48 protein-coding genes, 2 tRNA genes and 2 pseudogenes are annotated in these 57,070 nt (G+C 67.6%); 25 read left to right on the top strand and 27 right to left on the bottom strand.

What is annotated here, in order from left to right; translation table 11 throughout:
• Positions 1-55: 55 nt before the first annotated feature.
• The 4 genes from ABZ789_RS21335 to ABZ789_RS21320 form a co-directional block, all read right to left on the bottom strand.
• A complete protein-coding gene (locus tag ABZ789_RS21335; protein ID WP_358428210.1) occupies positions 56-673 on the bottom strand; it encodes an RES family NAD+ phosphorylase in 618 nt (205 codons plus the stop codon).
• 21 nt (positions 674-694) lie between these two features.
• Positions 695-1,204, bottom strand: a complete 510-nt coding sequence (locus tag ABZ789_RS21330) for a hypothetical protein (protein ID WP_358428183.1) — start codon at positions 1,202-1,204, stop codon at positions 695-697.
• Between the two features lie 335 nt (positions 1,205-1,539).
• Positions 1,540-3,057, bottom strand: coding sequence for a DHA2 family efflux MFS transporter permease subunit (locus ABZ789_RS21325; RefSeq protein ID WP_358428180.1), 1,518 nt, complete (start codon positions 3,055-3,057; stop codon positions 1,540-1,542).
• 235 nt (positions 3,058-3,292) lie between these two features.
• On the bottom strand, positions 3,293-3,742 hold the full coding sequence (locus tag ABZ789_RS21320) for a hypothetical protein (protein ID WP_358428177.1): 450 nt from the start codon (positions 3,740-3,742) through the stop codon (positions 3,293-3,295).
• 167 nt (positions 3,743-3,909) lie between these two features.
• Between ABZ789_RS21320 and ABZ789_RS21315 the strand changes: the two genes are divergently transcribed.
• Positions 3,910-6,570, top strand: coding sequence for a LuxR C-terminal-related transcriptional regulator (locus ABZ789_RS21315; protein ID WP_358428174.1), 2,661 nt, complete (start codon positions 3,910-3,912; stop codon positions 6,568-6,570).
• 13 nt (positions 6,571-6,583) lie between these two features.
• Here the strand turns inward: ABZ789_RS21315 and ABZ789_RS21310 are convergent, their stop codons facing one another.
• Positions 6,584-7,132 carry a DinB family protein gene (locus tag ABZ789_RS21310; protein WP_358428171.1) on the bottom strand — a complete coding sequence of 183 codons (549 nt, stop codon included), beginning with the start codon at positions 7,130-7,132 and terminating at the stop codon, positions 6,584-6,586.
• Positions 7,133-7,227: 95 nt separating this feature from the next.
• On the opposite strand from ABZ789_RS21310, the gene ABZ789_RS21305 reads away from it, so the two are divergent.
• Together ABZ789_RS21305 and ABZ789_RS21300 are read left to right on the top strand one after the other, a co-directional pair.
• Complete coding sequence (locus ABZ789_RS21305; protein ID WP_358428207.1) at positions 7,228-8,193, top strand: YafY family protein; 966 nt, start codon at positions 7,228-7,230, stop codon at positions 8,191-8,193.
• Positions 8,194-8,255: 62 nt separating this feature from the next.
• Complete coding sequence (locus ABZ789_RS21300) at positions 8,256-9,332, top strand: alkene reductase (RefSeq protein WP_358428204.1); 1,077 nt, start codon at positions 8,256-8,258, stop codon at positions 9,330-9,332.
• Positions 9,333-9,437: 105 nt separating this feature from the next.
• Here ABZ789_RS21300 and ABZ789_RS21295 read toward each other — a convergent pair whose 3' ends face one another.
• The 6 genes from ABZ789_RS21295 to ABZ789_RS21270 all read right to left on the bottom strand — a co-directional run bounded on the left by ABZ789_RS21295 (position 9,438) and on the right by ABZ789_RS21270 (position 15,587).
• Positions 9,438-10,910, bottom strand: coding sequence for an FAD-dependent monooxygenase (locus tag ABZ789_RS21295; protein ID WP_358428168.1), 1,473 nt, complete (start codon positions 10,908-10,910; stop codon positions 9,438-9,440).
• A 114-nt stretch (positions 10,911-11,024) separates the two neighbouring features.
• Positions 11,025-11,501 (bottom strand): SRPBCC family protein, encoded by a 477-nt coding sequence (locus tag ABZ789_RS21290; protein ID WP_358428165.1) that lies wholly within the window; start codon positions 11,499-11,501, stop codon positions 11,025-11,027.
• 52 nt (positions 11,502-11,553) lie between these two features.
• On the bottom strand, positions 11,554-12,210 hold the full coding sequence (locus ABZ789_RS21285) for a GntR family transcriptional regulator (protein WP_358428162.1): 657 nt from the start codon (positions 12,208-12,210) through the stop codon (positions 11,554-11,556).
• Between the two features lie 100 nt (positions 12,211-12,310).
• Entirely contained in the window at positions 12,311-13,300 is a 990-nt protein-coding gene (locus tag ABZ789_RS21280; protein WP_358428159.1) for a transketolase C-terminal domain-containing protein, read from the bottom strand.
• Entirely contained in the window at positions 13,297-14,190 is an 894-nt protein-coding gene (locus ABZ789_RS21275) for a transketolase (protein ID WP_358428156.1), read from the bottom strand. The genes ABZ789_RS21280 and ABZ789_RS21275 overlap by 4 nt, the downstream gene beginning before the upstream one ends.
• Positions 14,187-15,587 (bottom strand): MFS transporter, encoded by a 1,401-nt coding sequence (locus tag ABZ789_RS21270; protein ID WP_358428153.1) that lies wholly within the window; start codon positions 15,585-15,587, stop codon positions 14,187-14,189. The genes ABZ789_RS21275 and ABZ789_RS21270 overlap by 4 nt, the downstream gene beginning before the upstream one ends.
• A 388-nt stretch (positions 15,588-15,975) precedes the next feature.
• Here ABZ789_RS21270 and ABZ789_RS21265 point away from each other — a divergent pair, with 388 nt between their 5' ends.
• The 3 genes and pseudogenes from ABZ789_RS21265 to ABZ789_RS21255 all read left to right on the top strand — a co-directional run.
• Positions 15,976-16,749 carry an SDR family NAD(P)-dependent oxidoreductase gene (locus ABZ789_RS21265; protein WP_358428150.1) on the top strand — a complete coding sequence of 258 codons (774 nt, stop codon included), beginning with the start codon at positions 15,976-15,978 and terminating at the stop codon, positions 16,747-16,749.
• 83 nt (positions 16,750-16,832) lie between these two features.
• Entirely contained in the window at positions 16,833-17,150 is a 318-nt protein-coding gene (locus ABZ789_RS21260; protein WP_358428147.1) for a WhiB family transcriptional regulator, read from the top strand.
• Between the two features lie 122 nt (positions 17,151-17,272).
• A pseudogene (locus tag ABZ789_RS21255) lies at positions 17,273-17,395 on the top strand (GlsB/YeaQ/YmgE family stress response membrane protein); the annotation flags it as partial.
• 108 nt (positions 17,396-17,503) lie between these two features.
• On the opposite strand, the gene ABZ789_RS21250 reads toward ABZ789_RS21255, so the two are convergent.
• Positions 17,504-17,875 (bottom strand): helix-turn-helix domain-containing protein, encoded by a 372-nt coding sequence (locus ABZ789_RS21250; protein WP_358428144.1) that lies wholly within the window; start codon positions 17,873-17,875, stop codon positions 17,504-17,506.
• 96 nt (positions 17,876-17,971) lie between these two features.
• On the opposite strand from ABZ789_RS21250, the gene ABZ789_RS21245 reads away from it, so the two are divergent.
• The gene (locus tag ABZ789_RS21245) at positions 17,972-18,385 is read left to right on the top strand and encodes a RidA family protein (RefSeq protein WP_358428141.1); all 414 of its coding nucleotides are present in this window, start codon (positions 17,972-17,974) and stop codon (positions 18,383-18,385) included.
• Between the two features lie 10 nt (positions 18,386-18,395).
• Here the strand turns inward: ABZ789_RS21245 and ABZ789_RS21240 are convergent, their stop codons facing one another.
• Together ABZ789_RS21240 and ABZ789_RS21235 are read right to left on the bottom strand one after the other, a co-directional pair.
• Entirely contained in the window at positions 18,396-18,749 is a 354-nt protein-coding gene (locus ABZ789_RS21240) for an OB-fold domain-containing protein (protein ID WP_358428138.1), read from the bottom strand.
• Positions 18,750-19,147: 398 nt separating this feature from the next.
• Positions 19,148-20,476, bottom strand: coding sequence for a helix-turn-helix domain-containing protein (locus ABZ789_RS21235; RefSeq protein ID WP_358428135.1), 1,329 nt, complete (start codon positions 20,474-20,476; stop codon positions 19,148-19,150).
• A 238-nt stretch (positions 20,477-20,714) separates the two neighbouring features.
• On the opposite strand from ABZ789_RS21235, the gene ABZ789_RS21230 reads away from it, so the two are divergent.
• Genes ABZ789_RS21230 through ABZ789_RS21220 form a run of 3 tightly spaced genes read left to right on the top strand, consistent with a single transcriptional unit; the run spans position 20,715 to position 27,729 of the window.
• Complete coding sequence (locus tag ABZ789_RS21230; RefSeq protein ID WP_358428201.1) at positions 20,715-22,175, top strand: TIGR02677 family protein; 1,461 nt, start codon at positions 20,715-20,717, stop codon at positions 22,173-22,175.
• Entirely contained in the window at positions 22,172-23,569 is a 1,398-nt protein-coding gene (locus ABZ789_RS21225) for a TIGR02678 family protein (RefSeq protein ID WP_358428132.1), read from the top strand. Before ABZ789_RS21230 ends, ABZ789_RS21225 begins: the two co-directional genes overlap by 4 nt.
• Positions 23,566-27,729 carry a TIGR02680 family protein gene (locus tag ABZ789_RS21220; protein WP_358428129.1) on the top strand — a complete coding sequence of 1,388 codons (4,164 nt, stop codon included), beginning with the start codon at positions 23,566-23,568 and terminating at the stop codon, positions 27,727-27,729. The genes ABZ789_RS21225 and ABZ789_RS21220 overlap by 4 nt, the downstream gene beginning before the upstream one ends.
• A 100-nt stretch (positions 27,730-27,829) precedes the next feature.
• Here the strand turns inward: ABZ789_RS21220 and ABZ789_RS21215 are convergent, their stop codons facing one another.
• On the bottom strand, positions 27,830-29,242 hold the full coding sequence (locus tag ABZ789_RS21215) for a 2-polyprenyl-6-methoxyphenol hydroxylase-like oxidoreductase (RefSeq protein ID WP_358428126.1): 1,413 nt from the start codon (positions 29,240-29,242) through the stop codon (positions 27,830-27,832).
• A 320-nt stretch (positions 29,243-29,562) separates the two neighbouring features.
• Between ABZ789_RS21215 and ABZ789_RS21210 the strand changes: the two genes are divergently transcribed.
• Together ABZ789_RS21210 and ABZ789_RS21205 are read left to right on the top strand one after the other, a co-directional pair.
• Positions 29,563-29,739, top strand: coding sequence for a zinc-binding dehydrogenase (locus ABZ789_RS21210; protein ID WP_358428123.1), 177 nt, complete (start codon positions 29,563-29,565; stop codon positions 29,737-29,739).
• A 170-nt stretch (positions 29,740-29,909) separates the two neighbouring features.
• Entirely contained in the window at positions 29,910-30,212 is a 303-nt protein-coding gene (locus tag ABZ789_RS21205; protein WP_358428120.1) for a type II toxin-antitoxin system prevent-host-death family antitoxin, read from the top strand.
• Positions 30,213-30,234: 22 nt separating this feature from the next.
• On the opposite strand, the gene ABZ789_RS21200 is transcribed toward ABZ789_RS21205, so the two are convergent.
• On the bottom strand, positions 30,235-31,812 hold the full coding sequence (locus ABZ789_RS21200) for an ABC transporter substrate-binding protein (RefSeq protein ID WP_358428117.1): 1,578 nt from the start codon (positions 31,810-31,812) through the stop codon (positions 30,235-30,237).
• A gap of 148 nt (positions 31,813-31,960) precedes the next feature.
• Between ABZ789_RS21200 and ABZ789_RS21195 the strand changes: the two genes are divergently transcribed.
• Entirely contained in the window at positions 31,961-33,550 is a 1,590-nt protein-coding gene (locus ABZ789_RS21195; RefSeq protein WP_358428114.1) for an acyl-CoA synthetase, read from the top strand.
• 12 nt (positions 33,551-33,562) lie between these two features.
• On the opposite strand, the gene ABZ789_RS21190 is transcribed toward ABZ789_RS21195, so the two are convergent.
• From ABZ789_RS21190 to ABZ789_RS21175, 4 genes are all read right to left on the bottom strand, one after another.
• A complete protein-coding gene (locus ABZ789_RS21190; protein ID WP_358428111.1) occupies positions 33,563-34,294 on the bottom strand; it encodes an ATP-binding cassette domain-containing protein in 732 nt (243 codons plus the stop codon).
• The gene (locus ABZ789_RS21185; protein WP_358428108.1) at positions 34,291-37,071 is read right to left on the bottom strand and encodes a branched-chain amino acid ABC transporter permease/ATP-binding protein; all 2,781 of its coding nucleotides are present in this window, start codon (positions 37,069-37,071) and stop codon (positions 34,291-34,293) included. The genes ABZ789_RS21190 and ABZ789_RS21185 overlap by 4 nt, the downstream gene beginning before the upstream one ends.
• 34 nt (positions 37,072-37,105) lie before the next feature.
• Positions 37,106-38,347, bottom strand: coding sequence for an ABC transporter substrate-binding protein (locus ABZ789_RS21180; protein WP_358428198.1), 1,242 nt, complete (start codon positions 38,345-38,347; stop codon positions 37,106-37,108).
• Positions 38,348-38,599: 252 nt separating this feature from the next.
• Positions 38,600-40,108, bottom strand: a complete 1,509-nt coding sequence (locus ABZ789_RS21175; protein ID WP_358428105.1) for a protein adenylyltransferase SelO — start codon at positions 40,106-40,108, stop codon at positions 38,600-38,602.
• A gap of 117 nt (positions 40,109-40,225) precedes the next feature.
• Here ABZ789_RS21175 and ABZ789_RS21170 point away from each other — a divergent pair, with 117 nt between their 5' ends.
• Positions 40,226-41,752 carry a UDP-N-acetylmuramoyl-L-alanyl-D-glutamate--2,6-diaminopimelate ligase gene (locus ABZ789_RS21170; protein ID WP_358428102.1) on the top strand — a complete coding sequence of 509 codons (1,527 nt, stop codon included), beginning with the start codon at positions 40,226-40,228 and terminating at the stop codon, positions 41,750-41,752.
• 410 nt (positions 41,753-42,162) lie between these two features.
• Positions 42,163-42,588 (top strand): annotated as a pseudogene (locus ABZ789_RS21165) (C-terminal helicase domain-containing protein); the annotation flags it as partial.
• A 55-nt stretch (positions 42,589-42,643) separates the two neighbouring features.
• Here the strand turns inward: ABZ789_RS21165 and mshC are convergent.
• The 5 genes from mshC to ABZ789_RS21140 all read right to left on the bottom strand — a co-directional run bounded on the left by mshC (position 42,644) and on the right by ABZ789_RS21140 (position 47,015).
• A complete protein-coding gene (mshC, locus tag ABZ789_RS21160; RefSeq protein WP_358428099.1) occupies positions 42,644-43,885 on the bottom strand; it encodes a cysteine--1-D-myo-inosityl 2-amino-2-deoxy-alpha-D-glucopyranoside ligase in 1,242 nt (413 codons plus the stop codon).
• 74 nt (positions 43,886-43,959) lie between these two features.
• Positions 43,960-44,766: an SCO1664 family protein gene (locus ABZ789_RS21155; RefSeq protein ID WP_358428096.1), complete on the bottom strand. Its 807-nt coding sequence runs from the start codon at positions 44,764-44,766 to the stop codon at positions 43,960-43,962.
• A gap of 5 nt (positions 44,767-44,771) precedes the next feature.
• Positions 44,772-45,359: a DUF3090 domain-containing protein gene (locus ABZ789_RS21150; RefSeq protein WP_358428093.1), complete on the bottom strand. Its 588-nt coding sequence runs from the start codon at positions 45,357-45,359 to the stop codon at positions 44,772-44,774.
• Between the two features lie 45 nt (positions 45,360-45,404).
• Positions 45,405-46,133: a histidine phosphatase family protein gene (locus ABZ789_RS21145; protein ID WP_358428090.1), complete on the bottom strand. Its 729-nt coding sequence runs from the start codon at positions 46,131-46,133 to the stop codon at positions 45,405-45,407.
• A 36-nt stretch (positions 46,134-46,169) separates the two neighbouring features.
• Positions 46,170-47,015: an undecaprenyl-diphosphate phosphatase gene (locus ABZ789_RS21140; RefSeq protein WP_358428195.1), complete on the bottom strand. Its 846-nt coding sequence runs from the start codon at positions 47,013-47,015 to the stop codon at positions 46,170-46,172.
• A gap of 210 nt (positions 47,016-47,225) precedes the next feature.
• On the opposite strand from ABZ789_RS21140, the gene ABZ789_RS21135 reads away from it, so the two are divergent.
• The 8 genes from ABZ789_RS21135 to ABZ789_RS21100 all read left to right on the top strand — a co-directional run bounded on the left by ABZ789_RS21135 (position 47,226) and on the right by ABZ789_RS21100 (position 54,434).
• Positions 47,226-48,164: an aldo/keto reductase gene (locus tag ABZ789_RS21135; RefSeq protein ID WP_358428087.1), complete on the top strand. Its 939-nt coding sequence runs from the start codon at positions 47,226-47,228 to the stop codon at positions 48,162-48,164.
• Positions 48,165-48,257: 93 nt separating this feature from the next.
• Entirely contained in the window at positions 48,258-48,923 is a 666-nt protein-coding gene (locus tag ABZ789_RS21130) for a biliverdin-producing heme oxygenase (RefSeq protein WP_358428084.1), read from the top strand.
• Between the two features lie 3 nt (positions 48,924-48,926).
• Positions 48,927-49,946 carry an ABC transporter substrate-binding protein gene (locus tag ABZ789_RS21125; RefSeq protein WP_358428081.1) on the top strand — a complete coding sequence of 340 codons (1,020 nt, stop codon included), beginning with the start codon at positions 48,927-48,929 and terminating at the stop codon, positions 49,944-49,946.
• A 7-nt stretch (positions 49,947-49,953) separates the two neighbouring features.
• Positions 49,954-51,051: an iron ABC transporter permease gene (locus tag ABZ789_RS21120; RefSeq protein WP_358428078.1), complete on the top strand. Its 1,098-nt coding sequence runs from the start codon at positions 49,954-49,956 to the stop codon at positions 51,049-51,051.
• Positions 51,052-51,122: 71 nt separating this feature from the next.
• The gene (locus ABZ789_RS21115; protein WP_358428192.1) at positions 51,123-51,914 is read left to right on the top strand and encodes a heme ABC transporter ATP-binding protein; all 792 of its coding nucleotides are present in this window, start codon (positions 51,123-51,125) and stop codon (positions 51,912-51,914) included.
• Between the two features lie 142 nt (positions 51,915-52,056).
• Positions 52,057-53,064, top strand: coding sequence for a hypothetical protein (locus ABZ789_RS21110; RefSeq protein WP_358428075.1), 1,008 nt, complete (start codon positions 52,057-52,059; stop codon positions 53,062-53,064).
• The gene (locus ABZ789_RS21105; protein ID WP_358428072.1) at positions 53,064-53,321 is read left to right on the top strand and encodes a DUF5703 family protein; all 258 of its coding nucleotides are present in this window, start codon (positions 53,064-53,066) and stop codon (positions 53,319-53,321) included. The genes ABZ789_RS21110 and ABZ789_RS21105 overlap by 1 nt, the downstream gene beginning before the upstream one ends.
• 42 nt (positions 53,322-53,363) lie before the next feature.
• Complete coding sequence (locus ABZ789_RS21100) at positions 53,364-54,434, top strand: quinone-dependent dihydroorotate dehydrogenase (protein WP_358428069.1); 1,071 nt, start codon at positions 53,364-53,366, stop codon at positions 54,432-54,434.
• Between the two features lie 89 nt (positions 54,435-54,523).
• Here the strand turns inward: ABZ789_RS21100 and ABZ789_RS21095 are convergent, their stop codons facing one another.
• Positions 54,524-55,066 carry a YbhB/YbcL family Raf kinase inhibitor-like protein gene (locus tag ABZ789_RS21095; protein WP_358428066.1) on the bottom strand — a complete coding sequence of 181 codons (543 nt, stop codon included), beginning with the start codon at positions 55,064-55,066 and terminating at the stop codon, positions 54,524-54,526.
• A 31-nt stretch (positions 55,067-55,097) separates the two neighbouring features.
• On the bottom strand, positions 55,098-56,450 hold the full coding sequence (locus ABZ789_RS21090) for a M20/M25/M40 family metallo-hydrolase (protein WP_358428063.1): 1,353 nt from the start codon (positions 56,448-56,450) through the stop codon (positions 55,098-55,100).
• Between the two features lie 119 nt (positions 56,451-56,569).
• On the opposite strand from ABZ789_RS21090, the gene ABZ789_RS21085 reads away from it, so the two are divergent.
• Positions 56,570-56,655, top strand: a tRNA-Leu gene (locus ABZ789_RS21085).
• 205 nt (positions 56,656-56,860) lie between these two features.
• A tRNA-Leu gene (locus ABZ789_RS21080) sits at positions 56,861-56,946 on the top strand.
• The last annotated feature ends 124 nt before the right edge of the window (positions 56,947-57,070 follow it).

Here is a 57,070-nt window from a genome sequence, read left to right as displayed (position 1 = left end):
GCCCTGACGACTTCGCTGCCGAGGCGCCTGCACCACTTCCGAGAAGCAAAAAGGATCAGAGGCTGCCGGGGATATCGAGGACCACGATCCCCGTCTCGTCTTCCAGTGCGTCCCACAGATCCGGGCGATCGAGCAGGTTCTCCGTGCCGAGCACCGTGAAATCTGTTGGCTCGAGCACGGTGCCGGTCCGATCACCGCTGGCCGCGAACACCGCGAGGCACGCGTGGACGTGACGCAGGTCGTGCCGCGCCCAGTACCGGATACCGTCGAATCCGGCATCGCGTAGTGCCTGCGCCCATTGCTGGGTCAGCGCATAGTCGGTGGTGGTGAACAGCTCGGAGGTCACTCCGAACTGGATCGCCCGGTTCGAGGTCGCGTCGGCGAGGCGCAGATCCCTCCGGACGCTCACCTCCGAGATGTCCCGGCCGGCAAGCTCCGGCCGGGGAATGACGCCGATGCCACTCCACGCTTCCAGCAGCGTGATGAGCGCTGCTTCGGCGGTATAGCAGGTTCCCTCGGGTCCGGAGAGGTCGAAACGGCCCCCGCCGTTGTTGCTGAACCACCATGGCCCCCGCTGTGCGGCGTGGCTGCGGTAGGCCGTCGCGCCGGCGAGGAAGACGGTTTCAGGGAACCGTCCCCGGAGTTGCTCCGGGGACGGGGGGCGCCTCGAGATGTTGTTGTGCGCGGGGAGCGTTCACGAAGCAAGCCGCTCCGATGCTTGGCGGGCGAGGTTCTCGACGTCGGTGATGTCGCCGTCGAGCAGGGCCTGTCGAGGGGCACGGCCACCGAGTTCGGGCTGTGTGCTCGACATCCACGATGCGATCGTCCACGGGTTGACGTCAGAGGCCGCCCAGACAGCGAGGACATCTTTGATCCCGGTGATCGGCCGGTAGCCGCGATCTGTCTCGGTGAATCCATCCGACCAGTAGCCGGCGCTGCCGTCTTCTGCACTCAGACGCAGCACGCGCTTGTCCTTGACCGCTTGGCTGAGGGCCTGCTTCGACCAGCCGGTCACTTCGAGAGTCTGACGATGGGTCAGGATCGGGCCGATGTGCTTTTCCCAGGCTCGGCGCGCTTTGAGGCTGGACAGCACGCTCCGTACCCGATCGGCCACATACCGCGCGTCGTCGTCGTTGAGCTGCTCCGCCGCCATGCCACTGGCGTCCAGCTGGTCATCGACGACCTTCTTCAATGGAGTGCTCATACTTCGATGATTCCGAGTCAAGTAGGTCAAGTCAAGGTGGTCAACCAAAACTACGGCCTGCGCATTCCTGTGATGTCGGACCCCTCGACCACCCGCACGCCCCCAGCACCAGCACCGATAGCGGCACCGGTGGCTTGATCGTCCACCCCAGGCTGCCACCTCCGAACGCGTGACCACGCTCGAGCGGGCACGGAACCGACTCACGCGCCTGGCGACGAACCGGCCATCACGCGCAGCAGCAACCTGACGCGAACGATCACCACACGAACCGACCGTCAACCGGAGACAGCACCACTCGAACCGATACTTCTCATGTCGATGCCTGCCACCGGATCTCAGATGCCGGCAACGGTCGGCTCGGCGTCACGGTCCCGGCTGCGGTGCCGGGGCAGGAACAAGGCCGGAATCATGATCAGTGCGGTCAGCGCGAAGGTGACCCAGAACGCGTAGCCGAACGAGTCGGTCAGCAACGGACCCACGACGGACATGGCCTCCGGCGAAATGGAGTTGATCCGGTCGGTGCCGCTGCCCCCTGCGGCAATTCCCTGGCCGGTGAGTTCGTGTGCGAAGTGCTGAGTCAACGCCGTCACCACAACCGCGCTGCCGAGCGACGCCCCGATCTGCTGGATCGCCGACAATGTCGGCGCGGCACGCGTCACGGCTTCCTTCGGGAGGTTCGTGTATGCGGCGGCCATCGTCGGCATCATCACCGAACCCAGGCCCATACCCCGCACGAACAGCGCCACGGTCAGCCAGAGATACGAGGTGTCGACGTCCAAGCGGGTGAACGGCAGAGTCCCGATCAGGGCCAGCACGACACCGACCGGCACGACGTAGCCGGCTCCGATGCGGTCGGTGAGTCTTCCCCCGATCACCATCGCGGTGATCGCGCCCAGCCCCTGCGGAGCAAGCAGCAGACCTGCCGCCAACGCTCCCTCACCCCGGGCTGTCTGGTAGTACAGCGGCAGCAGGAGCATGCCACCGAACAGGCCGATGCCGACGAGGAACACCGCGATCGACCCGCTGCCGAAAAGCCTGTCGGTGAGCAGTCGGACGTCGATGATCGACTCCGATCCCCAACGAAGACTGTGCCACGTATAGAAGGCCAGGCCGGCAACACCGGCCAAGAGCCATCCGAACACGCTCCAGCCCGTGAACCCGCCCTGGGAGCCGACACGGGAGAGGCCGTAGAGCAGGCAGACGAGACTTCCCGAAAGCAGGATCAGGCCACGCACGTCGAGCCGACGGCGTTCGGGCAGACCGTCACCGTGCGGCAATTTCCACACCGCCAGCGACACGGCGACGATGCCGACGGGCACGTTGACGAGGAAGATCCAGTGCCAACTGGTGTACTCGACCAGCAGCCCGCCGATCACCGGACCGAACACCGGTCCCAGCAGCATCGGAACTCCGAGGATCGCCATCGCACGGCCGAGACGCTGCGGACCGGCGGTTCTGGTGATGATCGCTTGACCACCGGGAATCAGCATTCCCCCGCCGAGGCCTTGGACGATGCGGAAGACGATCAGGCTTTCGATGGACCAGGAGGCGGCGCAGAGGGCAGACCCGACAACGAACAGGCTCACTGCGGTGATCCAGACCGGCTTCTGTCCGAAGCGGTCCATCGCCCAGCCGGTGATGGGGATGACGATCGCCACCGACAGCAGATAACCGGTGACAACCCACTGCGTGGTGGACAGGGCCGAGTCGAGTTCGGTGCTCAGCGATTCCAGGGCAACGTTGACGATGGTGGTGTCGAGAACGACCATGACCATGCCGGCCACGATCACCAGCCCGGTGACGATGACGCTGCGGTCGAGCTTGCCCGAGGCTTGGTCGGTCGAAGGTCCCATTGTCTCGGTCCAGTCGTTCGGAATCGGGGGCGCCGCGGTTTCGGAATTCGTCGCAAACCGTCGTGACGAGTCGCGGTTGGATCGGAGGGCATCGAAAAGTCGGCCTCACCGTTTCTCCATGATACGTAGCTGCAGCTGCTACGTAGTTGCGGCCGCCGGCGACCCGAGGACTTCACCCGGAAGTACACGCGAGCCGATTCCGGGAAGAACAGGTACGTACCGGACAATTCTTCGTTCACGAAATTCGATGCACGCGCGGACGGTCCTCGTGATACCAATCGACCACGATCGACCGCGCCCCGCTGCGGATGATCAGTGATCGAATCGGGCCGTCCACGAACACTTCGCGCTCGATATCTCCTTCGACGGCCGATCCGCTAGCCGGGCCGGGCGCAACTGCCAACAAGATCTCGGGCTCGTCCGACGCCCGGCCCGCTTCGACCAGCAGTCGCTCCTCGTCGACCTCGCGGACGGTGACATCGTCGCTTCCGGAGACCTCCCCCACCAGCAATGCCACGTACTGCGTCTCGCTCTCCGGATCCCTCACGGCCAGCAGACGGGCCTTTCGAGGGCCGCATCGGAGCGATTCGTCGAGTTCCGTGGTCACTGCGGACGAATCCCCGGCAGCGGTGAGGTCGATGCGCCGTGACGTCCAGCTGAAGAACGGTTCCGACAAGGTGGTCATCACGTGCTCCTTCCGTTGCGTCGGGGTCCGGGATTTCTCGACGAATCAATCGTCGCGAAGAACTTCACGGCAGTCGCGCGTAGTCGATTACTCGATCCGCGACTGCAGTGAGCCGGCATATTTCCAACCCGGAGATATCCGCACCGTGCAGTTATACGATCGAATTCATGGATCAGCGCTGGCCACTGATTCAGCGACGGGGGGAACTCGAAATCATCGTCGCGGCTCTCGCCGATCCCGACGGAGGCGGTGTCGTCCTCACCGGCGATCCCGGAGTCGGAAAGACCACCCTGGCCCGCATGGCAACCGATTCGCTGTCCGCCCCGGTGCGCTGGATCGCAGGAACCGAATCCGCTCGCAGCATCCCTCTCGGGGCGTTCGCACACCTCATCGAGACTCCCTCGGCACGCGACCCCGTAGCCTTCCTCGCCGCCGCACGGCAAGCGCTTCTGCACGAGCACGCTCCCGATCGCGCGCGCCTCGTCCTCGGTGTCGACGACGCGCACCTGCTCGATCCGCTGTCGGCTACTTTCCTTCACCAGCTCGCGCTCGACCGCGCTGTTCACATCGTCGCCACAGTGCGGAACGGCGAGGTCGTCCCGGACGCCATCACCTCCCTGTGGAAGGACAGGCATCTCGTCCGGCTGGAACTGACGCCGTTCACCCGGCAGCAATGCATCGAACTCGTCGAGAACGTGCTCGGCGGCCCTCTGGAAGAGTTGAGTGCCGACCTGATCTGGAGTGCCTCGGGTGGAAATGCCCTGTTCGTGCACCATCTCGTAGTCGGCACCCGTGAAGCGGGTGCACTTCGCCGTTCCGGCAACGTGTGGCAGCTTCGCGGCAGCACCGCTGTCACCTCCGAACTCGCTTCCCTCCTCGAACACCGCATCGATCACCTCGCGCCCGAGGTGCTGCAGGCGCTGCAGCTTCTGGCGTTCTGCGAACCGCTCGACCTGGAGATCCTCTGTGGTCTCGCCGGCGACGAGGCGGTCGAGGAGGCCGAACGACGTGGATTGATCGACGTCGTCGACGACGACCGCGGTTTCCGTGTGCGCTATACCCATCCGTTGTTCGGCGAAGTGGTGCGCCGACGCGTCGGCCGTGTCGCGGGTCGCAGGATCCGCGGTCAACTCGTGGAAGCGCTCGGTTCGCGCGTGCAACGGAGTCCCGCCGAGCGGATCCGACTGGCCGAACTCTCCCTCGACAGCAACCACCCTGTGGAGCCCGAACTACTCGGGAAAGCCGCACACGACGCGATAGCGCTGGGCGACGCACCTCTGGCCGCGCGACTCGCACGCGCGGCGTTCGACGCCACGGGCGAATTCTCGGCAGCCGACCTTCTGGCGAGGGCGTTGGTGTGGCTCGGCGCGATCAGCGAGGTCGAATCCGTTCTCGCATCCTTCGACCCCCACGACCTCGACGAGAGCGAACTCGTGCGGTGGGGGACGACGCGTGTGTCGAATCTGTTCTGGGCCATGGGCGACGCAGCGGAAGCGCAGCAAGTGCTCGGCACCCTGCGCGAACTGGTCACCCGCCCGCATCTTCGCCTCGTGATCGATGCGATCGACTGTGGCTGCGCGGTCTACGAGGGCCGTCCCCACGACGCCGTGGCCACGGCACACCGCATCCTGGCCACCGAGCCGGCGCTACCGTGGGCCGTCGAGTGGGCGTGCTTCGGCGGTGGACTCGCGCTGGCGGTCCTGGGACGCGGCAACGAGGTTCCGGCGATGGCTGCGCGCAGCGCCGCCATCGCCGACCAGGTCGACAGATTGCTCCGTTATCCGGCCGGGTTGGGAGAAGTTCTTGCGCTGATCCTGACAGGAAATCTCGACGAAGCCGGGCGGCGGGCCGAGTCCTACCGGGAAGACGCGGCTCGGGCGCCCGCCGACACGCACGCAAGTCTCACCTCCACGGGGAAGTATCTGCCCTGGGGTCTGGCGAACATCCTTCTCGGCATCGTCGACACCGCTCGGGGCCGATTCGTCCACGCGGTGCACCGCCTCGAGCAGGCCGTCGCAGCGTTGCATGTGGACGACCGCGCGGCGGCCGTCTCCTGGAATGTGCCCGCCTACATCGCCCTCACTCAGGGATACGCCGTCCTCGGTCGTGTCAACGAGGCCGGTGAGGCACTGGAACAGGCGAAATCACGTAGTGGTCGCCATGCGGCGGTCTTCGGGCCACAGTTGCAGATCTCGGAGGCGTGGCTCGCCGCAGCCCGCGGTGAAACCACGAACGCGATCACCCTTGCCCGCGCGGCAGCGGAGACTGCGAGCCGATGCGGTCAGCTCGGTATAGAAGCGATCGCTCTGCACGCGGCGACCCGATTCGGCGATCGCACGACCACGGCACGACTGGCCGCTCTCGCCGAGCAGTGCGACGGCCGCTTCGTACCGATCGCCGCCGCGCATGCGGCTGCCTGCGCCGACACGGACGGTCCGGGCCTGTCCGCCGCCGCGGCGAACTTCGAAGCGCTCGGAGTTCTCGCCGACGCCGCCGATGCCCACGCCCGAGCCGCGCTCGCGTACCGCACCCACGGAGACACCCGGCGTTCGGTCGAGGCCGCAGCGGCTGCGGAGGCCCTGGCCGTCCGCTGCGACCATGCATCGTCCCCGGCACTGGACGAAGCTGCCCGACCGCTGCCCCTGACCAGCCGGGAGCGCGAGATCGCCGCCATGGTCACCGCCGGACTGTCCAATCGGCAGATCGCCGACCGCCTCGTGGTGTCCGTTCGGACCGTCGAAGGCCACATCTATCGGGCGTGCACCAAACTCGACGTGTCCGACCGCACCGAGCTCGCCGAGTTGATGAAGGACACCGGCCGGCGATAGGGGACGTCCTCTCTCATCCCATGGACTTCGACCCGTCGAGGCTTTCGCGGATGATGTCGGCGTGACCGGCGTGCTGTGCCGTCTCCGCGACGATGTGGAGCAGGGCCCGCCGGACCGACCATGCCTCGTCGATGTTCCACGGAGCCTTCGGAAGTTCGTGGACGGCGTCCAGCGACGGCAGCGTGCGGACCAACTCGTCGGTCCGCGCCGCGACCTCCTCGTAGGCGCGCAGGGCTCCGTCCAGGGATTCGCCGGGTTGCAGTTGGAAGTCCTTGTCCCGCTCGGCGAAATCCTCCTCGGTCCACTCGGTGAAGTCCTTCTCCATGTAGGCGGCGCCGACCACGAGGAATTCCGCCCATCCCTTTTCGACCTCGGTGACGTGCTTGATGAGACCTCCGATGGTCAGGAGGCTCGCGGTGGTTCGTTCCGATGCCTGCTCGGTCGTGAGATCGCGGGCGGTGAAACGCAGGAAGTGCCGCGCATGAGCCAAGCTCGACAGCAGGTCGAGTCGTTCCTGGGTGAGGGTCGCCTCGGCATTCTCGGTTGCGGTGGAGTCGGACATCGGATGCTCCTTCGTCGTCGTGATCCGGTCAGAACCACGCTACGAACCATTGGTGCCAGTTTCTGTCACTTATCGATCGGATCGTGCGCGAGAATATGTTCGTGTCCGGAACGAGTTCGCGAACCTTGCGACTGCTGTCACTGCTGCAGACCCATCGCTACTGGCTCGGCGCGGAACTCGCCGAACGGATGGGTGTCTCGCTGCGCACGTTACGTCGCGACGTCGAGCGTCTGCGCGACCTCGGCTATCCCGTGCGCTCGGATCGCGGGGTCGGCGGGGGCTATCAGCTCGCGCCCGGAGCGTCGCTGCCGCCACTCGCCCTCGACGACGACGAAGCCGTCGCCCTCGCCGTAGGGCTTCTCACCGCGGCTCAGACCTCCATTGCGGGGATTGCCGAGATCTCGGTGCGGGCATTGGCCAAGGTCATCCAGGTGATGCCTCCACGGCTCCGTCGACAGGTCGAGGCACTGGACGCAGCCACCGTCTCCGCCGATATCCCTTGGGCGAGCCGCGCCACCGATTCGAGGCAACTGGTGACGGTCGCACGGGCATGCCGGGACGACGAGCGGATCGTGTTCGAATACACCGCGGCCGACGGGACGGGGTCCAGGCGGCGAGTGGAACCGCGACAGCTCGTGTCCCTGGGTCGACGCTGGTATCTGGTGGGATACGACCTCGACCGCGGTAATTGGCGCAGCTTCCGGTTGGATCGGATGAACGAGACCGCGGCTACGGGCGTCCGGTTCCGGCCACGGGAGCTGCCCGGTGACGACGCCGCAGCCTTCGTCGAAGGTGGAATCCGCAGCCGTTCCACTGTGAAGGTCAGTGCCGAGCTCGCGGCGTCGGATCACGAGGTACGCAGAAAGATCGGACAGTGGGCGGAAGTGGTCGCTCTCGATGCCGATCGGTGCCGGGTCGAGATCGATGCCGACAGCATGGACTGGGCAGTGATCGCCGTGGGCATGTCGGGTGGACGAGTGATCCGAGCGTCGCCGCAGGAGTTCGTCGACCGGCTCGAGGATTGGTCGGACCGGTTGGCGTCCTCCGACGACCGCTGGTGACCCATCCCACAATCCTGGCGCCGCAAGGAATTCCGTCGGGACCGGATGTCGTTGCGCACCCTATGGACTTGTTCACGCCTGTCGCCCTCGGCGACCTCGAGCTCACGAACCGCATCGTCATGGCCCCGCTGACCCGCCTGCGTGGTGGTTCGGCCGGTATACCAGGAGATCTCATCGTCGAGCACTATCGTCAGCGGGCGAGTGTCGGCCTGATCATCGCCGAGGGCACCTACGTGAACTTCGAATCGCAGGCTTTCGTCGGACAGCCCGGGATCGTCACCGACGAGCAGGTCGCCGGCTGGCGGCGTGTGGCCGACGCCGTGCACGAGCGCGGCGGTCGCATCGTCGTGCAGCTGATGCACGGCGGCCGGGTCACGCATCCGGACGTGAACGGGGGCCGGCGCGTCGTCGGGCCGAGCGCCGTCGCGATCGACGGCGATGTGCACACGACGGACGGCAAGCAGCCCTATCCGGTGCCCCACGCGCTGTCCACCGATGAAATCGCATCCGTAGTGGACGACTTCGTCGCCTCGGCGCGCCGCGCGGTCGAAGCCGGACTGGACGGGGTCGAGGTCCACAGCGCCAACGGCTATCTGCTGCACGAATTCCTCTGCCCTACGTCGAACAGGCGGGACGACGAATACGGCGGTTCGGTGGAGAACCGGATCCGGCTGGTGGTCGAGGTCGTGAAGGCAGTGGCCGACGCCGTCGGCGCCGGACGCGTCGGGTTGCGCATCTCTCCCGAGCACAACATCCAGGACGCGCTCGAGACAGATCGCGAGGACGTCCGAGCCGTCTACGGTGCACTCGTCGACGCCCTGCGCCCCTCCGGATTGGCGTATCTGTCCGTCCTGCACAAGGAGCCCACCGGTGATCTCGTGCAGGAACTGCGGAACCGGTTCGGCGGCAAGATGATCGCCAACAGCGGCTTCGGTACTCCGACCACTCGCGAGGAGGCCGTGCAACTGATCGAGGAGTCACACGCGGACGCCGTAGCGGTGGGTCGCGCAGTGCTGGCCAATCCCGATCTCGCCGAGCGGTGGCGGAACGGACAGCCGGAGAATGCTCCGCGCCCGGAACTGTTCTACGCCTCCGGCGCCGAGGGATACACCGACTATCCGTTCTTGCAGACAGTCTGAGCGTCGGGCTCACCCCTCTTCTGATCCTTGCGCGCCGAACCGTTCTTCGCCGTAGCTACAGGGAGCGCGAAGGACGGTTCGGCGCGCGAGAATTCGCCGCCCGAGCTAAAGGGAACCCTTCCGGCGCGTTCCACCCACGACGCCGCACCACCTCGACAGCGCGTCGCTGAGCCCGTCCGCCGACCCCTCTCCCACCCACGCCACGTGCCCGTCGGGCCGCACGAGGACGGCGGCCGGAGCGTCCACCGCGCCGAGTACGGGCAGCTCCCAGGGCCCGTCATATCTCGCCGGGACGCGATCGACGGCCTCGGACCAGGCGCCGAGGCTCAACGGCTGCCCGCCGAACTGCAGCACCGCCGGTCGGGCTCGGTGCATCAGTTCGAACACGCGCGTCGGCCCATCGGGGACGACAATGTCGAGGTCCGGCATCCGCCGCCCCAGCAGCGGAGGTCCCGCGCCGAGGTCGTAGGCCACGTCCAGACCGGAGATCAACGCGGCGACCGGCGTGCCCGCGTCGTCCACGCGAAGAACCTCGTCGAGCAGGTCTCGGAGGGCTTCCTGTCTCGGATCCGCCTTCTGGAACAGGGATTGGGCCATCGTGAATTTCAGTGCTCGCGCTCCGGCCGGATGCCGCTCGGCGTGGTAGGTGTCGAGCAGTTCGTCCCCGGACACGCCGCGTACCACCTGGCCGAGCTTCCAGCCCAGGTTGACGGCGTCCTGGATACCCAAGCCGATCCCCAGTCCCCCGGTCGGTGAATGCACGTGCGCCGAGTCGCCCGCGAGCAGCACCCGACCCACGCGATATGCCGTCGCCTGCCTCGTCGCGTCGGTGAACCGTGACAACCAGGTGGGGTCGTGCACGCCGAAGTCCGTGCCGAACACGTGGACCAGCTCTCGCCGTAGATCCTGCAGAGTGGGCGCATTGGCGGGACCCAGCTCCGCTTCGGTCACCACGACCCGCGCCCGGCCCTCCCCCATCGGATACAGCCCGTGAACGCCGCGCTCGTCGATCTTCGCGTCCGTCGGCAATTCCTCGGTCACCTGCACCTCGGCAATCAGACTGCTGCGCGTTGCATCCGGGCCCACGAATCCGATTCCGGCTTCGCGGCGCACGACGCTGCGACCACCGTCCGCACCCACCACGTACCGGGCCCGCAGCGAGTCCCCGGAGGCGAGAAGAACTTCCACCGCGTCGGCGTCGGCCGCGATGCCTACGACCTCCTCACCCCGCCGGATCGGGCCTCCTAGTTCCTCGACCCAGCCCGTGAGCAGCCGTTCGATGTGGTTCTGGAACAGCGCCAAGGTGTAGGGGTGGCGTGTCGGCAGGCGACTCGAGTCCAGCCCGGTGCCACCGAATGTGGCCGTGTGCACCGGCCTTCCTTCGGCGAGGAAGCGGTCGACGATCCCCCGCTGATCGAGTAATTCGATCGTGCGGGCATGGATCCCGCCCCCACGCGAACCAGTCAGTTCTCGGGATCGGCGCCGTTCGAGAACGACGACGTCCGCCCCGGCCAGGCGCAACTCCCCCGCCAGCATCAGTCCGGTCGGCCCACAGCCGACGATTATCACCTCGTGCACGCCCCGCCCCTCTCGTCGGCACCGAACGGGCAGTATGAGCCCGTGTGTGGGCCTTGCGGCAAGCCCCCACCTGCGCGATACCGTGGAAAGGGGAGGCGGACGGGGTGCCCGGCGTCAGGCCTCGAGGATGTGCTTGATCGCGTCGAGTGTCGCGGGAATGCCAATGCGGGCTGCCCGTTCCCTCGCGTCGATCTCGCGGGGTGCGTCGGCGCCGAACCGCTCGTGGAAGAACTTCAGTCCCGCCTCGGTGAACTCCCAGGTCTCCGTCAGCTCCGTCCCGGCGTCTGCGGGCTTGATGACGTAGCTCCAGCGCACCAGGCCGGGACCGACCGACCACGCGAACTCGCGGCCCGGAGACGCGACGACGACCTCCGACCGTGTCTCCCAGGTGCGCTCGGGAGTGACGTTCCGCCCGGTGAAGTAGGAACCGACCTCGGGACCCTGCCCTTCGTCCCACCAGCATTCCGCGCAGACGGGCGACCATTCACCGGTGCGGGTGACATCGGAGACGAGGGCGTACACCTCGTCCGGGGTGGCGGCGACGACGACGGAGAGCTCGAAGGTCAGGGGTGTGGTCTGCATGGCCACCATCCTGCCCTATTCGACGTTCGCAGGCAGGAGTCGTCACCCTATGACAACCACGTCACGACACGAGATTACTTGCAGCCCAGGACATATGAGAACGCACCGCCGATGCCGCTTCGTCGGAGTCGCCGGTTTCGATGGCGTCGACGATGGCACTGTGACGCCCGACGTCCATGTTTCCGACGGCTTTCTCCAGACCGGCGAACATGATGGACATGCGGATCGATCCCTCGAGCGACTGCCACGAGTGCATCAGCGTTTCGTTGCCGGTGAGACGGCAGAGCAGTCGATGGAAGTTCAGGTCGGACTCGATGCGCGCTTCGAGATCGTTCTCGGCGTGCGCCATGACTTCGAGGGATTCGCGCAGGGCCGGGATCACCGAAGCCCGGTCGGCCCGTTCGGCGAGGTCGCGGACGGCGAGCGCCTCCAGCGCCGCACGCACGGCGAAGATGTCGCGGATCTCCTTGGCGTCGAGGTGCCGAACGTAGAGGCGACCACGGGCGCCGGCAGAGATCAGGCCTTCCTGCTGCAGTTGGCGCATCGCCTCGCGCAGGGTTCCCCGGCTGATCTGGAGCATCTCGGACAGCTCGGTTTCGACGAGGGGACTGCTCGGGGCGAGAGCGCCGCTCGTGATCGCGGTGCGCAGGGCGGTGACGGCCTGCTCACGCAGGCTGGTCCTCTCGAGCCCCAGCAGCGCAGCGGGTTGAGCAGCCATGAGTTGCCTCCAGGTGTTAGCGGCCGACTGTCGACAACAGTCTGTCGACAATGATACGGGCCCGCACCGGCTCCGGTGCAGGACCCGTACAGCGTGTCGCTCAGCCGAGTTCGTCGAGCACCCGCGCGACCACCCGGTCCGTGCTCAATCCGTAGCGATCGTGCAGGGTCGGCAGCGCGCCGGCATCGAGGAACCGGTCGGGCAGACCGATGGGAACGACCCTCTTCCCCAGTCCCGCCCCGACAACCGCGGCAGCGACGGTCTCGAAGAGCCCACCCACCACGGTGTGGTTCTCGAGGGTGACTGCCAGTCGGTCGGTGTCGATCTCCGCCAGGACAGTGGCCGCGTCGAACGGTTTGATCGTGGGCGTGTGGACCACCCCGACTTCTACGTGGTGGGTCGCCAGCACGTCCGCCGCCTGCAACGCCCGCATCGTCATCAGGCCGCTGGTGACGAACACGACGTCCTTTCCGCCTCGCAGCACCTTCGCCTTTCCGAGTTCGAAGCGGTAGTCGTACTCATCGAGGACGGTAGCGACCTTGCCCCGGAGCAGACGGAGATAGGTGGGTCCATCACTCGCGGCGAGCTGCGGCACGGCCTGTTCGATGTCGATCGAGTCGCACGGGTCGACGATCGTCAGATTGGGCATGCCGCGGAAGATGGCGATGTCCTCGGTGGCCTGGTGGCTGGGACCGTAACCGGTGGTCAGGCCGGGCAGCCCACCGACGATGTTGACGTTGAGGTTCGGTTCGGCGATGTCCAGGCACAGGAAGTCGTACGCCCGTCGCGCGGCGAACACCGAATACGTCGACGCGAACGGGATCAGGCCGGTCTCGGCCATGCCGGCCGCAGCGCCGAGGAGCAGCTGCTCGGCCATGCCGATCTGGAAGAACCGGTCCGGGAAGGCGTCGGCGAAGATGTGCATGTCGGTGTACTTGGCGAGATCTGCGGACAGGCCGACGATCCGATCGTCCTCCTGGGCCGCCGCGACCAGCGCGTGGCCGAACGGCGCGGCGGTTGTCCGCTGGCCCGGGTCGACGAACGAGGCGATCATCGCCGAGGTCTTGAGCTTGGGAGCGGTAGTGGTCATCGGACGTCCTCGCGGTTGTGGCCGGCGGTCAGCTGGTCGCGGCAGATCTGCCATTCGTCTTCGTCGATGCGCATGAAGTGCGCCTTCTCCCGCGTCTCGAGCAGCGGAACGCCCTTGCCGACGCGGGTGTCGCATAGGACGATCGCCGGGGATCCGGCCGGAGCTGCACCGGCGACCGCCGTATCGAAGGCGTCGAGTAGAGCACCGGTGTCGTTGCCGTCGACCCGGTAGGTGCGCCACCCGCAGGCCGTCCACTTGGCGTGGACCGGTTCGGTGCTCAGCACCCCGCTGGTGGCACCGTCCGCCTGCAGTGCGTTGATGTCGACCATCGCGATGAGGTTGCCGAGCCGGTGGTGGTGCGCGCTCATGGCCGCTTCCCAGGTCGACCCTTCGTCGAGTTCGCCGTCGGACAGGAAATTGAAGATTCGTGCCGGCGAATTCTGGTGACGCAGGCCCAGTGCCATGCCGACGGCGATCGGAAGGCCGTGGCCGAGCGAACCGCCCGAGATCTCCATGCCGGGGGTATAGGTCGACATACCCGACATCGGCAGGCGCGAGTCGTCCGCGCCGTAGGTGAGCAACTCGTCGCGGGAGATGATCCCGGCCTCCGCGAGCGCCGCGTACAGGCCGATGGCGTAGTGGCCGGTCGACAGGAGGAATCGGTCGCGGCCGTCCCAGTGCGGATCGTCGGCGCGGAAGCGCAGATGGTCTCCGTAGACGGTGGCGAGGATGTCGGCGGCACCGAGCGCCTGACCGACGTAGCCTTGCCCCTGTTCCTGGCCCATGTCGATGACGTCGTGTCGGAGTCGGTAAGCGAATTCGTCGATGGCGGCGAGTCGCTCGTTCCGAGGCAGCGTGATGTCGGGACGGGGATGCGCTGTGGTGGTCACAGAAGTTCCTTTTCCTTGGTGCTCGATGCCGCGGCGGTCCCACCAGCCAGGGGGCCGTCGGAGCTATCGGAAGGGTGTGAGTTCGACCGGGTGGCCTGATCGGCGAGGCGGCGCTCGGTCGGCCCCCAGGTCTCACGGGTGACGAGGGCGCAGACGAGACCGACGAGGCCGAAGAAGCTGAACAACAGAGCCGGGCCGAGCCAGCCGATGGCGAAGTAGAGCAGCGCGGTGATGAACGGGGTGAACCCGGAGACCATCGCCGAGATCTGGTAGGCCAGCGACGCTCCCGAGGCGCGGCGCGCCGCTCGGAACAGTTCGGGGAACCAGGCACCTTGCGCTCCGGCGAGGGCGTTCTGGCAGACGGCGTACGCGATCACCACGGTGGCGAGGATCAGCACGAACATGCCGGTGTTGACCAGGAGGAACATCGGCACGCCGAAGAGAGCGGCGAACGCGCAGACCCCGAGATACACGGTCCGGCGGCCGATCCGGTCGGTCAGCGTGGCCCAGCCGACCGTGGAGAAGATGCCGATCGCCGAGGCCACGCACAGCCCCAGCAGGGTTTCCGACTTCCCGGCGAGGTCGTTCTCGTGCAGGTAGGAGATCATGTAGGTGATCGACACGGCGTAGCCGGCGGTTTCGGCCACACGCAGACCGATGCCACGGAGGATGTCGCGCCAGTCCTTCTTGATGGAATCGAGGACCGGGGAAGCAGCGATCTCACCGCTGTCCTTGACATCCTCGAAGACCGGGGACTCGGGCACCTTGGACCGGATGATCAGCCCCACCGCGACGAGGACGATGCTCGCGAGGAACGGCACCCGCCACGCCCAGTCGCCTCCGAGGTGGACGCTGAACAGGAACACGAGGTTCGCCAACAGCAGGCCGACGGGGAATCCCGCCTGGACGATGCCGGTGTAGCGGCCCTTCGATTTCCACGGCGCATGTTCGTAACTCATCAGGATGGCCCCGCCCCATTCGGCGCCGAAGGCAAGTCCTTGGATGATGCGGACGGTCACCAGCAGCGCCGGTGCGATGAGACCGACCTGGCCGTAGGTCGGGAGGAGGCCGATGACGAAGGTCGCCAGGCCCATGACGATCAGGGAGGCGACGAGTACCGGCTTGCGCCCCACCTTGTCGCCGAGGTGGCCACCGAGGATCCCGCCGAGAGGTCGTGCGGCGAATCCGACACCGAGGGTGGCGAAGGCGGCGAGAGTACCGATGACGGGATCGCCGCTGGGGAAGAAGGCCGTCCCGAAGTACAGCGCTGCGGCGGTGCCGAAGCCGATGAAGTCGTAGGTCTCGATGACGGCGCCGACAGAGGAACCGACCGCGACGCGTTTGGCGTCCTTGGTGCCCTCGACGGGACCTCGCATCTCGAGCGCTTCTGTGCTCATGAATTTCTCCTTGCGGACCGAGGATACGGCCGCTGGTGCGACGAGGAAAGAAGATGTCGACTGTCAACAGTGAACCCAGTGTGAGCGCCGCCACCCCATCCTGTCAACTGTCAGTCGATAACGGTTGACTGTTAACAGTAAACGCGGCTAGCGTGGTCGGCATCACCTTCCAGGAGGTTGCCGTGTTCCACGATCGGCTCGGCTGCTCGACGATCAGCTTCCGCCACCTATGGTCCGAATCCGCCCTCGACGCCCGCGGTACACCGGGCACTTCGCCCTCGAACTCGAGACCCGCGACATCACCGACCCCGAGCGACCCCAAAGCACCTCTCGGGCAGCTCGATCCGTCACGCGTGCTCCCCTGACCCGATCTTCCAAGGAGAAACTCATGTCCTCGATCCAACGCACCGCAGTCGTCACCGGAGCCACCTCCGAGCGCGGCATCGGCCTCGCCACCGCTCGCCGCTACGCCGAGGACGGATGGGCCGTCGTCGTCCTCGATCTCGACGGCGAGAAATCCGCCAAGGTCGCTGCCGAGATCGGCAGCAAGTACTCCGTCCCGTCCTTCGGACACGAGATCGATGTGGCCGACGAGGGATCGGTGCAGTTCGCGCGCGACGCCGTCGCCGCAGAGGTCTCCGCGGGCAACCTCCCGGCCGTGGGAGCGGTCGCGAACATCGCCGGCATCACCTCGCCGGTGCCGTTCCTCGAGACGAGTCTGGAACTGTGGAACAAGGTGATTGCCGTCAACGCCACCGGCACCTATCTCGTGACCCGAGCATTTCTGCCGGGCATGATCGAGAACGGCTGGGGGCGCATCGTGAACATGTCGTCCGTCTCCGCCCAGCGTGGTGGCGGGGTCTTCGGAAAGGTTCCCTACTCGTCCGCGAAGGCCGCCGTACTCGGCTTCACCAAGTCGCTCGCCCGCGAGCTCGGCGACTGTGGCGTCACCGTCAACGCCGTCACTCCCGGCGCGGTCGACACCAGTATCCGCGTCGGCAGCACCCCGGAGCAGGAAGCTGCCATCTGCCGCGACGTTCCGCTCGGACGCACCGCCACCACCCGTGAGGTGGCCTCGGTCATCACGTTCCTGTCCTCGGAGGACGCCGCGTACCTGACCGGCACGACCGTCGACGTCAACGGCGGCAGCCACATGCACTGACCATCCCGTCCGGTGTCCGCTCGCGCACCGACGCGGGCTGACACCGGACGACACCCCTTCACTTCGGCCACCGGACGAGACCCATGAGAACAACCCCCTTTTTCTCCCCATTCGGCAACAGCCCGGACGCGGAACTGCAACAGTGGCAGTCGCGCGCCGACTGTCGTCTCATCGATCCCTCGATCTTCTTCCCCTCGGACGACGAATCCCGCGGGACGCGGCAGCGTCGCGAATGGATGGCGAAACAGATCTGCACATCGTGTCCCGTCCGGATTCCGTGCCGGGACTACGCATTGGAAGCCCGCGAACGTCACGGGATCTGGGGCGGAACCTCCGAATCCGACCGTCGCCGGGAACGCCCTTCGCGGGCACGGAACGAACGACTGGTGTCGTCGGGATGAAGTCGGAGGGCGGACTTCGGAGGACAGGCGCTGTTCACCCCCACACGGCGGCGGCTCACACAGCCGTGATCGGTTCACTGAAGGCCTGTGGCTGTGACTATCGCGGCCTGAACACGCGCAATGTTGATCTTCTCGCAGGTGACGGACTCGAACTACGTCCTAGCGGGATCATCGGCTCCCTCGCCGGCGCGATCCTCGTGACAGCAGCCTGGTCGGCATGGAAGGTGCGGTCGCGTCGGGCGTAGATGTCCGAGTGACCATCTGCCCCGCGGACGAGTAGCGACTGCTCGACATTGCGCCCGGAAACCCCGTGCGCCGCCGACCGTCGTCCCGTGGCCGAGGACTGATCGCGATCATTCATCGGAAGCCTCGTCGAATCTGCGCCGAGCCTCCTCGATACGGGGGAGATTCGTCGACGCCCACAGCAGCAGGGCGTCCATCGGTTCGCGCACCGTCTTTCCGAGTGGAGTGATGCGGTACTCGACTGCGATCGGTCGGGTGCTCACCACTCGGCGTTCGATGATCCCGTTGCGTTCGAGTCTTCGCAGCGTGTTGGTCAGGGACTTCTGCGTGACGTCAGGAATGGCGCGGCGCAATTCGTTGAAGCGACGCGGGGCCTCGCACAGTTCGGTGAGCACGCTCGCGGACCACTTGTCGAGCACCTGCCCCAAGAGCTCTCGATGGGCAGCGACGGCGAGCAGATCGTGATCGGCGGTATCCGACATGAAACCTGGTTTCCTTGAAGTGACTTTCCGATACCAAGTATAAATCGGATACCAATCCGGCAAGAGCCGTCCGATTCGAGAGCCGAGGAGCAATCCGTGCCCGTCACCTTGTCCAGTCCCGAAGGCATGCTGCCGAATGCCCCCTATCATCACGTCGCGGTCGCGACCGGCACCCGGCAGGTCCACGTCGCCGGCCAGGTCGCGCATATGCCCGACGGCTCACCCGTTCCGACGGATCTGGCCGGTCAGGTGTCCCAGGCCCTGCGCAATGCCGCCCGAGGGCTGGACGGAGCCGGGACGAGCTTTCGTGACGTCGTGCGCATGACGTTCTACGTCACCGATTGGCGTCCGGAGAAGATCGAAGCGCTCATGGCCGGTGTGCAGGCAGTGGCCGCCGAGATCGACCTGCCCGACCCGATGCCCCCGGCGTCGCTGATCGGGGTCGAGATGCTCTACGAGCCCGGGGTGCTCGTAGAGATCGAGGTCACGGCGATCGACGATCGAGAGTGAGACGGCGCCTTCAGGCGGCGCAGACTCCGAACACCGGGAAGCCGTCCCCACCGGCCGTCGACTGGAACTCGACCCGCACCGGCTCGTCGGCACGCTCGGGGAACTCACCTTCGATCTTCGAATAGACCCACGGCCCGTCGTCGAGTTCGACAATTGCGAGGGTGACCGGGGGTTCCTCCTCCGGGCCGCCTTCGATCGGCTCCACGACCTTCGAGGACACGATGGAGCCGGTACCGGAGCAGTGCGCAGGTTCGAGGTTTGCGCAGCGGCACGACGGGCAGCGCACGGCGTCGGGCGAGAGCAAGGTCTTGCAGTTGCCGCAGCGGCGGATCGCCATACATTTCTGCGTCGCGTGGGGTGCCATGATGGTCCTTCCGTCAACGAAGAATGTCCGAGCCACAAGGACTGTCCACCACGGACAGGGGGCGAGATTTCTCTGGGCCGATGACGTGGCTCCGATCATCAAGCCCCACTTGAAGGGTAGGTCGCCGCAGGTGCTCCGGCATCGGTACGCGCGCACACAGATAACCCGACGAGCTGGTCGCAGCGCACAATCCCAGCCCGCTCGGTCTGCCCGCTCGAATCCCCGGCATTCGCATGAACAAGCGTCCGAATAACAGCCTGACCTGCTGCTTCACCCATCGGCGAAGTGATCTGTCTCTCTCTGGCACCCGGTGCCGCGTGTCCGCACTGTGCGGACAGACCGAACTGCTCCGCAAGGGGCGGTGGGACTCTCCGGAACACGACGACAGAAGCGTTGCCTCACTCGGGCGACGCGGAGGCCTCGGGCTCGGGGGCGAGCACCGCGGGCCCGAGCCAGTGACACAGGGCCAACGCATTCTCGAGATCCAGTCGGTGTTCGCGCACACTGCGCCCGAGCTGCTCCTCCGCCTTGTTGATCCGATATGCGACCGAGTTCCGGTGCAGATGCAGCCTGTCGGCGGTCGATACGAAACTTCCCCCGCTGGCCAGGAACTCACGCACGGTGTGGCGCAGTTGCGCGGCGGCGGGTTCGTCGACCGCCAGCCGGCCGAGGACATCCCCCACCCAAGCACGTGCCCAGTCGAGATTCGTGCACATCAGCGCCACCGCGCCGACCTCGTCGATCGAGACGAGCCGCGGCCCCGGCAGATCGGATGTCAGCGCGACCTCCCGGGCCTGCGCCGCTTGGCGGTGCGTCCGCACGAATCCATCGATTCCCTCGTGGGGTGCACCGATCGCGACACCGACCGGCCGCTGCCACGCCGCGACTATCTCGGACAATCCGCTGGTGTCTATCCGCCCGGCCGTGCCGAGTGGTATCCACGCCCGGGCGGTGTACTCGTCGAACTGATCGAACAACACCCGCCCGCGGGCGCCGAGGCGCTCGGCGAGTGCCGTCACCGCCTGTTCGAGTCCGTTCCATCCGGTACCGGAGCGATCGCCGCCCGCCACCTCGACATCGTCGCTCCAGACGATGACACCGAGATGGTTCTGGCCGAGCCGGTACCCGAGGGTGCGCTCGGCGTCGCCCACCTCGATGGGGCGACCGGCCAGAATGTCCTGGATCCGGGCCGTGCGGGAGGCGTTGCGGTTGAGCAGCCACGTGTCGCGCTCGGCCTCGTACACCTCCAGCAACGTCTGGGACACGCCGTCGATCCCGGCCGAAAGCCTCATCAGGATCGCGACGCCGGCTTGCATCGCGACTCCGGAATCCTCACTCAGTCCCGCCAACGTCTCGAGACACCAGCGCATGATGCTGTCCTGTGCGAGCCGATTGCTCCGATCCACCACCGAGACGGGGAATCCCTGCCGAGCCAGCATCCGCACCAGCGCATAGGACGCCGCCGGTATCTCGATCTCCTCGAGGCCCTCCCGAAGGAAATGCGTGATGGCCACGACGCCGTCCTCGGCTGCTTTTTCGAGGGCACGACGTGTCGGCCGGTCCTGGGCCATCACCTCGATCTCGGTCGAAATCCGCTCGTACATGTACCGCGTGATCTCGGAGTGCCTCGTGATCGACAGGTCCGCGACCGACGCGATCAATGCGCGCGTGGCAAGTTCCGAATCGCCCACCTTGCGGGCGCCTTGTCCGATCTCGTCAGCATTCATCGGTTCCGGTTCCGGCGAGAGAAAAGTGCCTCATCCATGGAGGTGCGCTGCCTCGACGGTAACGGCTCAGTGGGGCCGGCCACCGCAGATCCGCGCGTCCATCCGGAAACGATCGTGCCGACACTCACCCCGGGGGTTGTCCGAACCGGTCGGGCGCTCCGCCTAACCTGTCACGGTGAGTGAATCAGGTCGAGCGCGGTTCGAGGCGGTCGAGGACCCGAGGCTGCGGGACGACCGCCTGCGACTGTTCTCGTTCGCCACAGCCGAGAAGCGAGTGCACTACCTGTGGGTGCTGCGCGCTTTCGATCACGCGCGCGGCAACTATTCGGTGCTCTTGCACGCCGGGGACGTCGAGAACGTCCTCTCCCGGCTGCCGGGCGCGACCGGTGACCACGTCCCCGATTCCTCCGAGATCCCTGCTCTGCTCGAGCAGTTGCACAGCTGGGGTGTACTCGAGCGCAGCTACGACGGGACCCGCGCGGCAACCCTCGCCGAGTACCGCAACCGGCACTACGTGTACCAGTTCGGCCAGGCCGGATACCGGGTCTTCCGCGCCGTCGAGGACGTCCTGTCCTCCCGGGGCGAAGATGTGTCGCTCTCGCGCCTGGCGCTGCCCGACCTGCTCGCCGACCTGGACGATCTCGCCGATGCGAACACCGCCGGCGACGGTGAACTCGTCTACCGGAAACTGAGCCGGCTCGACGCGACGTTGTCGGACATGGCCGAGCGCGCAGCCCGCTTCTATCTCGTGCTCGGTGACCTGATGCGCACGACCGAGGTCACCCCGGAAACGTTCATCGCGCACAAGGACGCTCTGCTCACTCACATGCGAGAGTTCAGTACCGACCTCGCCCGCTACGCCCCGAAGCTGTCCGTCGCCCTGGATCGGGTGCGGTCATCGGGTGTGGACAGACTGACTGCGGCAGCAGCCCGGCACGACGAGCGGGTGTTGCTGTCGTTCGAGGAGCGCGAGGCGGACTGGGTGCAGCGATGGTGGGGCATCGAGCACTGGTTCGTCGGTGTCGGGTCGGAGCCGAGCGAATCCGAACGCCTGCGGGGTGCGACGACCAACGCGATCTCGGCGGTGCTGGCATTGTTGCGTCGGCTCACCGAGCAGCGTCGCGGCGGTGTCAGCCGCGAGTCGCAGCTTCGGCATCTGGCCGGCTGGTTCGCTGCGGCGCCGTCGGAGGACGCAGCGCACGCACTGTTCGGGGCGGTGTTCGACCTGGGGCGGCCACGGCACTTTTCCGTCGCACACCCCGACGCCGACGTCATCCCGGTCACCCGCTCGTGGTGGGACGCACCGCCGGTGGAGATTTCGCGCACCCTGGCCGAAACCGGCCGCCGGCCCGCCGCCGGTGCGCCGGGCCGGATTCAGCGCAACGACGCCGGGGTGCGCCGCCTGCGGGAACTGCAACTCGATAAGCAACGCAGACGATCCGAGGCCGCACGATCTCTCGCCGCCGGGGGCGTGCGCGAGCGGGAGTTGACCGAACCGGAAGCGGAGGTGCTGTTGAGCCTGCTCGATGCGGCCCTGTCGGCACGAGTGCCGGTCAGCGGGCGGGTGCGCGCCGACGACACCGCCTCCGGTACCCAGAACGGGGTGAAGCTCACGCTGCGCCCGAGCAGCGAATCCACGGTCGTGCACACTGCGCGGGGCCGTCTGTATCTGGACGGACTGTCGGTGGAGGTGCGATGAGAGCCCGATCTATCCCGTCGGTGGAACTGGATTCCTACCAACGCGCGGCACGTCTGGTCCTCACCCACCATCTGGTCACCGCCACCTTTCCCGACCGCTCGTCGCTGGCGGCGGTGCGCCGCTGGGCCACCGAACTGCGGGAGGACCTGCTCGCTACCTTCGGTTATCGACTGGAGGTCACCGAAACCACCGCCCGGCTGTTCACCGTCGCCGATCGTCTCGACCCCGGTGCGGGTACGACGACGACCACCGGCCGGCCGTTCGACAGGCGCCGATATGCCTACCTCGCACTGGCGATAGCCGCGCTCGGTCGCGGGGCCGGGCAGATCACTTTGTCCGAACTCGCCGAGCACGTGGCCGCCGAGGCGGGCCGGGTCGACGGTGTCGAACTCGACACCGAACGCGCCGCCGACCGTGACGCCTTCGTCGACGCCGTGACCTGGCTCGGCGTGCGCGGCGCGATCACCCTCGCCGACGGCGACGCCGGCGGGTGGGCGAGCGATCCCGACCGCGGTGAAGCGCTCTACGACGTCGACCGCGCTGTCGTCCACGCCCTGTTCCGTCCCCCGCGAGCGTTGCAGCACCTCGAATCGGTGCGCGGATTGCTCGGCAATTCCGGTGCACCACAATCCGATACAGCAGAGGTGCGACGCCGTGTGCGGCGCGCATTGCTGCAGCGTCCGGTGGTCTACGCCGACGATCTCGACGAGGACGAGGCGTTGCAACTCGCATTGCGGCGCACCACCGACGAGGTGGAATTGCTGACCGGCCTGACGTGTGAACGTCGCGCGGAAGGCGTTGCGCTGGTGGATACCTCGGGACGTGTGTCGGATATTCGCTTCCCGAACACGGGGACCGTGGCGCAGGTCGCGTTGTTGCTCGCCGGGGAGATGTGCGACCGCATTCTCGATCCCGATGCCCCGGCCCCTCCCCGGTTGCCGGTGCCCACGCAGGCGCACGGCACGCTCGTCGCGGCCGTCGATGCGGCGATCCCGAAGTCGACGGTCTTCACCCCTCTCGCGATCTCGGAGGTGTCCGTCCACCCGGACGAGCAGGATGGCACCGGCGCCGATCGAGTTCCGATCGAACATCCCCTGCTCGAGGATTCGTGGCTGGCGAGCACCGTCGGCCGGCTCGTCGACATCTACGGCCGCACCTTCGCCGCCCAGTGGCAGGCCGACCCCGCCGGGTTGACCGAGGCAGCGGTGGAGATGCTCGACAAGCTCCGATTGGTGGCCCGGGTGCCGGGCGGAGTGCTCGCGCTACCGGCCCTGGCTCGTTTCCGCGGGGTGACGGTCAGTGTGCGCAAACGGGATCCGGAGATCGACCTGTTTCCAGGCACCACCCCGCCACCGACCCCCGACACCCACACAAAACCGACGGAGATCTCATGAGCAGCGCCCGATTCCGACCCACGCGTGCCGGGATCATCAATCTGTGGGACTACCGCGACCAGGAGTTCTCGTTCGCCGACGGACGCCTGGTACTGCGTGGGCCGAACGGCTCGGGCAAGACGAAGGCCCTCGAAGTGCTGTTCCCCTTCGTCCTCGACGGCCGGATCGAGCCGCGGCGACTGAACCCGTTCGCCGGCGAGGAACGCACGATGCGCTCGAACCTGCTCTACCGGGGACAGGACAGTGCCCACTCCTACGTGTGGATGGAGTTCTGCCGCGGCCGCGCCGACGATCCCGAAGCCGTGACGGTCGGCATCGGCATGCGTGCCACTCGCGGCAACGACAAGGTCACGCGCTGGCATTTCGTCGTCGACGGCCGCGTGGGCGTGGACTTTTCGCTGCTCGACGACGAGGACCGTCCGCTCACTCGCAAGCAACTCGTCGAACAGATCGGAACCGACGCGGTCAGCGACCGTCCCGTCGACTACCGCGCTGCGATCGATGCGCGCATGTTCGGGCTGGGCGCACAGCGCTACGACCAGCTGATCAACCTGATCCTGACGCTGCGGCGGCCCCAGCTCGCGAAGAACCTCGATCCGAAGGGATTGTCGCAGGCGCTGACGGACGGACTCCGTCCTCTCGACGACGACCTCATCGTCGAGGCGGCCCGCTCGTTCTCCGCGATCGAGGAGGTCGAGCGCACCCTCGAATCCCTGGCGGCCGCCGACGACGCGGCACAACAGTTCGTCAAGGTGTACTCGAAGTACATCCGCCAGCAGGCCCGCACGGCCGTGGACAAGGTCGGCGCCCGCCTCGGGGTGGTCGACACCGCGATCCGCTCGCTGCGGGAGGCAGCCGCCGCGCGCACGGAGGCCGGCGCCGCACGCACCGTCTCCGAAGAGCAACTCGCCGACGCCGAACGCGACCACGAGCAGGCACGGACCACGCTCGAGGCACTGCACCGATCCAGCGCATACGAGGGCAAGCAGCAGCTCGACGACCTCGCGTCGGTGGTGGCGAACCTGGAACGGACCACCGCCGTGCAGGCGGACCAGGCAGCCCGCGCCCAGACCGTCGTGGCCGACCGGCTCCGCGACCGCGATCGCGCCCGTGACGCACTCGAGGCGGCGACCGCGGCACGTCGACGCAGCGAGGACGGTCTCCGGTCGGCTGCCGAGGACGCCGGTATCACATGGACCGGGCTCGACAGCGTCGAACGAAGCGAACAGCTGATCCAGGCGATCGACGCGCTCGCCGAGGAACGCGACGCCGACGTGCGCGCCGTGCGCACCGCCCTCTCCCAGCTCGACGGTGCCGCCGCCGCGCGAGTACGCGCCGAGTCCGCCGCGGCACGCAGCCGCCGGCAGTGTGACGCCGCGCTCGCGGCAGTGAAAACCGCGGAGACCGTGGTCGCGCTCTCCCGCAGCGAGATCGCCACCGAGCTGGGGCGCTGGTGGTCCGAACACGCGGAGATGTTCGCGACGGTCGGGCTGTCCACCGCGGTGTTCGATGCGCTCGACGCCGCCTTCGGTGCGGTCGGGCAGGACGATGCACCGTCCCCGTCCGCCGTCTTCGCCGAACACACCGGCCCTGTGGTCGACGACCTGCGATTCCGGCGACGGTTGTGCGCATCGGAGATCGAATCCCTCGGCACCCGGATCGGTGAGCTCGAGGCCGAACGCACAGCGGTTGCGGCGGAACGCGACGACGCTCCCCCGGCCTTTACCGCCCGCACCGGCCGCCGCGACGAGCTCGGCGGGGCACCGCTGTGGCAGCTCGTCCGCTTCCGCGACGACGTCTCGGCTCGAGTGGCCGCCGGTATCGAGGCAGCGCTGCAGGGCGCGAATCTGCTCGACGGATGGATCGTGGGTGACGACGGCGGGATGCCGCCCGCCATCGAGTCCGAGCAGTTGCTGGTGGCGCTACCTCCGGAACATCGGCCCAGCGGTCCGACCTTGTCGGATGTTCTTGTGCCCGAAGCAGACACGGTCGTCTCCGAGGACCGGGTGGCTGCGGTCCTGTCGTCGATCGCGTGGAACGGTACACCGGACCCGGGCGTACGGGTGTCGGTGGATGCGGACGGCGCGTTCCGGCAGGGGGTGCAACTCGGCCGGCACGTCAAGGAGCAGGCGGAGTTCATCGGTGCGACCGCGCGGGCGCGCCGTCGACAACGCCGCATCGTCGAACTCGAAACCACCATCGCCGAATGTCGCGCCGAAGCCGAGTCGCTGCGAGAGCAGGACCGCGAGATCGGGCACCGGCTCGCCGCCCTCGACGCAGCGGTGAAAGCATTGCCGCGCGCCGGTACCGTGCTCGCGGCGCTGCGCAAGGTCACCGAATGCGCCGGTGCGCTGCGTACCGCGTCCGAATCCGCCGCCGGCGCGGACCGCGACCTCGATCAGGCGATCGCTGCCGTCGCCGCGAAGGAACAGCACCTGCGTTCGACGGCCGGCCGGCACCACGCCCCGATCACCGCTACCGAACTGGACAGTCTCGACGCGTCGGTCCGACACTTCCGTTCCCAAGGTCAGGCTCTACAGCGGGCGCTGCGTGAGCAGGCAACATGCGGCGACCGGCTACGCGACACCGAAATTCGTCTGGACGAGGCACGGGCGGCCGCGGAGAACGCGGCCGAGTTCGCTGCGGAGAACGCCGAGACCTTGGCCAACGAGCAGCAGAAACTCGCGACCCTGCGGGAGTCCATCGGTGCGAGCGCAGAGCTGATCGACGCCCACCTCGAGGATGCACGCAGGCGGATCGAGTCGGCGAAAGCTGCCGAGCGGGCGGCCCGCAAGGCCCACGAGTCGAGCCTCGAACGCATCGGCAAGGCCGATGCCGCCCACACCGGCGCAGAGCACGCCCTGCGGGCAGCGCTCACCGAGGCACGCGCCGACGCCGGCGCCCTTGCGCCCTTCGCCCGCCCCGACCTGCTGACCCTGCTCGGCATCGACAGCGAGCATGTGTGGCCGTCGAGTGCGGCCGCGTGGCTCGACGCCGATCAGCTGTCCTATCGGATCCGCCGGTCCGCCGACGACACCGTGGAGGTCCTGCCGGACGAAGTCATTGCGTTATTCCGGGTGCTCGACACCGCGACCGAGTCGGTGACAGTGGCCGATTCCACCCGTAAGGCGACCGCTTCGGCGCTGACCTCCGCGCTGCAGGAGTTCGATGCCGAACTCGCCCGGGGTCGCGACTACCGGCTGCACTGGGACGCTGCCGACGGCGTCACCGTCGTACAGGTGCAGGACGAACAGGGCTACACCTCCGTCGCGGCGTTCGCGCAGCGAATCTCCCGGGCACGGCGGGAACAGGAGGCGCTGCTCACCGATTCGGAGCGGCGCATCCTCGAAGATGCCCTGCTCACCGGCCTCGCGCAGCAGATCCACGAGCGCACCGTCGATGCACGCGATCTCATCGCCCGGATGAGCACCGAGATGCGGCAGCGGCACATGTCGTCCGGTAACACCATCGGTGTGCACTGGGTGCTCGCCGACCATCTCGACGAGCAGGCCCGCGCGGTATGCAAACTCCTCGACCGCGACGCCTCGCTGCTGGCACCGGAGGATCTCGCCGGTATCCGCGCGCACTTCGCGGCACGAATCCGCGCGGAACGGGCCGCGCATCCGGAACGGTCGTATCCGGAAATCCTCACCTCGACACTCGATTACCGGCGCTGGCGGGTGTTCTCGTTCAGCCTGATCGGCGCGGACGGCAGCGAGGACCGACTCACTCCCGCCCGGCATTCGGCGCTGTCCGGCGGTGAGCAGTCAGTCTCCCTGCATCTGCCGTTGTTCGCCGCCGCACATGTGATGCTCGATTCGGCGGATCCACACGCGCCACGTCTACTCGCCCTGGACGAGGCGTTCGCGGGCGTCGACGACACCGGTCGCAGCGAATTGCTCGGCCTGTCCGTGCAATTCGATCTCGACCTGTTCATGACCGGCTTCGACCTGTGGATCACCTACGCCGACGTGCCGGGTTGCGCGCACTACGACCTGTCGCATTCGGTGGCCGAACACACCGTCGCCACCACCCTGCTGGTGTGGTCGAGCGGTGAACTGCTCGCCGAGCACAACGGTTCGGACCTGGAATTCGCCCTGGGTTCGCCGCGGACGCGGCGGGTCGTGCAGCCGGTCGAGGGGGCGCTCGAGTTCGCGTGATCCCCGGCCGCCGGTGACTGAAACCTCCGGCCCACGTGCACTTCTCGTTGGGGCACTCCGAAGCGGGACGACGAGAAGCGCACGTCCGATCCGGTGGGTGTCAAACGCCGGACCGGTTGAACGGCCCAATGCGCGCGAGGCGATCGTTCTCGGTCGGAGCGGGCGCCCGGACGGCTTCACGGTGCCGCCGGAGGCCATCGGCACACACCCGGCGCACGAGCGCGGGATGGAACAGGAATCGGGGTGGATCCATCAGGCTGCTCACCCTGAGGAAACGGTCGACGACCACCGCATCGGTTTCGGCCGCTGCCAGCACCCGGTCCACATAGGCGTTGCCGAGGCGGGTCGGCAGTGGTCGCGGTCCCTCCACCTCTGGTAGCGCCAGATCGGCACCGACGGCAAGCTGCCACGCGGCGCCGATCGGCTTCGCAGCGGCGCGGAAGAATCGCCGAGCGAGGTCGTCGTCGCCGTGTCGCAGGCATTGCCGCAGCGCGTTCGCTTCGAGTGCGGCGACCGTCATGCCCTGACCGTAGAGCGGATTGAAGCTGCAGATCGCATCTCCAGCAACCAGAAGTCCGTCCGGGAACCGGCGCATCCGCTCGTAATGGCGCCACTGACTGGACGGATATCGGTGCTGCGCCACTGCACCGAGCGGCTCGGCTTCGCGGAGTGCAGAGACGACGCGGCGGGGTACGAACCCTTCGACGAAGGTGATCATGCCGGCCAGATCTGCCGGGGGTTCATGACCCGCCATTCCGGCAGTGGTGAACAACCATGTGCCGTTCTCGTGCGCGAACAGCCCCATGCCGGTGGCGCGTCCGGGCTGCGCACCGACCAGCACCGCTTTCTCCCTCGGCGCACCGGACGGGAAGCGCAGCAGTTGGCTCCGGTAGGTGACGTGCACGACGACATGGTCTTCGGCCGGCCGCTCGTAGCCGAGCTTCGCGAGAGAAGCCGGCGTGCGGGCGCCACGTCCCGTCGCGTCGAGCACCAGGTCGGCCGTCAAGGTGCGGACGCCCTCGCGGCTTCCCACCGTCACGCCGGTGACCCGGCGGTGATCGGATGTCGTCGTCAGATCGCCGGCACTGTGGCCGTCGAGGATCGTGACGTTCGGAAGGTCGCGCACGCGCCGACGGACATGGCTTTCGAACAGCAGCCTGCTCGGTGTGTACGTGGTTCGGCGGTCGCGGAAGCCGCCGGCCTGGACCATGGGGTGCCCCCCGGGGGCGAAATACAGGGCGGCGAGATCATCGCCGGGGATCATCGGCGCACCTGCTGCGACGAGTCCGTCGAGTATTCCGGGGAACAACTCGTCCACGATCTGCGCGCCGCGCGCGAGGAGAGCGTGGGCATGTTGTCCCTGCGGCACTCCGCGGCGTTTCTCCGCCGCGTCGGGAAGTACATCCCGCTCGACGACCGTCACTGTGCGGTAGGACTCGGCCAGGGCCCGGGCCGCCAGTAGACCGCCGATGCTTGCCCCCAGAACGACTGCATGATCACCGATCCTGTTCATCGTGCACCTCCGTCGGTGACTCGAACTCGCACTACATGCCTGTACTGCAATCCTGCTGAGGCGACCGGTGATCGTCGCGGGTAGTGCACTACCCGATTCCGGCGGGCCGCCGATGTCGCTGTGGTACCGCACGGACTGGATTCGATCGCGGCGTCCACCGTTCCGCTCAACGGTCTCACGGCGGCCCAGATCGTCGACTTGCTCGGGGAACCGTCCCACCGCAGGAACCGACTGCTGATCATCGGCGCGGCCGGGATCGTCGGCGGATATCCGGCCGTGTTCGCCCGAACCTCGGATCTCCGTCCGAGCGGGGGATCATCGTGACCGCTGTGGAAGTTCGGCCCGACGGCGCCCGGTTGGGCGGTCTCCTCGCCCGCGCCGCGTCGGGCGAACTTCCGCTCCGTGTGCACGACGCGGTACCGCTGGAGAAGGTGGCCGAGGCACACCGGTCCATGGCACTCGGCGGCGTGCGCGGCCGGTACGTACTGATTCCATGAACGAACGCGAGGCGTCTACCACTGCGGACGCCTCCCCTTCACGCACGTCGATCATGTCCGGCGGACGTCTCCGTCGTGTCCACCCCCGATTTCCTCGCGGGTGATGGAAGGATGCCCACGTCGAGGGGAACAGATCGGAGTCGCCGCGAGTGCCATCAACGTCCGTGTCCGTGAAGGACGCACGCAAGCGGTTGGGTGAGTTGGTCCGTGAGGTCAACGACGAGGCCGTCGCGGTCGAGATCGTCGGCAAACGCGACGCGGCCGTCCTGATCTCCAGGGATCGCTATACGGCGTTGCAGGAGGCCACCTTTCTGTTGCGCTCCCCCGAACTGATGGACAGCCTGCGCCGGGAGATGCAGCGTTCGCTGCTCGAGGCCGCCGCCGCGAAGGACGAACCGCGACCGGCGCGCGGCGGGGGCCGCACCGGCAACAAGAAGAAAAAGAAGCGTAAGAAGAACCGGCGTTCCCGGTGACCTGCCGGGCATCGGGCGGACGCTACGGCGTCGTCCACAACATTTCCGGGCGGATCGATCCCATTCCGTACATCTGCACCCCGTGCACGCCTTCGCCGAGGATCGCGGCCGGTGCTGTGCGGATGTACCACACGGCAGGAGTGAGCTCGACGATCCGCTGCTGAGCGGTCGTGTACGCGGCACGGCGCGCATCGAGGTCGGCCGCTCCCCGGCCTTCGTCGATCGCCGCGTTGAGTTCCGGGTCGTCGATGCCGGTGAAGTTCCCCGTCGAGTCGCCGTGGAAGGCGGACCACAGTGCGGTGTCGGGGTCGACGATCGTGGCGGAGGTGATCGCGACGTCGAAGTCGTGGGCGTTCAATCTCGGTAGAGCAGAGGCAAGTTCGAGGACCTCGACCTGGACGTCGACGTTGTCGAAGGCGCTCAGCTGCGCCTGCACGGCTTCGGCGACCGCTTTGTTCTCCACCGAGGTGTACGCCAGGAAGGTGAACGACACGGGCTTGCCCTCTGCTGCGAGTTCGTCGAACAGTTCTTGCGCCGCCCCTGGATTGTGCGCCGGGATCATGATGTCGGTGTGGAACGGTGAGGACTCGCCGAACAGTGAACGCGGCAGTTCCGCCCGTCCTGCGAAGACCACATCGTTCAGCGCGTCGATGTCGATCGCGAGCGCGAGTGCTCGGCGAGCCCGCTCGTCGTCGAACGGCGCGCGTCGGGTGTTCAGTGCGAGGAATTGCCCGCCATCGGTCGGCTGGACCACCGTGCGGAGGCCGGCGTCCTCGGCGCGCCCGAGCGTTGCCCAGCTGGCTTCGATGGCGAGTCCGGCGTCTCCGGTGATCACCGAGTTGACGCGCTGGTTCGTGTCGCTGTTGTGGAGCAATTCGATTCCGTCGAGATAGGGCGCGGGTTCGTATCCCGCGTTGCGTTCCAGGATGATCCGATCCTGGCGGCGCCACTGCGACATCGTGAACGGTCCCGCCCCGACGGGGCGCTCGTCGAACGCCGGCCGACCTTCGTCGAGGGCGGTCGGGGAGGCGATCCAGTTCAACCCGCTCCACACCACTGCCTGGCCGTAGTGCGGGTTCGGGGATACGAGCGTCACTCGCAGCGTCAGAGGATCGATCACCTCGAGTGCCGCGATCTGGGATGCCTGGATCAGGGATGGTGAAGCCCCGGCAGGATCGCGCATCCGGTCCCAGTTGTAGCGGACCGCCTCGGCGTCGTAGACGGTTCCGTCGGTGAAGGTCGTTCCGGCACGTAGTTTCAGTTCGAATGTGTTGCCACCGTCTGCGGTGTCGAACGACTCGGCGAGGATGGGGGTGATCTCGGCGGTCTCGGGGTCGTTGACCAGCAACGTTCCGTACAGCGCGTTGCCGATGACACTGTTCGTCACCCACGCGTTCACGAGCGTCGCCGGATCGAGGGACCGAGGTTCTCCGCCCTGGACGATGCGCACCGTGCCGCCGGAGACCGGATCTCCGACCGCGGCGTCGGAGGCGGACGCAGCACCACCGCTCGCACATGCCCCGGCCACCAGAGCCAACGATGCGACGAGAGCGGCCGTCGGTATCACGCGTCGCATTCGGCGGCGTAAGCGGAGCATCATCGGGACCCCTTCACTGGAACGACTGTGGGAGCGGAACTTCGGTGGCGGGCGAGTACTGGCGAGGACTGGCCACGACCGTATCGAAACGATACTCTCACAAACAAGAACGAACTTCTCGAAGTGAAGATCGAATTTCCGGAGGTCCTCCATGACAGCATCGGCCACCGAACCGGCGGAGGCCGGACCGACCCCGGCCACCCATGCTCGACGCAACCCCGACGCGCCCGCGATCATCATGGGCGCAGGGACAGTGGTCCCCTACCGGGAACTCGACGACAGGTCCGCACGGTTCGCCACCTACCTGCGCGCCCAGGGCCTGACCACCGGCGATCACATCGCGATCCTCATGGAGAACTCACCCGCATTCCTGGAAGTCGCGTGGGCCGCACAGCGTTCGGGCCTGTACTACACCGCCGTCAACCGGCACCTGCGCCCGTCCGAGGTGCAGTACATCCTCGACGACTGCGGCGCAGCCGCCTTGATCACCTCCGCGTCGATGTCCGATGTCGTCGACGGACTCGACCCGGCTTCCCTTCGCATCCGGGTGTGCACCGACGGCGCTCTCCCCGGCTTCGACGACTACACCTCGATCCTCGATCACCACGAACCGCTACCGTTCGAGGAGTCCGTCGAAGGTCGCGAGATGCTGTATTCGTCGGGAACAACGGGGCGCCCCAAGGGGGTTCGCAAACCACTGCCGGGCACACCTTTCGGTGATCCTGCCGCGCCACCGGCCCTGATCGCCCAGGGCATCGCGGCGCGCGGGATCACCGCGGGCACTGTGTACCTCTCCCCCGCCCCGCTCTATCACGGCTCTCCCCTGGTGTTCTGCATGTCGGCGCAACGCCTCGGTGCCACCGTCGTGGTGATGGAACGATTCGACCCGCTCCGCTGCCTCGAACTCATCGAACGTCACCGCGTCACCTACGCACAGTTCGTGCCCACCATGTTCGTTCGGATGCTCAAGCTCTCCGACGAGGAACGCATGCGGTACGACCTGTCGTCCCTGAAGGAGGTCACGCACGGCGCCGCGCCGTGCCCCGTCTCGGTGAAACACCGGATGATCGAGTGGCTCGGCCCGATCGTCCACGAATACTATTCCGGCACCGAGGATGTCGGTGCGAGTCAGATCTCGGCGTCGGAATGGCTGACGCATCCGGGTTCCGTCGGCAGGCCCATGCAGGAATGTCACATCGTGGGCGAGGACGGCGAAGAACTGCCGCCCGGCGAGATCGGAGTCGTGTACTTCGCCGGTGGGCGGCCCTTCGAGTATCACAACGACCCGGCGAAAACCGCCGGCGTCACCCACCCGAAGGGCTGGCGCACACTCGGTGACATGGGATACCTCGACGAGGAGGGCTACCTCTACCTGACCGACCGGCAGGCCCTGATGATCATTTCGGGTGGTGTGAACATCTACCCGCAGGAAACCGAGAACGTCCTGATCGGGCATCCCGCAGTGCTCGACGTCGCCGTGATCGGTGTACCCGACGAGGACATGGGCGAGGCGGTCAAGGCGGTCGTGCAACCGGTCGATCCCGACACCGCCTCCGACGCCCTCGCAGCCGAACTCCTCGACTACTGCCGGCGTGAGCTCGCCACCTTCAAGTGCCCGACCAGCGTCGACTTCGTGCGCGACCTCCCTCGGGACCCGAACGGCAAGCTCTACAAACGCCACATCCGCGAGCAGTACTGGGAGGGGCACGGCGCGACGCGCACCCGGCTCGTCCAGGGGTGACCGAGGTCGGTGTCAGAAGACGATCGAGTCCGGTGCGGCAGATTCGCCGAGATATGCCTGCTCGAGCAGCCTGGGGGACGCGGCGAGATCAGCGGCGGGACCGCTCGTCGTCACCTCACCGTGTCGCAGGACCATCGCAAGGTCGGCGACCGACAACGCCATGTGCACGTGCTGCTCGACGAGCACCACGGCGGCGTCCCTGTCGTCGGCAAAGCTGCGGACGACGGGCAGCAACGACTCGACGACGACGGGCGCGAGACCCATGCTCAGTTCGTCGACGAGCAGCACCTTCGGTGCTTGCACGAATGCGCGCGCGAGGGCGAGCATCTGCTGTTCGCCACCCGAGAGCATGCCGGCCGCGATCGAGCGGCGTTCGCCGAGAGCCGGGAAGTACTCGATCACTTCGTCGATCGCCGGGCCGCCCTTACGTCGGGCGAGCCGGAGATTCTCGACGACCGTGAGCGATTTGAACAGCGCTCGATCATCGGGAACGAGCACGATCCCGGCTTTCGATGCGGCTCGCGCATTGCCCGCCGCAACGGGGGTGCCGTCGAGGTCGATCGACCCGCCGAGCGGGGCGAGCAGGCCCGCCAGGGTCAGCAGCAGGGTCGTCTTGCCCGCACCGTTCGGGCCGAGCACCGCAAGCACTTGTCCGGCATGCAGTTCGATGTCCACATCCCGCACACACGGGCGACCGCGACCGTACCCGCAGAACAGACCGGTGGCACTGAGCTTCGTCGTCATGAGCCTGTCTCTGCTTTCTCCTGGGGCGCTTTCTCCTGGGTCGCACCGAGATAGGCGGCGACGACCGCCGAATCGTTGCGGATCTCGGCCGGGGCCCCGTTCGCGATGACGCGGCCGAGATCGAGAACCACGATTCGGTCGCACAACCCGAGCACCAGATCCATGTCGTGGTCGACGATGAGTACGGTGACCCCTGCGTCGCGCACCGCCCGCAGTTTCTCGCCGAGCCAACGACTTTCGGCACTCGCCAGACCCGCCGCCGGTTCGTCGAGCAGAAGCATCCGGGGACGGCCCGCCAAAGCGCGTGCGACCGAGACCAATTGCTTGCGACCCTGCGACAATTCGCCCACCGGGTCGTCGGCACAGGATTCGAGGTCGAGCATCCGGAAGAGGGTGTCGATCCAGTGAACATCCGTCTTTCCCAACCGTCGACCCGCAATGAACGTGCCGACTGCCACGTTCTCCCGCACCGAGAGGTCCTCGTAGAGCGATATGTCCTGGAAGGTGCGTCCGAGCCCGAGACGGCTGCGGCGATGCGGGACGAGTCCGTCGATCCGCCGACCCTCCAGGGTCACCGTCCCGCCGGCATCCGCGAAGCCGCTGAGCGCATCGATACAGGTGGTCTTGCCCGCCCCGTTGGGTCCGATGAGACCGACGATCTCACCCGCGCGGACCTCGATGGAGAAATCTGCCAGCGCCGCGACGGTACCGTGGGTGACGGTCAGTCCGTCCGCAGCGAGAACGACGGTTCCTGCCGTGTCCCCGGACAACATCGTCGCCAGCTGGGCACGCTCGTCGATCGACGTCTCGGCGGGGACATCCTGCGGTCGTCCCGACCGCCGCCCGATGACGGTCTGCAGCCGGACCGCCCGCTGCGCGAGGTGCCCGGCGATCCCCTCGGGGTAGCTGATCACGGTGAGGACGAGCAGGACCCCGCCGATGATCGCGTAGTAGTCGGCGAACCCGAGCAGTCGGTCGAGCAGGATGAACATTACTCCGCCGGCACCGAGAACCCCGGAGAGGATACCGCCGCTGACCAGGGTGACCCCGGCGATGTAGATCATCGCGAACATCGCGATCCCACCGATGGTGGTGTACGACTCCGCGGTGACCACGGTCTGCTGATAGGCCATCAGCGATCCGCCGAGTCCCGCGATGAACGCGCCGATCGCGAAGGCCAGCAACTTGGTCCGCGACACGTCGATTCCCGACGCCGCCGCAGCGCGTTCGTCGGCGCGCACCGCCAGCATCGCGGCCCCCAGCCGGCCGGTCCGCAACTTCGCGACGGCCACCCCGACCAGCACGAGTACGGCGAGGCAGAGGAACCCGAAGGCAGGTCGCGGATAGCCGGCTCCGGAACCGATGGACAGGTCGAGACCGAAGAGCGTGGGTGGTTCGACCTGGGCACCCTGCATTCCACCGTTGAGGTCGGTATTGCGGAACCAGACGAACTCGAGGAAGACCGCCAGCGCGAGGGTGACCACCGTGACGGGCAGTCCGCGGATCCGCAGGGCAGGAAGCCCCACGACCACCCCGATCACCGTCGCGGCCAGAGCACCGAGGACAGGCGCGAGCGGGAACGGAACTCCCCAGTCAGTCGTCAAGCGACTCAGGGTGAACGCGCCCACTCCGGCAAGGGGCAACTGCGCCAACGAGATCTGACCCGCGAAGCCGGTCACGACTACTTGCGACAGGCCGATGATGGCCAGAACGAGGCTGACGATCACTGCCGCCCGATAACTCCCGGAGGTCAGCGTCAGCGCGAGGATCGCGACTGCCGTCCCGGCGAGGGTCGGCAGCAGGATGTGCCGGGGGCGCGGCGCCCTGCCGAGGGAGGACTTCACGATCGCGCCACGGGTGGGCAGAGGCTTTCCGCGCACGACCAGGAAGGCGAGGATCAGCACCAGCGGAACGAGTTCTGCCATCCCGGATTGCGGGAACCAGTCGATGGTCGCCTGCAGATGGGTCATCTCGGACTGCAGCATCCCGATCGCGAATCCCGCCGCGACGGTCACGCCCATGGCGGTGAAGTTTCCGACGAGCGCGGCCGCCAGGGCTGGAATCACGAACAGCGAGTAGGACACCGGGACCAACGGAACGATGGGGGCGATGAGGATGCCACCGATGCCGGCGACCACGGTACTCAACGCCCAGTTGCCCACGGCGATCCGATCGGGCGACAGACCCGTGACGAGCGCCCCCTTCTCGGATTCGGCGGCCGCGCGCGTTGCAAGCCCGAACCGGGTGTACCGGAACAAGCACACGAGCACGATCGTCATCGCAATCATGAGAACCGCGAACCACAACCGGTCCTGCGGGATCCGCATCCCGGCGACCGTGAGCACACCGTTGGGCAGGATCGGCTTGACCGACACCGGGGTGGTGCCCACCCGCAGCGCGAGCAGCGCCTGCACGACCAGCATCACGCCGATGGACACGACCGCCTTGGCGACCGGCGGCGCGTTTCGCACCAGCCGGAAGACCAGACCGTAGAGCACGATGCCCAGGAGGGCTGCGATCACCAGCGACAGCGCCAATGCCGGCAAGAAGCCCCACGGCCCACCGAGGTCGACGGTGGTCGGCATCCCCGGAATCGGATTGAGCAACTCACCTTTACGCAGAAAGCTGTAGGTGTATGCCACGTACAAGGCGATCGCGCCGGTCGCGAAGTTCACGACACCGGAACTCCGGAACGTCATGACCAGCGCGAGCCCGAGCGCCGCGTACACGGCGCCGTTGCCCAATCCGAGTACCAGGAAAACGAAGTGCTCGGACATCAGTCACCCGTTTCCGGCAACCAGGCCGCCGGTGTCACTGCCCGACTTTCGGGTCGGTCGCCTTGCCACCTTCGACGGTCGCGATGATGCCTTGATTCGCACACACGGCCGGCATGCCGGGCATCGCGGTGCCGTCGCAGGTGAAGGTGATCCCGTCCGCCGCCGGCATGGGTACGTCCACAGCGGTCTTGATCGCGTTGTCGATCGCGGCCGCGGTCGGCTCGCCCTCGAGACCCTCGGTCGCACGGATCAGGCCCAGCATGGCCTGATAGCCGGTGAAGGTGAAACCGTTGATGTCCGCGTCGGGCGCATACCGTTCCATCACCGAGCGGTAGAGCACCGCCTCGGGCTCGTCGGAATCGATGTCGGCACCGAGGAACGCCGTTGCTCCGTCGAGGGAGTCACCGACCGCATCGATCACCGAGGGATCGAGGCAGGGCTGAATGATCATCTTCGCCTGGTCTGCGCCGAGAGTCATCATCGACCTGAGCACGGAAGTGCACATCGTCGCGTCGCCGATCACCGCCACCGCGTCGACACCGTCGGCTAATCCGGCGCTGACCTGCGGCGTCGCATCGGGGGTACCGGGCGTTACGGGAGCGATCTTCAGTTCGACGCCGGCTGCGCCGAAGGTGCTGTCGCCGAGCGCCTGCGTCGAGGCGATCACCGCGCCGGTGTCGATGACGAACGCCGCGACCTTCTGGTACCCCTGCTCCTTCGCGTAGTTCGCCATCGCCGCAAGCGATCCCGGGAATCCGCTGTTGAGAGCATAGGCCGAGGGGGAGGTCAGTTCGGCCGGGGTGGTGCCCGACGGAGTCATGTACGGGATGCCCGCTCCGGTGATGATCGGGACCATCGCGGCGCCGTGGCCGGAGGACGGCACGACGACCGCCGCGACTCCCTTCTCGACCATTTGGTTCGCGCAGTCCTGGTTCGAGGCCGGATCCTCCTTGGCGGCACAGAGTTCGAGTTCGATCGGATGCCCCCCGATGCCACCGAGATGCGCGTTGGCGTATTCGGCGGCCGCCTCGGCGGCACGCCGATTGTTGGGCATCGAGATCGCCGGTCCCCCTTCCGGATTGATCACCCCGATCCTGACGGGCGTGCCGGTGGCCGGATTGTCGGGGAACGCACTGCTCGGCGCCTCGGCCGAACCGCTGTCCGCGCTGTCGTCCGTGCTGCCGCACGCCGCCGTCCCCACCACCAGCGCGGAGGTCGCCAGAAGCAACCCCAGACGCGTTCGTTTGACTGATTTCCTGCCGGTCGAACTGGACATCTGAGACACGGAGCCACTCCTCGATTCATGCCGCAGGCATTGGACGTTCCCTTACGTGACGCAACTCACACCGAAGTGGGCTGAGCGTAAGTGGGCTTCTCAGATGTGTCAATAGGATTACGTAGTTATCTACGTAAGAAGGGTGGGCGAGGGTGGTCCGGAGTGAGTAGTCCCGAGCCAGCCGACCGCGCGCATCTCGTCACTCCGCCGCGGCGGGAAGCGACGAGATGCGCGTTCGAGGAGCGTGCCAGGTCAGGTGCCGCAGAAGGTCCGGAAGCTGTCGGTGAACGACCTCGGTGCGGGCGAAGCGAATTCGGCCCATTCGTCGCGACGCCCGAAGGGGTGTGTGACGACCTCGAGCAGTGTCTCGAACGGCCCGAGGTTCCCGCCGGTGGCCGCCTTCAGTGCGGCGTCGACCTGATGATTGCGCGGGATGTACAGGGGGTTGACGCGGTCCATCGCCTCTGCTGCCTCCTGCTCGCCGCGCCCGTGCTCGGCCAGCGCGGCACGCCAGCGGTCGAGCCATGGCCCGATCTGCTCACGCGGCACGAATCCGTCGAGGGGATCCCCGTTTCCGCGAAGTTCGTCCGCGAGCGCACGGAAGATACCCGTCCAATCGGCGCCGTGTTCGGCCGTCAACGTCAGCAATCGATCAATCAGCGCTCGATCGACCGTCGCGTCCGCGAATCCGAGCTTCGCGGCCACACCGGACACGAAGTGACCGTCGTACCGTTCGTCGAAGCTGTCGAGGACGGCGGTGACCGCGGCAATGGCGACGTTCGGCTCCGGATCGATCAGTGTCAGCAAGGTTTCTGCGAGGCGCGCGAGGTTCCATTTCAGGACGGCGGGCTGATTTCCGAAGGCGTACCGGCCCCCGTGGTCGATGGAACTGAAGACCGCGGCCGGATCGAGCCTGTCGAGGAAGGCACACGGACCGTAATCGATGGTCTCCCCCGAGATCGTGGTGTTGTCGGTGTTCATCACCCCGTGGACGAAACCGACGAGCATCCACTTCGCCACCAGGGACGCCTGCGCCTCGACGACGGCGGCAAAGAAGGCCAGGTACCGATTGGTCTCGCCGGTCTCGGGCAGGTCGAGCAATTCCGGATAGTGCCGGGCGATCGCATAGTCGGCGAGCGAGCGCACGATCTCCCCCCGCCGCACCGCGAACTCGAAAGTCCCCACCCGCAGGTGGCTCGCTGCCACGCGGGCGAGTACCGCGCCCGGTTCGACCCCGTCACGGAGGACCTGCCGCCCGGTCGCCACGACCGACAACGCACGGGTGGTCGGGATGCCCAGGGCGTGCATCGCCTCGCTCACGAGGTATTCGCGCAACATCGGTCCGACCACTGCGAAGCCGTCGCCGCCCCGGGAGAACGGGGTGGGCCCCGATCCCTTCAGATGCAGGTCCGCGCGCCGGCCGTCACCGCCGACGAGTTCGCCGAGCAGCAACGCCCGCCCGTCCCCGAGCAGCGGGGCGTATCCACCGAACTGGTGACCGGCGTACGCCATCGCGACCGGCTTCGCACCGGCCGGCACGGCCGCGCCGGCCAGGACGGCGACACCGTCGTCGCTTCGCAGCGCGGCCACGTCCAGCCCCAGCGACACCGCGAGATCCTCGTTGAGTACGAGCAGTTCCGGCTCGGGAACCTCGGTGCCCTGCCACGGCACCGACAATCCGCTCAAATCGTCGGCGAACGAGCTTTCGAGACCGGGCACCGCGGAGTTCGTGCCGACAGGGTAATCCGGGATCGCAGTCATCCCACGAGGGTAACCACGGCCCGGCGTCTCACGCCTTCGGCGACCGGTGACCCGCTTCGTTGCCCGGCCGAGACATGCCCAGAGGCATCGATTCGTCTACAGCGGGTATCCGTTCACGTGCACCTCGACCCGGACGACTCCCGCCGGCCCGCCCGGCGGATCCAGGTCCGCGACATCGTTTCGCACCTCGGCGACGCCGTGAGTTCAGGGCCCTACGAAGGTGACGAACGTGTCGTCACCGGGGTCAGCGACGATTCCCGCTCGGTACGGCCCGGGGACTTGTATGCGGCGCTGCCGGGACACCGTTTCCACGGTCTCGACTTCGAGGCCGAAGCGGCGTCGCACGGCGCGGCCGCGGTGCTCAGCGATCGGCCCTCTCACGGGACGCTCCCCACGGTGATCGTCGACGACCCGCGCCGGTGGGTCGGACCCCTGGCGTCCTGGATCCACGGTCATCCCTCGCACGACCTGCAGATCCACGGGGTGACCGGCACCAACGGCAAAACGAGCGCGACCTATCTCCTCGACGCCGCGCTCGCCGCCAACGGCCTGGTCACGGGCATGATCGGCGGTGTCGTCGTCCGCTGTCCCGGAAGCAGTCGGCCCGCTATCCGCACCACCCCCGAAGCGGCGGTCGTGCATCGGACCCTCGCGGAGTTCCGCGACCAGGACGTGCGGGCGGTCTCGCTGGAGGTGTCCTCGCACGCCGTCAGCCTGGGCCGCGTCGACGGTGTGCGCTTCCGCACGGTCGCCTTCACCAATCTCGGCCCCGACCATCTCGATTTCCACCGCACGATGGAACGATATTTCGCCGCCAAGGCGGCGCTGTTCACCGCCGACCGCGCCCAGGACGCGGTGATCAATATCGACGACGTTTACGGCCGGCGGCTCGCAGCCGCGACCGACCTACCGGTATGGACGCACTCGACACGCGACGCCGGCGCCGACGTGTACGCGGACTCCATTCACTGCGACCTCCACGGCACCGCCTTCACCGCGCACACCCCCGTCGGCCACGCGCGGGTACGGCTGTCGCTGCTCGGCCCCCACCAGGTGTCCAACGCACTGACGGCCCTGACCTCGGTGGCCGCCGCCGGCGGCGATGTCCTGCAAGCCGCCGCAGGAATGGAAACGCTCGCTGGCGTACCCGGCCGGCTCGAGCGCGTCGACGACGGTCAGGACGTGCTCGCGCTGGTGGATTACATGCACAACACATCCGGGCAACAGGTCCTGTTGCCGTTCCTCCGCTCCCTGGCCGGCGAGCGGCGACTCGTACTCGTGATCAGCGCGACCGGGGAGCGTGACCCCGGCAAGCGATACCCGCTCGGCCACACCGCGGCGACCTATGCCGACGTCGTGGTGATCACCGACGACAGTCCGTACTCCGATGACGCTCGGGTCCTGAGAGAAGCGCTCGCCGAAGGTGCTCGTGCCGCCGACTGTGCGCACGTCGTCATCGAAGGCGACCGTCACCGCGCCTTCGAGATCGCTGTCTCCTACGCGAGGCCCGGTGACGTCGTCGTCGTGGCCGGGCGAGGCTGCGAGCCTCGTCTGGTCACCGGCGACACGGTGCGCCCCTTCGACGATCGAGAGGAACTGCGCCGAGCACTGCAGCGGAGGCGCCGACTGTGGTCGGGGGGATGACGGGACGATCCCCCTGCCCCGCGCGCAGACCCCGGCATGTCATCTCCACGGACCAGAGATCGTCGTGGCCCACCGGATGGCGGACCTCAGCTGCATTTCGGCTATCTCGAAGACCTCGTCGACCTCCGACTCCACCGGCTCGCACGGGCAGTAACCATTCGGCTTCGATTTTCTCCTGGGTGTCACGCCAGAGGTGGCCAGCACTTGGAATCGCGGTTGGTTCCGGTTGGACTCGAACGAGTGGTTGCAGCGCTCTTGCCCGGCTTCTTCTTCGCTGGCTGCCGACGCACGGTGTTAAGGGTTGTGCGTGCCTTCGCGGCGACTTTGCGGTGCTGTTCCTCTTCCGGACTTGGAGCCGCCGAGTGGACGCAATCCGTTGGTGACCAGGTGCTTCTCGGCGGCCGTGATTGTTCACCGGGTTCCTTGCCCGGATCCGCGCCCGGCTCGGCGCGGCCGGTATCGAATACCTCTACCTCGACGGCAAGACCCGCCAACGCGGAAAACTGCTCGGCGAGTTCAGATCCGGCACGGAGCCGGTCTTCCTCGTCAGCCTCGAGGCCGGCGGATTCGGGTTGAATCTGGTGGAGGCCGACTACTGTTTCCTACTCGACCCGTGGTGGAACCCCGCCGCCGAGGCGCAGGCCGTCGACCGCACCCACCGGATCGGGCAGACCCGCAACGTCATGGTCTACCGGCTGATCTCCCGCGACACCATCGAAGCGAAGATACGGGCACTGCAGTTGCGGAAGTCGGAACTGTTCTCCTCCGTCGTCGACGACGGCGAGGTGTTCTCGTCGGCGCTGATCGCCGAGGACATCCGCGCGCTGTTGACGTGACCGCGGCGTGCGTGATTCCGGGAGTCCACCGCTACCGAAACCATGCACGGGTGCATCAGCGCAGGTTCACGCCCAGCAGGGCGTCGACCGCGTCGGCGAACAAGCCCGGTGCCGTCGCGTCGTCGCCACCCCGCTCGACCGCGAACTTCGCCCACCCGTCCAGGGCGTCGAGGGCTTTCGGGGTGTCGAGGTCGTCGGCGAGGTGCTGACGAAGGCGCGCGACCGCGTCGTCCGCGGAGGGGGACGACGACAACGCGGCCGCTTCACGCCACAACACCAGTCGCGCCTGCGCCGCCTCGAGCATCTCGGCCGTCCACGGCCGGTCGACGCGGTAGTGGCCGGACAGCAGGCCCAGGCGGATCGCGGCCGGGTCGACACCTTCACCGCGCAGCTTGGACACGAACACCAGGTTGCCGCGCGACTTCGACATCTTCTCGCCGTCGAGGCCGATCATGCCGGTGTGCACATAGTGCCGGGCGAAACGCCGCTCACCGGTGACGGCTTCGGCGTGCGCGGCGGAGAACTCGTGGTGCGGGAAGATCAGGTCGCTGCCGCCGCCCTGGACGTCGAAGCCGGAACCGATGCGGTTCAGCGCGATCGCCGCGCACTCGATGTGCCAGCCGGGACGCCCGTCACCGAAGGGGGACGGCCACGCCGGCTCGCCGGGCCGCTGTGCGCGCCACAGCAGCGCGTCGAGCGGGTTGCGCTTGCCGGGGCGATCCGGGTCGCCGCCACGCTCGGCGAAGAACCGCATCATCGTCTCGTGGTCGTAGCCGGACTCGTAGCCGAACTGCTCGGTGGCGTCGATCCGGAAGTACACGTCGGGATATTCGGGGTCGTCGACGGTGTAGGCGGCACCGGAGGCAACGAGTTTCTCGACGAGTTCGACGACCTCGTTCACCGATTCGACGGCGCCGATGTAGTCCCGCGGCGGCAGCACGCGCAGCGCTTCCATGTCCTCGCGGAACAAGGCGGTCTCGCGCATGCCGAGCACGATCCAGTCCTCGCCGTCGCGTTCGGCCCGTTCGAACAGCGGGTCGTCGACGTCGGTGACGTTCTGCACGTAGTGCACGTCGTGGCCGGCGTCGCGCCAGATGCGGTTGACCAGATCGAAGGTCAGATAGGTGGCGGCATGGCCGAGATGCGTGGCGTCGTAGGGGGTGATACCGCACACGTACATCGTCGCGGTGTCGCCCGGGGTGACGGGGCGCACCGCACGGTCCGCGGTGTCGAACAACCGCAGCGGGGGCCCCTGACCGGGGACGGACGGGATTGCGACATCGGACCAAGATTGCATGACTACGAGCCTAATGGAGCCGCAGGAGTGCTCCGCGCGGGCACCCGGGCATGCGGCAGGCGACGGGCGAGGCCTCAGAAGGCGGGCCAGGGAATGCGCCGGTCCCCGCGCGGATGCGGCATCACGGGATGCTCGAGCAGCGCCCCGATCCTGCGTTGCAGCGCGCGGACCTCGGCGCCGGTGATGTGTTCGTGCAGTTCCTCGGCGAACCCGCCGTCGAAGCGGCGCAGCAGTTTGTCGAGATCGGCGAGCAGTACCGGGTCGACCGGTTCGCCGCTCCAGCCCCACAGCACGGTGCGCAGCTTGTCGTGCTGGTGGAGGCAGATGCCGTGGTCGACGCCGTAGACGTTGCCGTCGAGACCTTCGAGGACGTGCCCGCCCTTGCGGTCGGCGTTGTTGAGCACCACGTCGAGCACCGCCATGCGCTGCAGCCGCGGATCGTCGGCATGCACGAGCACCACCTGATCGCCGTCCAGGTCGCGGGCGCGCAGCACCGGCAGCCAACCCTGCGCCACCGAACCGGCCGGACACAGGTCCACCAGATCGAGTCGCTCCGCCGCACTCTCCGCGGGATCGACCGTGTCGATCCACCGCTGCACCATGCCGGGTCCGTACGGCCCGTCGCGCAGCACCGTCAACGGGACCACGTCCCACCCGAGTGCCTCGGAGATCAGATATGACGCGACCTCCCGACCGGCGAGGGTGCCTTCGGGAAAATCCCACAGTGGCCGCTCGCCCCGGACCGGCTTGTAGACGCACCGCACGACGGTGTCACCCACCTGTGCATCGCACACGAGGGTGGCGTTGCTCGCGTGCACGATCTGCCCGACGACGGTGAGGTCGCCGTCGGTCAGAACGGTACGCACGTCGGCGGTCGTCACGTCGGTCAGCTTTCCTCGCCGAACCACGAGGCAGGATCGAATCCGGAGGTGCGCAGATAGCCGTTGGTGCGGATGCAGATGTGCCCGTCGGCGCCGATCGGTTCGCCGCACAGCGGGCACGGGGTGCGACCGGCCGAGACGACGAGTTCGGAGCGGGCCGCGAACTCGCGAGCCTGTACCGGCGTCAGGAACACCCGCACCGCGTCGGGGCCTTCCTCGGTGTCGTCGAGCACCACCGACTCGTCGAGTTCGGTGTCGGTCACCGCGAGCAGTTCCACCACCACGGACCCGGCGTCGGCGTCCCAGCCGAGCCCCATGGTGCCGACGCGGAACTCGGCTTCGATCGGCGTCACCAGGGGGCTGACGTCGAGGTCCGGCTCGTCGGGGATCACGGTGCCGAATCGGCGCTGGACCTCTTCGAGCAGCAATCCCATCCGGTCGGCCAGGATCTGCACCTGCTGCTTCTCCAGAAGCACGCTCACTACACGGGACTCGTGCACGGCCTGCAGGTAGAACACCCGGTCGCCCGGTTCACCGACGGTGCCGGCGACGAACCGATCCGGTGTTCGAAACACGTGTATCGCGCGGGCCATCACACCTCCTCGAGTCCCCACACTCTGCCATGCCGGTCACTGTCATTATCCGCGCGGCGTCTCCTGCCGGTGCCCCTGCGGCGGGTCACCCGGCTTCTCCACCGCTCCGGGTACCTCTCCGCCCGGCACGGACTTGGGCTCGGCCGGGCCGGCGAGACCGGACAGATCCGAACCGGTGTCGTTGATCCGCAGCACGAACGGGCGCGTGTCGGTGTAGCGGACGACGCTGATCGAAGCCGGTTCGGCGACGATCCGCTGGAAGCCGTCGAGATGTGTCGCCAACGCGTCGGCGAGGATCGACTTGATGACGTCGCCGTGGCTGCACGCGATCCACACGACGTCCTTGCCGTGCGCCTGACGCAAGCGCCGGTCGTGTTCGCGGATCGCGGCGACCGCGCGGGACTGCACCTGCGCGAGTCCTTCACCGTCCGGGAAGACCGCTGCAGAGGCGTGCTGCTGCACGACCCCCCACAGGGGCTCTTTCACCAGATCTTTCAGTTCACGGCCGGTCCACTGCCCGTAGTCGACCTCGGCGAGTCGCTCGTCGACGACCGGGTCGAGTCCACGATCGGTGGCCAGCGGCTGCACCGTCTGCCGACAGCGCAACAGCGGCGATCGCACGATCTCGGTGACTTCGAGTCCGGCGAACCGGGTCACGAGATTCTTCGCCTGGACGTGGCCGACCTCGTCGAGTTCGACTCCGGGAGTACGACCGGCCAGGACGTGCGAGGTGTTCGCCGTCGACCGTCCGTGCCGCAGCAGGATGACCGTCATGCGCCCAGCCTAGAGGTACCGCCCGCCGACAGCCTCTCAGGTGGCGGAGACCACGCCGGTCGCGAGCAGCGCCAGTACGACCGCACCGAGAATCACCCGGTAGCCCACGAACCAATACATCGAGTGATTCACGACGAATCGCAGCAGCCAGGCGATCGCCGCATAACCGACCACGAAGGCGATGAGGGTGGCGACGAACAACTGCGGCCCCGACGCGTCGAGTCCCTCACCGGACGGTTCGAAGGCGTCGGGAAGGCTGAACAGACCGGAGGCGACCACGGCGGGGATCGCGAGCAGGAACGAGTACCGGGCAGCGGCCTCACGGGTGAGTCCGAGGAACAGGCCGGCGGAGATGGTGCCGCCGGAGCGGGACACCCCGGGAATCAGCGCCAGCGCCTGCGCCGAGCCCATGATCAGGCCGTCCTTGAGGGTGAGCTGACTCACGTCTCGACGCTGCCTGCCGAAGTACTCGGCGGCGGCGATGACGAGCGAGAACACGATGAGCATCGTCGCGACGAGCCACAGATTGCGCGCGACGGTGCGGATGTCGTCCTTGAAGAGCACCCCGAGGATGCCGATCGGGATGGTGCCGAGGATGACGTACCAGCCCATCTTGTAATCGTGATCGGAGCGGTGCTCGCGGTGGAGCAGGCCCCGGAACCAGGCCCACATGATCCGCCGGATGTCGCCGGCGAAGTACACCAGCACGGCCGCCTCCGTGCCCAGCTGGGTGACTGCGGTGAACGACGCACCGGCGTCCTCACCGAAGAAGACCTCCGAGACGATCCGCATGTGCCCCGAGGACGAGATCGGCAGGAACTCCGTGAGCCCCTGCACGATGCCGAGCACGATCGTCTGCAGCCAGGTCATCGATTCGCCGATCATGCAAGCACTCCCGGCGCGGAGACCGAACGGTGTACGGGGCGACTGGCTCGGATGTGGGCGGCGATTCTCACTCGCCGAAGGGTACGTGGTGCTCGCTCGGTCGGCGCGCCGGACAGTGCGGCGCGCGTCCGGCGCACTAGGGTGCAGTACCGGGGTCGTGGCCGAGCGCGGCGACGTCCTGTCGTGTCGGGAGGAACGCGGACAGTTATGGAATACAGGACAGTCGGTGCGAGCGGCCTGCGGGTGTCACGGCTCGGCCTGGGGACCTTCACGTGGGGACGTGGAACGGACGGCGACGAAGCCGCAGCCCAGCTGTCGGCGTTCGTCGACGTGGGCGGCACGCTCGTCGACACCTCCCCGGCCTACGGGGACGGAGTCGCCCAGCGGATCCTCGCGGAGCTGCTCGACGACGTGGTACCTCGCGACCGGCTGGTGCTGTCGGGAAGTTCCGGCATCGACACCACGAGGCTCGGTTCCGGCCGCGTGGACTGCTCCCGATCGGGACTGCTCAACCAGCTCGACGCGACCCTGCGCGAACTCGGCACCGATCACCTCGACGTGTGGCAGGTCGCGACATGGGATCCGCAGACCCCGGTCGAGGAGGTCATGGATGCCCTCGAGTTCGCCGTCACCAGTGGGCGCGTGCGATACGTCGGGGTGCGCGGCTATCTCGGCTGGCAGCTCGCCACCGCCGCGGCCGCCGCCCGGCGGCCGGCTCCCCTGATCAGCACCCAGGTCGAGTACTCCCTGCTCGCCCGCGGCGTCGAGGACGAGCTGATCCCGGCGGCGGCGCACCACGGCGTGGGGGTCTTCGCGGCGGTGCCGCTCGCCGGCGGTGTGCTCACGGGCAAGTACCGGGCAGGGATACCGGCGGATTCGCGAGGCGCCGACGACGTGCACACCGAAGAGGTTCGCCGCTATCTCACCGAGTCCGCGGTGCGCGTGGTCGACGCGGTGGCCACGGCCGCGGACGGCCTGGGCACCTCACCACTGGCGGTGGCCCTCGCGTGGGTGCGGGACCGGCCGCATGTGGCCTCGACACTCGTGGGCGCACGGGATCTCGCGCAGCTGACCGGAGTGCTGGTCGCCGAGGAACTGGCCTTGCCGCCGGCGATCGCCGCCGCGCTCGACGACGTGAGTGCGTGATCCCGGCTACGTGACTCTCGCCTCCCCCTTTTGTGAAGGTTAGGCTAGCCTGCCGAGTACATTCGGTACAGGCAACGTGAGGGAGGTCGGTCGATGGCCACGACGGAAGTCGTCGGATTCGCCGAACGCATCCGGCTCGAGACCCAGCAGGCACACAGCGACACCGAGAACTCGCTGTTCGTCTCCGAACTGCTGGACGGCAAGCTGTCGACCGACGCGCACGCCGCACTCATCGCCCAGACCTGGTTCGTCTACGACAGCCTCGAACGGATCGGCCGCAGCTACGCAGGCGATCCGATCGTCGGGCCCTTCCTCAGCGACGAACTGCTCCGCACCGCCGCGCTCGAGGCCGACCTGAACTTCCTGATCGGACCCGACTGGCGAGCCCTCATCGCGCCCCTGCCCGCGACGGTCGCCTACGTCGACCGCCTCGAGCAGGTCGCCGCGGTCTCCCCGGAAGCCTTCCTCGCGCACCACTATCTGCGGTATCTCGGTGACCTGTCCGGCGGGCAGATCATTCGCCGCATGCTCGAACGCGCCTATGGCTACGAACGCGACGGGCTGCGCTTCTACATCTTCGACGAGATCCCGAAGACCAAACCGTTCAAGGACGCCTACCGCGCAAAACTCGACGCCGCCCCGCTCGACGGCGACCAGCAGCAGGCCGTGATCGACGAAGCGAACCTGGTGTACGGGCTCAACGGTGCCCTGTTCGCAGATCTCGCGCGCGATCTCGACCGCTACCGGGTGCGTGCCTGACCGATGTTCCGCTCCATCACCCGACTGCCCATCGCGTGGATCGTGATGCTGGGTGTGCTCGTCGTCGCGTGCAGTGCGCCCACCACCGACGAGTCGACCACCGACGTCATCACCGGTCCGCGCACCGCCGTGGTGGATTCCGCGCCCGAGCCGATCACCACCGACCCCGCTCCGGTCCTGCCGGCGAGGGTGCGCGGCGCCGACGGTATCGAGACCACCGTCACCGACGTCTCCCGGATCGTGGTGGCCGACCGCTCCGGCACTCTCGCCCAGACGGTCTACGCCCTCGGTCTCGGCAACAAGCTCGTCGGCCGCTCCACCCCGTCCTTCCCCGCGATCGAGGACGTTCCCAACGTCACACCGGGCGGGCACGGTCTCAACGCCGAGGCGATCCTCGCGTTGAACCCGACCGTCGTGCTCACCGACACCTCCATCGGGCCGCTCGCGGTGCAGGAGCAGATCCGCGCAACCGGCGTGCCCGTGGTGTTCGTCGACCCGGAACGCTCCCTCGAGACGGTCGCCTCCGACATCGAAGCGGTCGCGGCGGCGCTGGGTGTCCCCGATGCGGGCGCCGCCCTCGCGCAACGCACCCTGCAGGAGATCGACGCGGCGAAGGCCTCGATTCCCGCCGACCACCCCGAACCCACCGTCGCCTTCCTCTACCTGCGCGGCTCGGCGATCAAGATGCTCGGCGGCCCCGGATCCGGAGCCGATGCGCTCATCACGGCCGCCGGTGGCCGCGACGCCGGAGTCCTCGCCGGCCTCGGCTCACAGTTCGTGCCGATCACCAGCGAGGCGATGATCGCCTCGGCACCGGACATCATCCTCGTCATGACCCAGAGCCTCGACTCGGTGGGCGGACCCGACGGGCTCGCACAGCTTCCGGGGGTTGCGCAGACACCGGCCGGGAAGACGGGCACGATCGTGGACATGGACGATTCGACCCTGCTGAGCTTCGGCCCGCAGACCGGCAAGGTCCTGACCGCTCTGGTAGAGGCGTTCTACTATCCGGGCCGGTCGTGATCGCCGAATGCCCGTGAGCGAAGAGGTCACCGAGGTCACCGGTCTACCCGAGCGCGCGCTGAGGAGGGCCGGGTGGGGGCGCACCACCGTCGTCCTCACCGGTCTCGTCGTCGCCCTGCTCGCACTGGCTGTCGTGTCGGCCTGCCTCGGTCAGGTACCCACGAGCCCCGCCGAAGTGGTGGGTAGTCTGCTGCACCGTATCGGTTGGGATCTGGGGCCACTGCCCGCGCATCCCGCCGGGGAAGTAACGCTGTGGGAGGTGCGCTTCCCACGCGTCGTCCTCGCGATGCTCGTCGGCGCAGCCCTGGGGTGTTCGGGAGCACTACTGCAGGGAACCTTCGCCAACCCCCTCGCCGAACCCGGCGTGATCGGGGTGTCCTCCGGAGCCGCCGTCGGTGCGTCCGCCGTCATAGTGCTCGGCGGTGCCTTCACCGCCGGCTGGGCAGTCGCAGGTGCCGCACTCGTATCCGGTCTGATCACCACCGTGCTGGTCTACGTCCTGTCCCGATCCAACGGGCGCACGGAGGTCGTCACCGTCATCCTCACCGGTGTCGCCGTCAACGCGGTGGCCGGTGGCCTCATCGCGTTCTTCACCTTCGTCGCCAGTCCCGCCGCCCGCGACCAGATCGTGTTCTGGCAGCTGGGCAGTCTCGGCGGTGCCACCTGGGACGTCGTCGCGGTGGTCGCCCCGCTCACCCTCGCCGGTGTGCTCGTCGCAATGCTGCTCGCCCCGAAACTCGACCTGCTGGCCCTCGGCGAGAGCGTCGCCCGGCATCTGGGGGTGGACGTCGAACGCGTCCGGCAATTGTCGATCCTCGCGGTCGCCGTCCTGGTCAGCGGCGCCACCGCCTTCACCGGCATCATCATGTTCGTCGGCCTGGTCGTGCCCCACCTGATGCGCCTCGCGCTCGGTCCCGCGCACCGGATGCTGGTCGCGGCGAGCGTGCTCGCCGGCGCGGTCGTATTGCTCGCCGCCGATCTCGGTGCGCGCACCCTCGTCGCCAACGCCGACCTGCCGCTCGGCATGATCACCTCGCTCATCGGCGGACCGGTCTTCTTCCTGATGTTGCGCCGCACCCGCGCGAAGCAGGGTGGCTGGGCATGAGGCTCCTCCCCCGTTCCCTCGGCTCCTCGACGACCGCGGTCCCCGCCCGGTCGGCGCCTGGCACCGCCACCATGAGTGCCGTGGACGTGAGTCTGCGCCGCGGCGAGCGGGAGATTCTGCACGGCGTCGACTTCGCGGTCCGCACCGGGGAGATCGTCGCGCTCGTCGGCCCCAACGGGGCGGGTAAGTCCACCCTGCTCGCGGCCATGTCCGGCGACCATCCGATCAGCGGTGGACGTGTCGAGATCGACGGCCGTCCCCTCGACCGGTGGTCGCCGATCGCGCTGGCACGCCGCCGCGCCGTGCTTCCCCAGCAGCACTCGGTCGGCTTTCCGTTCACCGCCCGGCAGGTCGTACGGATGGGCCGGGCGGCGTGGGCTCGCACCCCCCGGCAGGACGACGACGACCGGATCGTTGCCGAGGCGCTGACGACCTGTGACGTCGAGCATCTGGCCGAGCGGCCCTTCCCGTCCTTGTCCGGGGGTGAACGCGCCCGCGTGGCACTCGCGCGGGTACTCGCCCAGGACACCGAGACCCTCCTGCTCGACGAACCGACCGCGGCGATGGATCTCGGACATCAGGAAGAGATCATGCAGGTCGTGCGGGCCCGCGCCGACGACGGGCACGCCGTGGTGGTCGTGCTGCACGATCTCGGTCTCGCCGCCGCCTATGCCGACCGGATCTGTGTGCTCGAACAGGGCCACCTCGTCGCCGACGGCGCGCCCGACGACGTCCTCGGCGAGGAACTGCTCGGACGCGTCTACCGCTATCCCGTGACGATCGGCCGCCACCCCGAGACGGATACTGCGCTCGTGCTCCCCCGCCGACCGAGCCGCGCCTCCTCCCCCTCGGCACAGCCCTGAGCCGAAGCTCACTTCCGGGACGCCGAGCACCGAGCCACTTTCCTCTCCGCGACCGCCATCAGGAACACTGAAGGTCGGCGCACCGGTCACCGGGATGCCACCGGCAGGTGCGAGTCGAATCCGAAGGCGAGGAGCAGCAACGATGGGCAGAGCGGGGATCCGAGTGGTCACGATGGTCGGAGCGATCGCATTGGTCACCCTGACCGGCTGCTCGTCGGAGAACACCCCGGACGTGCTGCAGACCATCGAGCCCGCCACGCCGGCTGCCGCACCCGAAGTCGGCCCGACACCCGCCGGTGACGTCCGGCCGCTCGACCTGCGGGTCGAAACGCTGGTCGCCGAACCGTCCACCGGCACCTTCGCCGCTCTGGTCGACGACGGAGCCCGGGTGGCGCTGTTCGACGACATCGAGGCCGATCCGCGCGTGGTGGATCTGCCGTCCTCCGCGGCAACCGTGGTACCCGGACCGGCCGGCAGCGTACTCGCACCGGTGGCCGGGGCCGTGGTGCGCATCGACGCCGTCGAGGGCAGCATCATCGAGGTACCCGTCGACGGCACCGCCACCTCGGCAGCCGTGTTGACCGACGGGCGCTGGGCCGTCGGGACCGACAACGGCCGTGTGCTGGTCCTGGACCCGGAATCGGGTGAGGTGAGCACCACCGTCGGAGGACTCGCTTCCGTCGACGCGCTCGCCGTCACCGGCGAGGCCTTGGCGGCACTCGACCGGCGGCAGACCTCGCTGACCGAGATCGACCTCGCCGACGCCCATCTCGGGCCCGCGCTCCGCGCCGGTGAGGGCGCGACGAATCTGGTCACCGATCCTTTCGGGCGAGTGATGGTCACCGACACCAGCGGTGACGAACTGCTCGTCTACACCCTCGACGCGATCATCCTGCGTCAGCGTTATCCCGTCGGTCCCGCGCCGTACGCTGTGACCTACGACAACACTCGAGATCTCGTCTGGGTCACTCTGACCGGCAGCAACGAGGTGGTGGGCTACGATCTTTCGACCGGGATCCCGCGAGAACGCCACCGCTTCGCAACGGTGCGGCAACCGAACTCGATCGCCGTCGATCCGGTCGACGCAGCTCTGGTGATCGCCTCGGCTACCGGTGACGGCCTGCAACGGATCCCGATCGAAGGACAGTGATGGCGAACGAGGAGCGACTCGGCCGGTTCACCCGGTTGCCTGTCGGCTGGGACACCAGCAACGACGACTACGAGTACGTGCCGCTGAAACTTCCTCGGGACGTGTCCCGGGTGAGTGCCTCCATGCGGCTGGCGATCTCCGCGGAGTTCCACGGCTGGGAACTCACCCGGGTGCGCCTGTACCCGGACGGGAGCCGCCGCGTGCTGCTCCGGCGTCGCAAGACGACCCATCACGTCCCCGAACCCACCGTCCGCTGATCACACCCCCGGGCCACGTCCCGGGCCTGCAGGGAGTTGTCCGTGTACCGCTTGCTTCTTCGGCTCATGTTCCTGTTGCCACCGGAACGAGCCCACCATCTCGCTTTTCTGGCGATGCGCTGGGTGACCCGGTTCGAGCCGCTGCGGACGCTGACCGCGAAGGTCCTCGTCGTCGACGATCCGATTCTGCGCACCACGGTGTTCGGGGTCGAGTTCCCCAACCCGGTGGGCCTGGCGGCAGGCTTCGACAAGGACGCCACCGGGGTGGACGTGTGGGGGCCGCTGGGCTTCGGGTTCGCCGAGATCGGAACCGTGACCGCGCAGCCACAGCCGGGTAATCCTGCTCCGCGGCTGTTCCGTCTGCCCGAGGACCGGGCGATCGTGAACCGGATGGGCTTCAACAACCACGGTGCCGGTGAGGCCGCCAACCGCCTGCGGCAGCGGCGCCGCACCGTGCCGATCGGTGCGAACATCGGCAAGACCAAGGTGGTGCCGGCCGAGCATGCCGCGCAGGACTACACCGACAGCGCCCGGCTGCTCGGGCCGCTCGCGGACTTCGTGGTCGTCAACGTCTCGTCGCCGAACACCCCGGGTCTGCGCGACCTGCAAGCCGTGGAGTCGCTGCGCCCCATCCTCGCCGCGGTGCTCGACACCGTGACGGTGCCCGTGCTGGTGAAGATCGCCCCGGATCTGTCCGACGAGGACGTCGATGCGGTGGCCGATCTGGCACTCGAACTCGGTCTGGCGGGCATCGTCGCCACCAACACCACGATCCGCCGCGACGGCCTGCACACGTCGCACGAGCGTATCGACGAGATCGGTGCGGGCGGACTGTCGGGAGCACCGCTCGCCGCCCGGTCCGTCGAGGTGCTGCGGCGGCTGCGTGCCCGTGTCGGCGACCGACTCGTGCTGGTCTCCGTGGGCGGTATCGAGACGCCCGAGCAGGCCTGGGAACGCATCCTCGCGGGCGCTTCCCTGGTTCAGGGTTACACCGGCTTCATCTACGGCGGCCCGTTCTGGGCGCGCCGGATCAACAAGGGGATCGCCCGCAAGCTGCGCGCCCACGGGTACCGCTCGGTCGCGGACGCGGTCGGAGCGACCGCGACCGTCTGAGCACTGCAGCCGCTTCCTGTCTCGTCGCGCTCGGCATGCAGAGTTCGGGGCCCGGACCGTCGTGGTCGGGGCCCCGAACCTGCCCGGGTCTAGCGAATTTCGTAGGTGCCGGTCAGCAGCCCCCGGGCGATGGCGTGCCCGAATACGTTGAACCCGAGGAAGGCCGGGCTCGACTCCGGCGTGACGCCCTCGAGCACGTCCACGTCGAGCGCGTGCACCGCGACGATGTAGCGGTGGTAACCGTGACCGGCCGGCGGAGCAGCCCCGATGAACCCGTGTGCGCCGCCGTCGTGACGCAAGGTGACGGCCTGCTCCGGCAACGCATCCGAGTCGGCGCTTCCGGCGCCCGAGGGCAGCTCGGTCACGGTCGCCGGGATGTTCGCGACGGCCCAGTGCCAGAAGCCCGAGCCGGTCGGCGCGTCGGGGTCGAACACCGTAACGACGAAGCTCTTCGTCTCGGCGGGGAAACCCGACCAGGACAGCTGCGGGGAGACGTCGCCGCCACCCGGGATTCCGAACGCACCGCTGGCCTGCGGAAGCTTCCACTCCTCGCCGTCGGCGAAGTCCTCGCTGGTCACCTCGAAGGTGGGCAGCTCGGGGAGGAACTTGTACGGGTCGTAATCGAAGGCCATACCGGTCCTTTCGTGATCGGGATCAACTACTTCAGGCGTGCATGAGGAAGTGTTCCATGACACGGGTGCCGAAGCGCAGTGCGTCGACCGGGACACGCTCGTCGACTCCGTGGAACAGGGCCGCGAAGTCCAGTTCGGGTGGTAGCTGCAGTGGCGCGAACCCGAAGCAGCGGATGCCGAGTTTCGCGAAGGCCTTCGCGTCCGTTCCGCCGGAGAGCATGTAGGGCACGGTGCGGCCGATCGGATCGTGCGCGAGGATCGCGGCGTTCATCGCGTCCACGAGATCACCGTCGAAGGTCGTCTCGTAGGAATCGAGACTGGTGATCCATTCGCGGGTGACGTCCGGGCCGATCAGTTCGTCGACGGTGCGTTCGAACTCGGCACGGCGCCCCGGCAGGATGCGACAGTCGACGACCGCGTGAGCGGTCTGCGGGATGACGTTGGCCTTGTATCCGGCGTCGAGCATGGTGGGATTCGCGGTGTCGCGCAGCGTCGCGCCGACGATGCGCGCGATGGACCCGAGTTTGGACAGGGTCCCGTCCAGATCCGGCGACGCGGGGTCGAAGTCGAGGTCTGTCTCCTCCCCCACCGCGGCAAGGAACTCCGCAACGGAATCGGACACCACCAGCGGGAAGGTGTGGGTGCCCAGGCGGGCGACGGCCTGGGCGAGGATCGTCACCGCGTTGTCCTCATGGAGGAACGAGCCGTGGCCGGCGCGGGCCTTGGCGGTCAGCCGCATCCAGGCCATCCCCTTCTCGGCGGTCTCGACCATGTAGAGGCGCCGCTCGGTGCCGTCCGGCCGGGGAACCGTCAGCGAGAACCCCCCGACCTCCCCCACTGCTTCGGTCACCCCCTCGAACAGATCGGGGCGGTGTTCGACGAGCCACTGGGAGCCGAACTTGCCTCCGGCCTCCTCGTCGGCGACGAAGGCGAAGACCAGCTCGCGCGGCGGCACGATGTTCTCGGCCTTGAAGTAGCGGGCGACGGCGATCATCATGCCGACCATGTCCTTCATGTCGACCGCCCCGCGTCCCCACACGTAACCGTCCTCGACCGCTCCCGAGAAGGGATGCACGCTCCAGTCGGCGGCTTCGGCGGGTACGACGTCGAGGTGGCCGTGCAGCAGCAGGGCGCCGCGGGTCGGGTCGGCACCGGCCAGGCGCGCGAAGACGTTGCCGCGGCCCGGCGCTCCGGACTCGACATAGGTCGTCTCGTAGCCGACCTCCTCGAGCACGGAGGCCACCCATTCGGCGCACTCGCGTTCGCCGCGGGTGGTGGCGGGCTCGCCGGTGTTCGAGGTGTCGAACCGGATCAGGCGGGAGACGAGGTCGACGACCTCCTCCTCGGCACGCGACGGTCGATGGGCGCTCGTGTGTGTGGCCATGGCTGCATTCCTACCACCGTCCCGGCCGTCGATCAGTGCAGGTGGAGGTCGCGATTTGGGACCGTGGGCGCGGTGGGTTACTCTTTCACAGCGCCCACCGAGAGCGGGTGCGAGCACGAGTCCGAGTGGCGGAATGGCAGACGCGCTAGCTTGAGGTGCTAGTGTCCTATTAACGGACGTGGGGGTTCAAGTCCCCCCTCGGACACTCTGAGTCGAGACAGACGAGAAAAGCCCCGAACCGAACAGGTTCGGGGCTTTTCTCGTTGCAGGACATACCTTTTCATCTCGACGCGCCCTCCCCGTCCAGGCGCCGCCGATCAGGCGTTTTGGGATTCGGCCGCCGGATGCGCTACTGTTTTCCTCAGCGCCCGCGGGAGCGGGTTCTACCGACATGCCCCGCGTGGGCGTCGGTCCGAGTGGCGGAATGGCAGACGCGCTAGCTTGAGGTGCTAGTGTCCTATTAACGGACGTGGGGGTTCAAGTCCCCCCTCGGACACTCCGAAACACGAAGGCCCCGAATCGGTAGGCGGTTTCAAGGGGTCGACGCAACACCGCTGTTAGTTGGTGGTGATTAGATCACGCAGACGCTCGGCTGGGGTATCCCAGCCGAGCGTTTTGCG

It is taken from the genome of Rhodococcus sp. NPDC047139 (assembly GCF_040643435.1).
Lineage (GTDB): Bacteria > Actinomycetota > Actinomycetes > Mycobacteriales > Mycobacteriaceae > Rhodococcus.
The sequence above is the reverse complement of the archived record's forward strand: the minus strand, read 5'-3'. Positions and strand labels throughout refer to the sequence as shown.

What these genes read in the sequence shown, in the direction of transcription:
- ABZ789_RS21330 (WP_358428183.1), bottom strand. Translation starts at nt 1,204, where the DNA reads ATGAGCACTCCATTGAAGAAGGTCGTCGATGACCAGCTGGACGCCAGT.
- ABZ789_RS21325 (WP_358428180.1), bottom strand. Translation starts at nt 3,057, where the DNA reads ATGGGACCTTCGACCGACCAAGCCTCGGGCAAGCTCGACCGCAGCGTC.
- ABZ789_RS21320 (WP_358428177.1), bottom strand. Translation starts at nt 3,742, where the DNA reads ATGACCACCTTGTCGGAACCGTTCTTCAGCTGGACGTCACGGCGCATC.
- ABZ789_RS21315 (WP_358428174.1), top strand. Translation starts at nt 3,910, where the DNA reads ATGGATCAGCGCTGGCCACTGATTCAGCGACGGGGGGAACTCGAAATC.
- ABZ789_RS21310 (WP_358428171.1), bottom strand. Translation starts at nt 7,132, where the DNA reads ATGTCCGACTCCACCGCAACCGAGAATGCCGAGGCGACCCTCACCCAG.
- ABZ789_RS21305 (WP_358428207.1), top strand. Translation starts at nt 7,228, where the DNA reads ATGTTCGTGTCCGGAACGAGTTCGCGAACCTTGCGACTGCTGTCACTG.
- ABZ789_RS21300 (WP_358428204.1), top strand. Translation starts at nt 8,256, where the DNA reads ATGGACTTGTTCACGCCTGTCGCCCTCGGCGACCTCGAGCTCACGAAC.
- ABZ789_RS21290 (WP_358428165.1), bottom strand. Translation starts at nt 11,501, where the DNA reads ATGGTGGCCATGCAGACCACACCCCTGACCTTCGAGCTCTCCGTCGTC.
- ABZ789_RS21285 (WP_358428162.1), bottom strand. Translation starts at nt 12,210, where the DNA reads ATGGCTGCTCAACCCGCTGCGCTGCTGGGGCTCGAGAGGACCAGCCTG.
- ABZ789_RS21280 (WP_358428159.1), bottom strand. Translation starts at nt 13,300, where the DNA reads ATGACCACTACCGCTCCCAAGCTCAAGACCTCGGCGATGATCGCCTCG.
- ABZ789_RS21270 (WP_358428153.1), bottom strand. Translation starts at nt 15,587, where the DNA reads ATGAGCACAGAAGCGCTCGAGATGCGAGGTCCCGTCGAGGGCACCAAG.
- ABZ789_RS21265 (WP_358428150.1), top strand. Translation starts at nt 15,976, where the DNA reads ATGTCCTCGATCCAACGCACCGCAGTCGTCACCGGAGCCACCTCCGAG.
- ABZ789_RS21260 (WP_358428147.1), top strand. Translation starts at nt 16,833, where the DNA reads ATGAGAACAACCCCCTTTTTCTCCCCATTCGGCAACAGCCCGGACGCG.
- ABZ789_RS21250 (WP_358428144.1), bottom strand. Translation starts at nt 17,875, where the DNA reads ATGTCGGATACCGCCGATCACGATCTGCTCGCCGTCGCTGCCCATCGA.
- ABZ789_RS21240 (WP_358428138.1), bottom strand. Translation starts at nt 18,749, where the DNA reads ATGGCACCCCACGCGACGCAGAAATGTATGGCGATCCGCCGCTGCGGC.
- ABZ789_RS21235 (WP_358428135.1), bottom strand. Translation starts at nt 20,476, where the DNA reads ATGAATGCTGACGAGATCGGACAAGGCGCCCGCAAGGTGGGCGATTCG.
- ABZ789_RS21225 (WP_358428132.1), top strand. Translation starts at nt 22,172, where the DNA reads ATGAGAGCCCGATCTATCCCGTCGGTGGAACTGGATTCCTACCAACGC.
- ABZ789_RS21220 (WP_358428129.1), top strand. Translation starts at nt 23,566, where the DNA reads ATGAGCAGCGCCCGATTCCGACCCACGCGTGCCGGGATCATCAATCTG.
- ABZ789_RS21215 (WP_358428126.1), bottom strand. Translation starts at nt 29,242, where the DNA reads ATGAACAGGATCGGTGATCATGCAGTCGTTCTGGGGGCAAGCATCGGC.
- ABZ789_RS21200 (WP_358428117.1), bottom strand. Translation starts at nt 31,812, where the DNA reads ATGATGCTCCGCTTACGCCGCCGAATGCGACGCGTGATACCGACGGCC.
- ABZ789_RS21195 (WP_358428114.1), top strand. Translation starts at nt 31,961, where the DNA reads ATGACAGCATCGGCCACCGAACCGGCGGAGGCCGGACCGACCCCGGCC.
- ABZ789_RS21190 (WP_358428111.1), bottom strand. Translation starts at nt 34,294, where the DNA reads ATGACGACGAAGCTCAGTGCCACCGGTCTGTTCTGCGGGTACGGTCGC.
- ABZ789_RS21185 (WP_358428108.1), bottom strand. Translation starts at nt 37,071, where the DNA reads ATGTCCGAGCACTTCGTTTTCCTGGTACTCGGATTGGGCAACGGCGCC.
- ABZ789_RS21180 (WP_358428198.1), bottom strand. Translation starts at nt 38,347, where the DNA reads ATGTCCAGTTCGACCGGCAGGAAATCAGTCAAACGAACGCGTCTGGGG.
- ABZ789_RS21175 (WP_358428105.1), bottom strand. Translation starts at nt 40,108, where the DNA reads ATGACTGCGATCCCGGATTACCCTGTCGGCACGAACTCCGCGGTGCCC.
- mshC (WP_358428099.1), bottom strand. Translation starts at nt 43,885, where the DNA reads ATGCAATCTTGGTCCGATGTCGCAATCCCGTCCGTCCCCGGTCAGGGG.
- ABZ789_RS21150 (WP_358428093.1), bottom strand. Translation starts at nt 45,359, where the DNA reads ATGGCCCGCGCGATACACGTGTTTCGAACACCGGATCGGTTCGTCGCC.
- ABZ789_RS21145 (WP_358428090.1), bottom strand. Translation starts at nt 46,133, where the DNA reads ATGACGGTCATCCTGCTGCGGCACGGACGGTCGACGGCGAACACCTCG.
- ABZ789_RS21135 (WP_358428087.1), top strand. Translation starts at nt 47,226, where the DNA reads ATGGAATACAGGACAGTCGGTGCGAGCGGCCTGCGGGTGTCACGGCTC.
- ABZ789_RS21130 (WP_358428084.1), top strand. Translation starts at nt 48,258, where the DNA reads ATGGCCACGACGGAAGTCGTCGGATTCGCCGAACGCATCCGGCTCGAG.
- ABZ789_RS21125 (WP_358428081.1), top strand. Translation starts at nt 48,927, where the DNA reads ATGTTCCGCTCCATCACCCGACTGCCCATCGCGTGGATCGTGATGCTG.
- ABZ789_RS21120 (WP_358428078.1), top strand. Translation starts at nt 49,954, where the DNA reads ATGCCCGTGAGCGAAGAGGTCACCGAGGTCACCGGTCTACCCGAGCGC.
- ABZ789_RS21115 (WP_358428192.1), top strand. Translation starts at nt 51,123, where the DNA reads ATGAGTGCCGTGGACGTGAGTCTGCGCCGCGGCGAGCGGGAGATTCTG.
- ABZ789_RS21110 (WP_358428075.1), top strand. Translation starts at nt 52,057, where the DNA reads ATGGGCAGAGCGGGGATCCGAGTGGTCACGATGGTCGGAGCGATCGCA.
- ABZ789_RS21105 (WP_358428072.1), top strand. Translation starts at nt 53,064, where the DNA reads ATGGCGAACGAGGAGCGACTCGGCCGGTTCACCCGGTTGCCTGTCGGC.
- ABZ789_RS21095 (WP_358428066.1), bottom strand. Translation starts at nt 55,066, where the DNA reads ATGGCCTTCGATTACGACCCGTACAAGTTCCTCCCCGAGCTGCCCACC.
- ABZ789_RS21090 (WP_358428063.1), bottom strand. Translation starts at nt 56,450, where the DNA reads ATGGCCACACACACGAGCGCCCATCGACCGTCGCGTGCCGAGGAGGAG.